Annotated in this window: 49 protein-coding genes and 10 pseudogenes (1 of these 59 running past the window's edge); 17 read left to right on the top strand and 42 right to left on the bottom strand. The window is 62.8% G+C overall.

The window, feature by feature from the left end:
- The 10 genes and pseudogenes from QM841_RS39630 to ribA form a co-directional block, all read left to right on the top strand.
- Nucleotides 1–1,135 carry the 3' portion of a thiolase family protein gene (locus QM841_RS39630; protein WP_283336266.1) on the top strand. The gene continues 11 nt to the left of window position 1, outside the view, so 1,135 of the gene's 1,146 nt are visible here — the last part of the coding sequence; its start codon lies beyond the left edge, outside the window; its stop codon occupies nt 1,133–1,135.
- A gap of 694 nt (nt 1,136–1,829) precedes the next feature.
- Nucleotides 1,830–3,605, top strand: a complete 1,776-nt coding sequence (locus tag QM841_RS39625; RefSeq protein WP_283336265.1) for an ABC transporter permease — start codon at nt 1,830–1,832, stop codon at nt 3,603–3,605.
- Nucleotides 3,533–4,783, top strand: coding sequence for an ABC transporter ATP-binding protein (locus QM841_RS39620; RefSeq protein WP_283336264.1), 1,251 nt, complete (start codon nt 3,533–3,535; stop codon nt 4,781–4,783). Before QM841_RS39625 ends, QM841_RS39620 begins: the two co-directional genes overlap by 73 nt.
- A 59-nt stretch (nt 4,784–4,842) precedes the next feature.
- The gene (locus tag QM841_RS39615) at nt 4,843–5,901 is read left to right on the top strand and encodes an ABC transporter substrate-binding protein (protein WP_283336263.1); all 1,059 of its coding nucleotides are present in this window, start codon (nt 4,843–4,845) and stop codon (nt 5,899–5,901) included.
- A gap of 1,296 nt (nt 5,902–7,197) precedes the next feature.
- On the top strand, nt 7,198–8,418 hold the full coding sequence (locus tag QM841_RS39605) for an LLM class flavin-dependent oxidoreductase (protein ID WP_283336261.1): 1,221 nt from the start codon (nt 7,198–7,200) through the stop codon (nt 8,416–8,418).
- A gap of 44 nt (nt 8,419–8,462) precedes the next feature.
- A complete protein-coding gene (locus QM841_RS39600) occupies nt 8,463–9,506 on the top strand; it encodes an aldo/keto reductase (protein ID WP_283336260.1) in 1,044 nt (347 codons plus the stop codon).
- A 4-nt stretch (nt 9,507–9,510) separates the two neighbouring features.
- Nucleotides 9,511–10,593, top strand: coding sequence for a lactonase family protein (locus QM841_RS39595; protein ID WP_283336259.1), 1,083 nt, complete (start codon nt 9,511–9,513; stop codon nt 10,591–10,593).
- Nucleotides 10,594–11,055: 462 nt separating this feature from the next.
- Nucleotides 11,056–11,560 (top strand): annotated as a pseudogene (locus tag QM841_RS39590) (NADPH-dependent FMN reductase).
- Nucleotides 11,557–11,793, top strand: a complete 237-nt coding sequence (locus tag QM841_RS39585) for a flavin reductase family protein (protein WP_283336258.1) — start codon at nt 11,557–11,559, stop codon at nt 11,791–11,793. The pseudogene QM841_RS39590 and the gene QM841_RS39585 overlap by 4 nt, the downstream one beginning before the upstream one ends.
- Nucleotides 11,793–13,078: pseudogene (gene ribA / locus QM841_RS39580) on the top strand (GTP cyclohydrolase II). Before QM841_RS39585 ends, ribA begins: the two are co-directional and overlap by 1 nt.
- Before the next feature lie 492 nt (nt 13,079–13,570).
- Here ribA and QM841_RS39575 read toward each other — a convergent pair.
- The 10 genes from QM841_RS39575 to gnd form a co-directional block, all read right to left on the bottom strand.
- Nucleotides 13,571–14,623, bottom strand: a complete 1,053-nt coding sequence (locus QM841_RS39575; RefSeq protein ID WP_283336257.1) for an aldo/keto reductase — start codon at nt 14,621–14,623, stop codon at nt 13,571–13,573.
- Nucleotides 14,624–15,002: 379 nt separating this feature from the next.
- Entirely contained in the window at nt 15,003–15,125 is a 123-nt protein-coding gene (locus QM841_RS39570; RefSeq protein ID WP_283336256.1) for a hypothetical protein, read from the bottom strand.
- Nucleotides 15,126–15,307: 182 nt separating this feature from the next.
- Nucleotides 15,308–16,003, bottom strand: a complete 696-nt coding sequence (locus QM841_RS39565; protein ID WP_283336254.1) for an SDR family NAD(P)-dependent oxidoreductase — start codon at nt 16,001–16,003, stop codon at nt 15,308–15,310.
- A 197-nt stretch (nt 16,004–16,200) separates the two neighbouring features.
- On the bottom strand, nt 16,201–16,962 hold the full coding sequence (locus tag QM841_RS39560) for an SDR family NAD(P)-dependent oxidoreductase (RefSeq protein ID WP_283336253.1): 762 nt from the start codon (nt 16,960–16,962) through the stop codon (nt 16,201–16,203).
- A gap of 1,572 nt (nt 16,963–18,534) precedes the next feature.
- Nucleotides 18,535–19,176, bottom strand: a complete 642-nt coding sequence (gene cofC / locus QM841_RS39555) for a 2-phospho-L-lactate guanylyltransferase (protein WP_283336251.1) — start codon at nt 19,174–19,176, stop codon at nt 18,535–18,537.
- A complete protein-coding gene (locus QM841_RS39550; protein ID WP_283336249.1) occupies nt 19,173–21,719 on the bottom strand; it encodes a bifunctional FO biosynthesis protein CofGH in 2,547 nt (848 codons plus the stop codon). The genes cofC and QM841_RS39550 overlap by 4 nt, the downstream gene beginning before the upstream one ends.
- Before the next feature lie 17 nt (nt 21,720–21,736).
- Nucleotides 21,737–22,237 carry a WhiB family transcriptional regulator gene (locus QM841_RS39545; RefSeq protein WP_283336248.1) on the bottom strand — a complete coding sequence of 167 codons (501 nt, stop codon included), beginning with the start codon at nt 22,235–22,237 and terminating at the stop codon, nt 21,737–21,739.
- Entirely contained in the window at nt 22,225–23,880 is a 1,656-nt protein-coding gene (gene pgi / locus QM841_RS39540) for a glucose-6-phosphate isomerase (protein ID WP_283336246.1), read from the bottom strand. Before pgi ends, QM841_RS39545 begins: the two co-directional genes overlap by 13 nt.
- Entirely contained in the window at nt 23,877–24,881 is a 1,005-nt protein-coding gene (gene fgd, locus QM841_RS39535; protein WP_283336245.1) for a glucose-6-phosphate dehydrogenase (coenzyme-F420), read from the bottom strand. The genes pgi and fgd overlap by 4 nt, the downstream gene beginning before the upstream one ends.
- Complete coding sequence (gene gnd, locus QM841_RS39530; protein ID WP_283336243.1) at nt 24,878–25,774, bottom strand: phosphogluconate dehydrogenase (NAD(+)-dependent, decarboxylating); 897 nt, start codon at nt 25,772–25,774, stop codon at nt 24,878–24,880. Before gnd ends, fgd begins: the two co-directional genes overlap by 4 nt.
- Nucleotides 25,775–25,951: 177 nt before the next feature.
- Here gnd and QM841_RS39525 point away from each other — a divergent pair, with 177 nt between their 5' ends.
- The gene (locus QM841_RS39525; RefSeq protein ID WP_283336241.1) at nt 25,952–26,719 is read left to right on the top strand and encodes a DeoR/GlpR family DNA-binding transcription regulator; all 768 of its coding nucleotides are present in this window, start codon (nt 25,952–25,954) and stop codon (nt 26,717–26,719) included.
- Between the two features lie 140 nt (nt 26,720–26,859).
- On the opposite strand, the pseudogene QM841_RS39520 reads toward QM841_RS39525, so the two are convergent.
- The 13 genes and pseudogenes from QM841_RS39520 to QM841_RS39460 all read right to left on the bottom strand — a co-directional run bounded on the left by QM841_RS39520 (nt 26,860) and on the right by QM841_RS39460 (nt 39,600).
- Nucleotides 26,860–27,553, bottom strand: a pseudogene (locus QM841_RS39520) (class I SAM-dependent methyltransferase).
- A 206-nt stretch (nt 27,554–27,759) separates the two neighbouring features.
- The gene (locus QM841_RS39515; RefSeq protein ID WP_283336240.1) at nt 27,760–28,005 is read right to left on the bottom strand and encodes a helix-turn-helix transcriptional regulator; all 246 of its coding nucleotides are present in this window, start codon (nt 28,003–28,005) and stop codon (nt 27,760–27,762) included.
- A gap of 554 nt (nt 28,006–28,559) precedes the next feature.
- A pseudogene (locus QM841_RS39510) lies at nt 28,560–29,160 on the bottom strand (peptidase dimerization domain-containing protein); the annotation flags it as partial.
- Between the two features lie 53 nt (nt 29,161–29,213).
- Nucleotides 29,214–29,762 (bottom strand): annotated as a pseudogene (locus QM841_RS39505) (serine/threonine-protein kinase); the annotation flags it as partial.
- Nucleotides 29,763–29,970: 208 nt separating this feature from the next.
- The gene (locus tag QM841_RS39500) at nt 29,971–30,402 is read right to left on the bottom strand and encodes a GlcG/HbpS family heme-binding protein (RefSeq protein WP_283336239.1); all 432 of its coding nucleotides are present in this window, start codon (nt 30,400–30,402) and stop codon (nt 29,971–29,973) included.
- A 301-nt stretch (nt 30,403–30,703) separates the two neighbouring features.
- Nucleotides 30,704–32,326 carry an AMP-binding protein gene (locus QM841_RS39495; RefSeq protein ID WP_283336238.1) on the bottom strand — a complete coding sequence of 541 codons (1,623 nt, stop codon included), beginning with the start codon at nt 32,324–32,326 and terminating at the stop codon, nt 30,704–30,706.
- Nucleotides 32,327–32,369: 43 nt separating this feature from the next.
- Nucleotides 32,370–33,266 carry an isocitrate lyase/PEP mutase family protein gene (locus QM841_RS39490; protein WP_283336237.1) on the bottom strand — a complete coding sequence of 299 codons (897 nt, stop codon included), beginning with the start codon at nt 33,264–33,266 and terminating at the stop codon, nt 32,370–32,372.
- Nucleotides 33,267–33,272: 6 nt separating this feature from the next.
- Entirely contained in the window at nt 33,273–33,860 is a 588-nt protein-coding gene (gene leuD / locus QM841_RS39485; RefSeq protein ID WP_283336236.1) for a 3-isopropylmalate dehydratase small subunit, read from the bottom strand.
- Nucleotides 33,861–33,867: 7 nt separating this feature from the next.
- Nucleotides 33,868–35,274 (bottom strand): 3-isopropylmalate dehydratase large subunit, encoded by a 1,407-nt coding sequence (leuC, locus tag QM841_RS39480; protein WP_283336235.1) that lies wholly within the window; start codon nt 35,272–35,274, stop codon nt 33,868–33,870.
- 506 nt (nt 35,275–35,780) lie between these two features.
- Complete coding sequence (locus tag QM841_RS39475; protein WP_283336234.1) at nt 35,781–37,031, bottom strand: bifunctional 3,4-dihydroxy-2-butanone-4-phosphate synthase/GTP cyclohydrolase II; 1,251 nt, start codon at nt 37,029–37,031, stop codon at nt 35,781–35,783.
- On the bottom strand, nt 37,028–37,480 hold the full coding sequence (locus QM841_RS39470; RefSeq protein WP_061042682.1) for a flavin reductase family protein: 453 nt from the start codon (nt 37,478–37,480) through the stop codon (nt 37,028–37,030). Before QM841_RS39470 ends, QM841_RS39475 begins: the two co-directional genes overlap by 4 nt.
- Before the next feature lie 147 nt (nt 37,481–37,627).
- Entirely contained in the window at nt 37,628–38,830 is a 1,203-nt protein-coding gene (locus QM841_RS39465) for an LLM class flavin-dependent oxidoreductase (RefSeq protein ID WP_283336233.1), read from the bottom strand.
- On the bottom strand, nt 38,827–39,600 hold the full coding sequence (locus tag QM841_RS39460; RefSeq protein ID WP_283336232.1) for an SDR family NAD(P)-dependent oxidoreductase: 774 nt from the start codon (nt 39,598–39,600) through the stop codon (nt 38,827–38,829). The genes QM841_RS39465 and QM841_RS39460 overlap by 4 nt, the downstream gene beginning before the upstream one ends.
- A gap of 259 nt (nt 39,601–39,859) precedes the next feature.
- Here QM841_RS39460 and QM841_RS39455 point away from each other — a divergent pair, with 259 nt between their 5' ends.
- Nucleotides 39,860–40,522, top strand: a complete 663-nt coding sequence (locus tag QM841_RS39455; protein ID WP_283336231.1) for a GntR family transcriptional regulator — start codon at nt 39,860–39,862, stop codon at nt 40,520–40,522.
- 442 nt (nt 40,523–40,964) lie between these two features.
- Here QM841_RS39455 and QM841_RS39450 read toward each other — a convergent pair.
- The 5 genes and pseudogenes from QM841_RS39450 to QM841_RS39430 all read right to left on the bottom strand — a co-directional run.
- Nucleotides 40,965–41,117 (bottom strand): annotated as a pseudogene (locus tag QM841_RS39450) (enoyl-CoA hydratase); the annotation flags it as partial.
- A 44-nt stretch (nt 41,118–41,161) separates the two neighbouring features.
- Nucleotides 41,162–41,377 (bottom strand): hypothetical protein, encoded by a 216-nt coding sequence (locus QM841_RS39445; protein WP_283336229.1) that lies wholly within the window; start codon nt 41,375–41,377, stop codon nt 41,162–41,164.
- Between the two features lie 11 nt (nt 41,378–41,388).
- The gene (locus tag QM841_RS39440; RefSeq protein ID WP_283336283.1) at nt 41,389–42,264 is read right to left on the bottom strand and encodes a hypothetical protein; all 876 of its coding nucleotides are present in this window, start codon (nt 42,262–42,264) and stop codon (nt 41,389–41,391) included.
- 226 nt (nt 42,265–42,490) lie between these two features.
- Nucleotides 42,491–42,871 carry a pentapeptide repeat-containing protein gene (locus QM841_RS39435; RefSeq protein WP_283336228.1) on the bottom strand — a complete coding sequence of 127 codons (381 nt, stop codon included), beginning with the start codon at nt 42,869–42,871 and terminating at the stop codon, nt 42,491–42,493.
- Between the two features lie 103 nt (nt 42,872–42,974).
- Entirely contained in the window at nt 42,975–43,553 is a 579-nt protein-coding gene (locus QM841_RS39430; protein ID WP_283336227.1) for a hypothetical protein, read from the bottom strand.
- 273 nt (nt 43,554–43,826) lie between these two features.
- On the opposite strand from QM841_RS39430, the gene QM841_RS39425 reads away from it, so the two are divergent.
- Both QM841_RS39425 and QM841_RS43275 read left to right on the top strand, forming a co-directional pair.
- Entirely contained in the window at nt 43,827–44,357 is a 531-nt protein-coding gene (locus tag QM841_RS39425) for a class I SAM-dependent methyltransferase (RefSeq protein WP_349307459.1), read from the top strand.
- Nucleotides 44,294–44,662: a hypothetical protein gene (locus tag QM841_RS43275; RefSeq protein WP_349307458.1), complete on the top strand. Its 369-nt coding sequence runs from the start codon at nt 44,294–44,296 to the stop codon at nt 44,660–44,662. The genes QM841_RS39425 and QM841_RS43275 overlap by 64 nt, the downstream gene beginning before the upstream one ends.
- A 504-nt stretch (nt 44,663–45,166) precedes the next feature.
- Here QM841_RS43275 and QM841_RS39415 read toward each other — a convergent pair.
- The 13 genes and pseudogenes from QM841_RS39415 to QM841_RS39355 form a co-directional block, all read right to left on the bottom strand.
- Nucleotides 45,167–46,540 (bottom strand): MFS transporter, encoded by a 1,374-nt coding sequence (locus QM841_RS39415; RefSeq protein ID WP_283336281.1) that lies wholly within the window; start codon nt 46,538–46,540, stop codon nt 45,167–45,169.
- A gap of 237 nt (nt 46,541–46,777) precedes the next feature.
- A pseudogene (locus tag QM841_RS39410) lies at nt 46,778–46,996 on the bottom strand (aldehyde dehydrogenase family protein); the annotation flags it as partial.
- 241 nt (nt 46,997–47,237) lie between these two features.
- Nucleotides 47,238–47,591 (bottom strand): RidA family protein, encoded by a 354-nt coding sequence (locus QM841_RS39405; protein ID WP_283336226.1) that lies wholly within the window; start codon nt 47,589–47,591, stop codon nt 47,238–47,240.
- Nucleotides 47,592–47,621: 30 nt separating this feature from the next.
- Nucleotides 47,622–48,386 carry an SDR family NAD(P)-dependent oxidoreductase gene (locus QM841_RS39400; protein WP_283336225.1) on the bottom strand — a complete coding sequence of 255 codons (765 nt, stop codon included), beginning with the start codon at nt 48,384–48,386 and terminating at the stop codon, nt 47,622–47,624.
- A gap of 65 nt (nt 48,387–48,451) precedes the next feature.
- The gene (locus tag QM841_RS39395; RefSeq protein WP_283336224.1) at nt 48,452–48,874 is read right to left on the bottom strand and encodes a cupin domain-containing protein; all 423 of its coding nucleotides are present in this window, start codon (nt 48,872–48,874) and stop codon (nt 48,452–48,454) included.
- A gap of 65 nt (nt 48,875–48,939) precedes the next feature.
- The gene (locus QM841_RS39390) at nt 48,940–49,842 is read right to left on the bottom strand and encodes a VOC family protein (RefSeq protein WP_283336223.1); all 903 of its coding nucleotides are present in this window, start codon (nt 49,840–49,842) and stop codon (nt 48,940–48,942) included.
- Between the two features lie 2 nt (nt 49,843–49,844).
- Nucleotides 49,845–50,138 carry a hypothetical protein gene (locus QM841_RS39385; protein ID WP_283336222.1) on the bottom strand — a complete coding sequence of 98 codons (294 nt, stop codon included), beginning with the start codon at nt 50,136–50,138 and terminating at the stop codon, nt 49,845–49,847.
- A gap of 39 nt (nt 50,139–50,177) precedes the next feature.
- Nucleotides 50,178–51,362 carry an NAD(P)/FAD-dependent oxidoreductase gene (locus QM841_RS39380; RefSeq protein WP_283336221.1) on the bottom strand — a complete coding sequence of 395 codons (1,185 nt, stop codon included), beginning with the start codon at nt 51,360–51,362 and terminating at the stop codon, nt 50,178–50,180.
- Between the two features lie 4 nt (nt 51,363–51,366).
- Complete coding sequence (locus QM841_RS39375) at nt 51,367–51,561, bottom strand: ferredoxin (protein WP_283336220.1); 195 nt, start codon at nt 51,559–51,561, stop codon at nt 51,367–51,369.
- Nucleotides 51,562–51,564: 3 nt separating this feature from the next.
- On the bottom strand, nt 51,565–51,792 hold the full coding sequence (locus QM841_RS39370) for a hypothetical protein (protein WP_283336219.1): 228 nt from the start codon (nt 51,790–51,792) through the stop codon (nt 51,565–51,567).
- Nucleotides 51,779–52,291, bottom strand: a complete 513-nt coding sequence (locus QM841_RS39365; protein ID WP_283336218.1) for an aromatic-ring-hydroxylating dioxygenase subunit beta — start codon at nt 52,289–52,291, stop codon at nt 51,779–51,781. Before QM841_RS39365 ends, QM841_RS39370 begins: the two co-directional genes overlap by 14 nt.
- A 1-nt stretch (nt 52,292) precedes the next feature.
- Complete coding sequence (locus tag QM841_RS39360) at nt 52,293–53,576, bottom strand: aromatic ring-hydroxylating dioxygenase subunit alpha (RefSeq protein ID WP_283336216.1); 1,284 nt, start codon at nt 53,574–53,576, stop codon at nt 52,293–52,295.
- Entirely contained in the window at nt 53,573–54,415 is an 843-nt protein-coding gene (locus tag QM841_RS39355) for an alpha/beta fold hydrolase (protein ID WP_283336215.1), read from the bottom strand. Before QM841_RS39355 ends, QM841_RS39360 begins: the two co-directional genes overlap by 4 nt.
- A gap of 208 nt (nt 54,416–54,623) precedes the next feature.
- Between QM841_RS39355 and QM841_RS43685 the strand changes: the two are divergent.
- The 3 genes and pseudogenes from QM841_RS43685 to QM841_RS39345 all read left to right on the top strand — a co-directional run.
- Nucleotides 54,624–54,869 (top strand): annotated as a pseudogene (locus tag QM841_RS43685) (winged helix-turn-helix domain-containing protein); the annotation flags it as partial.
- Nucleotides 54,870–54,881: 12 nt separating this feature from the next.
- Entirely contained in the window at nt 54,882–55,352 is a 471-nt protein-coding gene (locus QM841_RS39350; protein WP_283336214.1) for a GntR family transcriptional regulator, read from the top strand.
- A gap of 686 nt (nt 55,353–56,038) precedes the next feature.
- Nucleotides 56,039–56,754, top strand: a pseudogene (locus QM841_RS39345) (IS110 family transposase); the annotation flags it as partial.
- Nucleotides 56,755–56,785: 31 nt separating this feature from the next.
- Here the strand turns inward: QM841_RS39345 and QM841_RS39340 are convergent.
- A pseudogene (locus QM841_RS39340) lies at nt 56,786–57,640 on the bottom strand (IS3 family transposase); the annotation flags it as partial.
- Nucleotides 57,641–57,671 lie beyond the last annotated feature (31 nt).

Genomic DNA, 57,671 nt, shown 5'->3' with positions numbered 1-57,671 from the left:
AGTCATCGTGGAAGCGGTCCGGACCCCGCTTGGCAGGCGAATGGGAGTCCTGTCGGATGTACACCCGGTCGACCTATCTGCGCACGTGCTGCGCGCGCTGGCCGATCGCAGCGGGATTGACCCAATGGTGGTCGACGACGTGATCTGGGGATGCGTGAGCCAGGTCGGTGAACAGACGTTCGACATTGGCCGCACGGCACCGCTGGCGGCGGGCTGGCCGGAGACGGTCACCGGGGTTACGGTCGACCGGCAATGCGGTTCGTCACAGCAGTCCGTGCACTTCGCCGCCGCCGGGCTGATCGCCGGACAGTACGACGTGGTCGTCGCTGGTGGCGTGGAATCCATGTCACGGGTGCCGATGGGTTCGGCGATGGGTGAGATGGATCCGCTCGGAGACCACTTCCGAGCCCGGTACGGGCCAACTTTCCCGAATCAGGGCCTCGGGGCGGAGATGATCGCGGAAAGGTGGGGATTCTCCCGTACTCAGCTCGACGAGTTCGCCCTGGCCAGCCACGAGAATGCCGCCGCGGCACGAACCGCGGGCCGGTTCGACGCACAAATTGCTCCTATCACTACATCTGACGGCACTGCTGTGGCGCAGGACGAGGGCATCCGCCCTGGCGGCACGGTCGAGAGCCTGGCCTCGTTGAAGACCGTGTTCAAGAAGGACGGCGTGATCCACGCCGGCAACTCCTCGCAGATCTCCGATGGTTCGGCTGCGCTTCTGATGACCACTTCGGAGAAGGCGGCCGATCTGGGCTTGACCCCGATCGCGCGCGTGCACACCGCCGTCCTCGCCGGCGCCGACCCGGTTATTATGCTGACCGCACCCATTCCCGCCACCCAAAAGGCGCTGGCAAGATCCGGATTGAAGCTCGACGAGATCGGGGCTTTTGAGGTCAATGAGGCGTTCGCTCCTGTCCCGCTAGCCTGGTTGGCGGATCTCGGTGCCGACCCCAAGGCGCTAAACCCGAACGGCGGCGCGATCGCCCTGGGCCACCCGCTCGGCGGCTCGGGCGCCCGACTGATGACCACGCTCGTGCATCACATGCGCGACAACGGTATTCGCTACGGACTACAGACCATGTGTGAGGGTGGCGGCCAGGCAAACGCCACCATCCTCGAGTTGCTCTGATCTGTCGCCCGAAGGAGCCCCTCGTTGACGACAGGGCAGATCGGGCTAGTCGCAGTGGACTTCGACTCGCCGCCGTCGAGAAGCTGTTCGTCGGCGGCGACTCAGTAGAGATCGTCGCCCTGCGTCCTCGACGAGCCTAGAGTTCGTCGGGACCAGCCCGATGATGTTGGGTGCCAATCAAGTTGATTCTGGCGACCTCGATGAACCGTGAGGGGAGCTCTACGCCCAGCGACCGTACGCATGGCCCATCGTCACCATCGCACGGCCCGTGGAGGCCGTACCCACCCTGCCTTCCGCAACGGCCTCATGGGATTACCGCCCCGTGAGGACCTAACCCCTGCCTTTACCGTCGCACCCGGATCGTAGACTCGCCCCAGCTCGACATCCTGACGTTGGTGTCCGAATTCCCTGCGGGACAGAGCCCTTCGCTGGACCCTCCCCTCGATAGGCCGCGTTCGCGGCGCATCGAGGGCCGCTCCGCCAGTAGGCCGAGAGGTCATCTACTCAGTTGCCCCCGCAGCGCTACGTTGCGAGGCCTGTGCCGCAGGGCGATACGACACGCCCGCAAATGCGCTGCGCAACTGCAGCGGACGGAACGGAGGAAGTCAACCCTATACAATCCAATCGCCGTTGGATTATGCTCCACGTCACATAGCCGCCGTTATGCGGCGGGCACTACAACCAAGGGGACCAGATGCACATCACTGGCAGTCTCGCCAGCGACGAGCAGCACGCGACCGATACCGATACCGATACCGATCACCAGGCTGTCTCCACGCAACAACGCATCGGACTGGTCGACCGCCGCTCCGTCCAAACCACCGCACGACGGATCTCCGCACTCGCACTGGTCTGCATAGTCGGGCTGTTGTGCCTTCCCCCGGTGTACTACGTGATCGACGCTGCACTCTCGGAAGGTGGTGCCGGCTTCGGCCAGATGCTTGAGGATCGCGCCCTCGGTCGAACGGTGCAAAACACGATCACGCTGGCCCTCGGCTCGGTCGTAATCAGCACAGTACTAGGGATCGTGCTCGCTTGGGGAGCCCAAGGCCTCAACCGCCGCAATCGTTGGCTGGGATACATCCCCCTGATCCCTCTCGTGATGCCCGCCCTCGCTGCAGTCACGGGTTTCGGCTACCTCCTCAATCCCACCATCGGCTTCGGCAACATACTGCTACGGAAAGTCATGTTCTGGTCGGACTCACAAACCGGCCCGTTCGACATCAACACGGTCCCGTTCATTCTGATCGTGACGGCAACCCTGCTGACGAGTTTCGTGTACCTCTTCGTACGCAGCACCCTCTCACAGCTCGATCAGGGCGTCTACGACGCAGCCGCGGCATCCGGTGCCTCACCCACCCGCGCGTTCTTTCTGGTGATACTGCCCCTCCTCCGGCCTGCAATTGTGTACTCGTCGCTGACGGTCATGCTGCTAGCCCTCGGGCAGTTCGCGGTCCCACTGTTCCTCGGACGCCAACAGAACCTGAACGTGCTGTCCACAGCGATGTACATCAGCATGTCGTCGGCGCCGCCGAACATTCCGCTCGCCGCGGCGTACGGACTCCCTATCATCGTCACGGGTATCGCCTTCCTCGCCATCCAGCGAATCGTTCTCCGCGACCAGGACCGCTTCGCCAGCACAGGCACGAAAGGTGCGGCGCGTGCACTGAACAAGAGCGGCTGGTTCTCCCACGCCGCGCTGGTCGCTTACGGGCTATTTGCCGTCGCGGCTCCAATTCTGTGTGTCGCTGTCGTCGCCTTCCAGCCTTACTGGTCGAAAGACATTGTGATCAGCGAGTTCACACTCGAGAACTTCCGCGCTGTCTTTGCCAACCCCAGGTTGACCGATGCGATCGGCAACACCGCCGTCTACTCGCTGACAGCAACTGCGGTCGCTGTCCCAGTCGGCTACCTGTGCGCGAAGATCCTCTACGCCCGCCGACAGCAGAAGGTCATAGCCAATATCATCGACGTTCTCGTGAGCATGTCACTGGGCATCCCAGCGGTGATCTTCGGCGTCGGCTTCTTGCTGGCATACACCCATGGCCCCCTCAACCTCTATGGCCGCGGTGCAGGACTGGTGATCGTATACCTCGTGGTCACCCTGCCCTTCATAACGCGCATGGTGTTGGTGAGCCTCGTCAACCTGGGCAGCAACCTCGTCGACGCTGGTGCAGCCTGCGGCGGACCACTTTGGCGCCGAATCCTCACGCTGGAACTTCCGATGCTGCGCCCGACTCTCGGCAATGTAACGGCGCTCTGCCTGATCCTGACAGCGCAGGAGTTCGGGGCATCGATCCTCGTTCGCTCTACCCGGACCCAGGTGATGTCCACCGTTCTGTACGACCAGTTCGCGAACGGAAGCAACTCCCAGGTCGCAGTCATGGCCTTCCTTATGTGCGCGATCACCGGCATCAGCGTGCTGCTCGCCCTGGCAATCGGCCGGCCCTCAACCCCCAAGGAGAACTGATCATATGTACGTTCGACATCCTCTCGATGCGAGGGACAGGCATGTCTGACCTCAAGGTTAAGGACCTCAGAAAGGCCTTCGGCAGCCACGGGAGCATCGTTGCCGTAGACGACGTCTCGCTCGAGGTTCCCCACGCCGAGATGCTCGTCCTTGTCGGGCCGAGTGGCTGCGGGAAGTCCACGACGCTGCGTTGCCTGGCTGGTCTGGAGAACCCGGATGCGGGCGTGATCGAATTCGGTGATCAGACAATTTTCGATGCTGAGCGCAGGGTCGCCGTCCCGATCCATCGACGAGACATCGGACTGGTGTTCCAGAACTATGCACTGTGGCCGCACATGACAGGTTGGGACAACATCGCATTCCCACTCAAATCGCGCCGAATACCCCGCGAGGAACGCAAGAAGAAGATTGCGGCGATCGCCGAGGTCGTTGATCTCGACGGACGCCTGCTCGACAAGCGCCCTGCCCAGCTAAGTGGCGGGCAGCAGCAACGCGTGGCACTCGCCCGAGCACTGGTCGCGGAGCCCAAGATCGTCATGTTCGACGAGCCTCTGAGCAATCTTGACGCCGCGCTTCGGGAACAGCTGCGTTCGGAGATCCGGCGGCTCCACGAGCAGATCCGCTTCACGGGCGTCTATGTCACTCACGACCTCACCGAAGCGATGCTGCTCGGTGATCGGGTGGCCGCGATGACCGATGGCGCGATCGTTCAGCTCGGCCGTCCCGACGAGCTCTTCGCCAGCCCTGCGACGAGCAGGATCGCTCGCATGATGGGCTATCGGCGGTTGTGCTCGATCACAGGCCGAGATGACCGGTGGAGCGGGACCGACTGCGAGTTTGCCGGTCCCGTCCCGCATGAGTTCGACAAGGGCAAGTCCTACGAACTGTTTACCCGGCCGGAGCACATCTCGATCAGCCCAGTCGACATCGACAACGGCTCACCGTCCGATCACGAGTACCGCGTCGGCGGAGGCATAGTGGCGGGTGTCGGCTACCTCGGAGGTGAGCAGGAGCTGACCGTCGAATTTCGCGGGCGGAACCTCCGGCTGGTCATGCCACTCGGCCAAATCTTCGTACCGGGAGACCGAGTCGACCTGATCACGCGGGTTTCGGAGACCCGCATCTTTCCTCTTGCCGAACAAGCAAACGCTCACACTGACCGGGAGACGGACTTATGACGACGAGATATTGCAATGGGCTGGTAGGCCGATTGGCCCGGGCTGTCGCTCTATTGTGTGTGGCACCGCTGGCCCTCACCGCATGTGGCGACTACGACGGAAGTGGCAGTGGCAACGCACCTGCGATGGCACGGGGCCCGGAGGCATCGTGGGCAGACGTCGTCAAGGCCGCCGACACCGAAGGGCAGCTCGAGGTGTGGTCTGTCCTTAATCCGGCGCACAATGCGGCGGTCGAGGCGGCATTCGAGAAGGCGTACCCGTCAATTGATCTGACCATCGCCCAATACGGCCCTCCGGAGATCAGCACCCGTGTCGACGCCGAACAGCAGGCCGGGGTCGGCACAGTCGATGTGTTGCTGAGTACCGACCGAATGTGGCACGAGAAGCACTTGAAGGATGGATATTTCCAAAAGATCGTCGGTCCCGATGCGCTGGCGGCCGACGAACTCCTCCGTAACGGCGCCGCACCGACGACGGACGGCGTGCCGAAGGCCACCCAGACGCTGTACGACGATGACACGCGGCTGATCACCTCGTTTGCAGCGTGGGGCTATGCGTGGAACACCGACGCCGTGAACCCAGCACCGAGCTTCGAGTCGCTGTTCGCGGATGACACCTACAAGGGCCGCATTGGCATGAACGACCCCAACGTCAACTCCGTGAACGCGGTGCTCTTCGGCCGACTCAACGAACGGTATCCCGGTCTCTTCGAGCGTCTCGGCGAGCTGCGCCCGACGCTATACGCTAGCTCTGGCCCGGCATCCGAGGCACTCGGAGCAGGCGCCGTCGACGCAGTCCTGGCGATCTCCGGATCAGCGGTGGCTCCGGTCAAAAAGGCGGGATTTGCATTCGACAGCCAGTTCCCGGCACTGGCAAGCCCATTGTATGGCGAAGTGCTGGCTTCCTCCGAAAGCCCAAACGCGTCACAGCTATTCGTCAACTGGCTTATGACCCCGGAAGGACAGGAGGCGTGGAGCGCCGGCTACGCATCGGTCCTGCCGAACATCTCGACCGCGAACAACTCCGCTTCCGGCATCGAGGTGTTCGAAGCGGAGTCAGTCGACCCCAAAAAGGTAGCAGCCTGGCAGGACGAACTGAACGTCGCGCTCGGTCGCTGATCCGGCAATAAGTGCGGGGTTCGATCACATAGCAGAAGCGATCCATGCCTCCAGGGCCCCGGCCTTGTGAAGGCGCAGACCTAAGGGGTCAAACCCAAGGAACGCTGATTCGATCGCTGATGGTTCCGCACCGAAGCCTGTTCATCACAGTGTTCTCGGTGCGGAACCAAAGATTTATCGTCTCGCGCAGCTCTAATAGGTCAGTCCAGTGCGCCGTGGAATAAGCAACTAGACGGTGACGCGAGAACAACTGGCCCTCCAGCGCGTATACCCCGTTGCGGCGAGGCAACCAAAATTCCGACGGCCTCCTCAGAACGAACAGATGTGTGAGATCCCATGAATTCTCTCGGATATCGCCGATATCGCCAAAGGCGCCGCGCCGCGTGGATCGAAGCCAACCGCAAACGCAAACATCCTGACCCCGAAGCGGAGCTCCTCCTCGAATTCGCTAGCATGTGGACACCGTTCGGGGGTGCTACCGACGAGGAGATCCTCGTACGCTTCGGAATGACAATGCGGCAGTTCATCGAACGTTTGTGGCAGGTCCTTCCTGAATCGAGCTGCGACCAAGGCGAGATACGCAGGTTGGCAGACGCATATCCACACCACCGGTCCATGCACGGTTCCTAGCCCTCCGAATGCCACTCGGCGTTCGGTTGCGCGAACGGCCCAGTCGACCGGCGGGCACGAAGGATCCCAGATCTCTACGCAAGAATTCACAGTAAGCAATAGCTAGGAAGGCAATGTGGCACACCAGCAGAGATCCCCGACATCCTCGAGGAAGACGTCACATGCCCCCAGCGCAGATCTATGGGCGGTCCGCGATTGCCGCGCTTGATCCCGATCCCAGGCACGGGCGCCTCACACGAGCGACCCGAGCTTCCTAGTGGATCGCTGTTGAAACAGACCGGCATGATATTCATTGCATGCAGCAATAGCGTTGTTTCCACTTCCCTGCCCGGGGAACTCCTGTGCATACCGAACTCCTTGCTCAATCCGCGCGCCCGAACGCTGCGCAGGTATTCCTCAACTGGGCACTTAGCGTGGAGGGACAGAAGGTCTGGTCCGAGGTCGCTCGCTCAGTTCGCCCGGACGGCGCGGGACCACATGCATTGTTCTTGAGCGCCATCGAATTGTTCGAGTCGGAAAACTTAGATTGAAACGAGTTGATGCGGAAGCGCGCCGCGCTGAACAAGGCGGACGCTAACCCCCGAGAGGACGCCTCCTCCTGATGCAGCCAAATCAGGGCGGAGGAGCCGCGAAAAGACATATCCCTGACTGCCGAGGAGCAGCATCATGGCTACACCGCCCATATTCACGGTACTCCCGTCACCGCCGCTCGCTGGTGGCACCGAAATTCGCGATTCATTCACAGATACGCTCGCGCTCGCCCGGCGGGCAGAGGAGTCCGGGCTCGATGGCTTCTTCCTCGCGGACTCACTCGACTACGAGCCAGCGTTCTCGTCACACACAAGGTTCGAACCGCTATCGCTCGCAGGGGCCCTACTTTCGTGCGTCGAGCGCATCAACGTGATCACCACGATCTCCACCACCTTCAATCATCCGTACCACATCGCGAGGTCACTGACCTCCCTCGCTCACATCGGGCAGGGTCGAATTGGTGTCAACTTTGTGACCTCGTTTGGGGGAGAACAGAACTTTGGGCTGACCGAGCTACCCACACCTGATGAGCGCTACGCCCGCGCCGAGGAGTTCATTGAGGTTGTCAGGCAGCTGGGGCGGAGTTGGGGACCGGAAACGCAGGATCCCACCCCAATCAACTACTCCAGTGACTATTTGAAAGTCAAGGGACCACTCAGCATCAAACCCCACAAAGACGAGCTGTTGGTCGGCCAATCTGGCCAATCGCCCGCAGGCATAGAACTTGCCGCGAAGGCCGCGCAGTTCGTCTTCACAGCAGCGCAACTCGACCACCTTCAGCAACGCTATTTCGATGCGCTGACTGCTAGCGCCTCGACAGTACGTGCCGATGGCACCCGGCCAACAGTCCTGTCCGGACTTGCACCGATCATCGGCGACACCACGGAGCAGGCGTGGGAACACGAACGGGCGATGTGGGGGACGCTGTCGTATGAAGAGCAACTACGGAGAATCGAGGAAGTGCTCGGTATCGACCTCTCCGACGTGGAACCTGGAGACCGTTTCCCACGCGAGCGACTGTTACCTATCGAGGACATTGTCAGGCGTCCAGGCCGGGCCGCATCCATCTACGAGTTCCTCGAGAACAACGACCTCTCCCTTGCCGAGCTTGTTCGCACACAAACCCGACACAACGGCCACCGCACGGTTGTCGGTACCGCCGACCAGGTGGCCGATGAGATCAGCCGGATCGCGGGACTGGCCTCACTAGACGGTTTCATCATTCTCCTTCCCAAGCGTTCGGAGCTAGTTGATTCTGTGTTCGATGAACTCTTCCCCCGACTCAGTGACCGTGGCGTCCTAATCGCGGCTACGGATGCCGAAAGCACTCGAGCAAGGTTCGCGCGTCGGGGCTAGAGGTGTTGCCACTTCGAAACCATCAGAGGAGAGAATTCAGAACAATGTCCAGTAACTACAGGGTGCTCGGCCGTACTGGGGTGCGGGTCAGCCCGCTGACTCTGGGAACCATGAATTTCGGGTCTTACGGTCGAGTGTCAGCTGCAGACGGTGCCGAACTCATCTACCGCGCGGTCGATGCGGGCATCAATATGATCGACACAGCGGACGTCTACTCCTACACAGAGGCAGAAGAGATCGTCGGAAATGCATTGGCCAACAGCGGGAAGCGAGATGATATCGTCCTCGCGACCAAGTTCAACCGCGCTCTCGACAAAGACCCAAACCACCGCGGAAACTCACGCCGTTGGATCAAGCTCGCTGTCGAGGCCAGCTTGCGGCGCCTAAAGACCGACTACATCGACATCTACTATGCCCACCGGCCCGACGAAGACACAGAATTGGAGGAGACGATCGATGCCCTGGTGGACTTGGTGCGCGAGGGAAAGATTCGTTACTACGGAACCAGCACCTTCCCCTCCGGCCAGATCGTAGAAGCCCAATGGCTCGGCCGGTCGCGAGGTGTGCGACCAACAGTCGAGCAACCGCCCTATTCAATACTCGTCAGGCATAGCGAACGAGACACGCTGCCGACAGCAATGCAGTACAAGCTAGGCACGTTGGTGTGGAGCCCGTTGGCAGGTGGATGGCTTTCCGGCCACTATCGCCAAGCAGAGAAGGATCCCGGGTGGCAGCGGTGGAAGAACCCGTTACGTCACGACCCAGAACTCGAGGTCAACAAGACCAAGGCTGACGTCGTACGCCAGCTTCAGGCAGTTGCCGACGATGCCGGACTAACACTCCTACAGCTTGCAATTGGATTCGTACTCGAACACCCCGGTGTGACATCGGCAATTATTGGGCCGCGCACCGTGGAGCAACTGCTGCCGTACCTAGACACGCCCGAGATCGTGCTAGACAACGACACACTTGATGCTATCGACGAAATCGTCCCACCAGGAGTAACTCTGAGCCCAGGCGACGTCGGCGACATTCCGCCGGCCATCGCGCAGCGGAAACTCCGTAGACGTCACTATCGGAAGGGCTGAGTGCGTGTCACTCTGGAATGTCTATGTCGGCGGTGTAACCGAGGACGTATGGAAGTATCACCCGCGTCCGAACCCCGACACTACAATTCCCGCCAGGGGAATCGAGCGCTTCCTGTTCGACGACTCCGACGGATCCCTTTCCCATCAGGAGACGACTGAAGGCGACCTCTTCAGTCCGCAGCACCTGGTCCGACACCCAACAATGCCGGTACTCTATGCTGCCGAGTTCGCACGTCCTGGAAGACTACTTGCGTTCGCGATCCATCGTGATGGCCACCTCGAACGTAAGTCGGCAGTTGAGACGAACGGCGCCCTGGCCATCTCCGCCGCCGTTCACCCGAATGGCACCCATGCCTATGTCGGTCATCTCGGTGACGGAGTCATCACAGCAAGCCAGCTCGGTTCCGGTGGAGAGATCGTTGCCTCCGAACCGATCATCGAACCCAACACCAACGCCAACGGACCGGCCTCCAAGATCCATCACGTGCGAATTGCACCCGGCGCGGGCGCACTTATCGCTACAGACTTCGGACGCGACGAGATTTTCGCCTACCCGCTCAGTCAGTCAGGCAACCTGTCCCGGGACCCGATTACGCGCGTTTCGTTCCCGGAGGGCAGTTCTCCGCGTCAAGTTGAACTACATCCATCGGGTAAGTACGCGTACGCAGTTGGCGTGGGTGACTGTCACCTCTACGTCCTTGAGGCCGAGAACTTCGTGCCTCACCGGATCATTTCTCGCCGCCCCGTCGCACAGCCCGGTTTCCGCGGTAAGAGCTCAGCCGCAGAGACCAGCCTGCACCCCGACGGAACCCGACTGTTCGTCGGCGTTCGTGGCGCTGACAGCATCTCGACATTCGGCCTCGATGGATCAGGCGGCGCAACCTGGCAGCACAACGTACCCAGCTTCGGTTGCTCGCCGCGCGCCATCGAATTAGACCCGTCGGGCAACTTCTTGTTTGTTGGAAACTGGCACTCCAACCGCGTCGTAGTTTTCAAGGGCGCCGATATGGACAAGCTGCTCACATCTCACGACCATATTGACGTTCCCTCTCCGAGTTCGTTTGTTTTCGTCCCAATGTCGGTATGAAATGCGGCCATATTGCGTTTCGCCAGTCAGATCGCGGTGGCTCGCTTGTCATCGGAACTAGGATGTTGGACAGCGTCCTTGGCATGATCAAACAGGAAGTGAAAGCCTGGAAGCCGTCAGACTTTGGCCAGGCGGTCAAGAAGTAGGCACAGGTGGCCACGCTTGTAGCCGTCGACGTCGTACACGGTGTGTGCGCCCGGAGACCTATACCACCGCAAGCGACCTGCATCCGAAGTCGCAGACTGTGCTGCATTCTCACGTCACTCATCATCATCACGGTTGGCAGCGGCGCCGTCGTTATCGTGGTGGTGCAGGCCAATACCTCCGGGTCGGCGGGGTCATCAGCGTCCAGCAACTATTGCGACAGCATTCCTCCGAAGCTGGCAACCCGGTCCGGCGCTACGCGAAAACGCACCACCTCCCCAATCCGTGCGATACAGCTGACGAAAGGCTTGCCCACTCGTGAAGACCAGCGTTGTTGTGGGAAATCCAAAACCCGCTTCGCGCACACTCGATGCCGCGGGGGTGCTTGTGGGGACTTTGACGGGATCCGATCCGGATCGTGTCGTTGACCTTGCGTCTCTCGGCACAGGCCTAATGGGGCGGGGTGACGAAGGGGTGAATGCAGCAGTGACGTCTGTGGCGTTCTCAGATCTGGTGGTGCTTGCGAGTCCGACGTTCAAGTCGACGAACACCGGCATCCTGAAGCTAGTCCTCGATCAGTTCGCCAGCGGTGAGGGATTGAAGGACGTGGTGGCGGTGCTTGATGTTGGGTGCGGGGCAGACGCACGCGATGGCTCCGGAACTGCTGCTCAAGCCGGTGCTGGTGGAGCTGGGCGCGACGACACCGGCTCCTGGGCTATTCCTGATCGATTCGACCTACACGACGGACACCCGTATCGCTGACGACGCCGAATGGTGGAGCGGAATCGTCATGGCGGCGATCCCCGGAACGGAGGCGTCATGACACTCGCTCACACAGACCTGGATACACCGATATTGCGAAAGGCATTCGGGCAATTCCCCAGTGGTTTGGTGGCGATCTGCGCCGAGACCGAAGGGGGGCCGGTCGCGATGACGGCGAGCAGCTTTGTCGGGGTGTCGCTCGAGCTCATGCGGGTAAACGAGCTGGAGTGGCGGGACGAGATGCCGATCGTGTTTCACCGCGGCCGAATCACTCGACTCCAGGCTCTGGGGTGATGCATCACGTGAAGGCGGCGCTGGTCGCGTTGCGTGCGGGTCAACCGGTTTTGGTCACTGCGGATGCAGATCGGGAGAGCGAAGGGGATGTCGTTCTCGCGGCGCAGCACGCGTCAGCGGAATGGGTGGCATGGACTGTGCGGAACACGTCGGGCTTGTTGTATGCGCCGATGACGGGTGCGCGGGCGAATGTGTTGGCGTTACCTGCGATGGTGGCATGCAACCAAAATCCGATGCAAACGGCGTCCACGGTGAGGGTAGGGGCCGCGGTAGGGGTCTCCACGGGGGCCAGTGCGGCCGATCGGGCACGGACGCTGCGGGTACTGGCGGATCCTGCGTCGACGGCGGGAGATCTGATCCGTCCGGGGCGCGTGCTGCCGCTGCGGGCACACCCTGGTGGGGTTCTCAAGCGTCGAGGGCCCACGGAGGCAGCGGTGGACCTGTGTGTATTGGCGGGCCTTGCGCCTGTGGGTGTGCTCGCGGAACTGGTGACCGACGACGGGTCGATGATGCGGATGCCGGACATCGAGGATCTCGGCGCACGGCACGGCCTGCCGATACTGACTATCGCGGAGTTGACTGCGTGCCGGCGTGCACATCGGGTTACGGCGGTGACGGTGCCGCAGGATCGGGTCGAGCGTGCCGACGAAACGGTGATTCCGACGCGGTTCGGAGTGTTTCGCGCCATCGGCTACCGGGACCGGGCCACCGGCGCGGAGCATCTGGCGCTGGTCGCGGGTGAGGTCGGTGACGGGTCGTTGGTACGCGTCCACTCGGAATGCCTGACGGGTGAGTCGTTCTCGTCGCAGCGCTGCGAGTGCGGTCCACAACTCGATGCGGCGCTCGCACGCCTGTCTCTCGAGGGCGGCGTGCTGGTCTACCTGCGTGGGCACGAGGGGCGGGGCATCGGGCTGCTAAAGAAGATCTCGGCGTACCAATTGCAGGATGCCGGTCTGGACACGGTGCAGGCGAACCTTCAGCTCGGCGAGCCCCCCCGACGGTCGGGAGTACGGGGGCGCGGGCGGCGATCCTCCGTGATCTCGGTGTGGGTTCGGTGCGGCTGCTGACCAACAATCCGGCGAAGATCGCGGGACTGGAAAAGGACGGGATCGTGGTGTCGAATCGGGTGCCGTTGTACGTGGGGGCAGGTCCGGCAAATGTGCGGTATCTAGAGACGAAGCGGAACCGGATGGGCCACCTACTGCCTGCAGTGGAACAGTCCCAGGGCAGCACTGGCTCTACGGGGTGTACGCGCGTCTCGGAGGGTACGGACCGATCGGGGTGATGGTCGGCGTGTGCAGGCAGATTTAGTTTCCGGTCTTCGGCGCGGGAGAGTCCGGTGGTGGGCGATATCGCGGGAAGTCGACTCGATCGAGGCGGGGCGGGTGCAGGAGGCGAACGAGTCCGCAGAGCGGAGCCGGTGAGTCGAATCGACCCGGACGGGGATTTGCCCGCATTCAGTGCCCCGATCCCGCAGAGCTCGGTCAGCGTGCCAGATTCGGCAACTGCAGATTCGATATTGTTGGCGGCCTCGATGATCCTTCGGCAAGCGTCCTGCCGGCGACCCTGCGAGCACGGACCCGAGCAGCATTTGGCAGCCCGGTCGCGCATCCGCCGTCCGCGGTACGACGCTGATGCCAGCGTCGGGAACACGGTGGATGACGCGGATGCTGTCCTCGTGGGCGGCATCCCCACGGGCTTCGAAAATTCATCATGCCGAGGATCACTGGCGTGACCTTGACCGGTGCCCCGAAGACGCGGAGGTCGTGCAGTCCCATTAGTGTGCTCCCTTGCGGGTCACGGCGACGCGACGCCGGGTGGACGGTTCCGTCAACGACGGCGGCAGGTATCCCTCGTCGGCGGGGCTGATGGTGACGCCAGGGGCGACGATCTCATCGATGCGGTCGAGGATGTCGCCAGTGAGGCGCACGTCGACCGCACCAAGCTGGCCATCGAGGTGCTCCAGGGTCCGCGGACCGATGATCACCGTGCTCACCGCGGGATGCTCGAGTACGAAGGCGATGGACAAATGGATCAGCGACAGGCCCGCGTCGTCGGCGAGCTTGAGCAGTTCCTCGGCGGCCGCGCGCTTGCGCTGGTTGGCGAGCAACGCAGGGTCGTGCCGGTGCGCCTGGCGAGTGAGCCGGCTCGACTCCACGCTGTCCGTCTCGCCCGCCCTGTACCGGCCGGAGAGCCATCCACCGGCAAGGGGGCTCCAGGTGAGGACACCGAGACCGTACTTCTCGGCAACGGGCAGCGTCGCGCGTTCGGCCGTGCGGGCGAGGATTGAGTACGGCGGCTGCTCGGTGACCGGCCGCTGCAGGTTCCGGCGCTCGGCTATCCACTGTGCCTCGACCAGTTGATGCGGTTCGAACGTGGTGGTACCGAAGTAGCGGATCTTGCCCTGCCGTACCAGGTCGGTGAGCGAACTAAGCGTTTCGTCGATGTCGGTGTCCGGGTCGGGGCGGTGGACCTGGTAAAGATCGAGGTGGTCGGTCTGGAGGCGGCGGAGGCTGTCTTCGACGGCCTTGAAGATCCATCGGCGGGAGTTGCCGCGGTGGTTGGGATCGGACCCGATCGGACCGTGGAACTTGCTGGCGAGGATCACATCGTCTCGGCGACCCGTCAGGGCTTTACCGACGATTTCCTCGTTCTCGCCCTGCGAGTAGACGTCCGCGGTGTCGACGACGTTGATGCCGGCGTCCAGGGCGCGGTGGATGATGCGGGCCGCGGCGTTGTGGTCGGTGTTCGCCCAGGCGCCGAAGTTCATTGCGCCGAGGGTCAGGGGGCTCACCTTCACTCCGGTACGGCCGAGGTTGCGGTATGTCATGGGGTGCTCTGCTGTCTGTCGTGGGCTCAGGAGGTCGCGAACGAGTTGGTGGGCTCGGGATAGCCTCGGAGAGTGAGTGACTCGAAGCCGGTCCGGTGCAGGTTGCGGTTCTGGAGGAGGGGGACCATGTGGTCGACGAAGTTCTCGAGATAGTGGGGGCAGGACGGCGGTGTCGACGGTGAACCCGTCGACGGCGTCAGACCGCTACCACGTCTCGATATGGTCGGTTACCTGCTCCGGGGGTACCGACCTCTCGCGATAGCCGGTGAGGGAGCGGTCCCTCTACGGCGAAGAGCCTCGCCGCGGTGCGCGGCGGATTGCACCATGTCGAGGCTGGCGAACCGCGCCGACTCGTGGTCGCCGATCACCGCGCCGTCTCTCAGCTGTCCCCCAGCTTCTTCGTGAGTACGACGTACCCACCGGACCGGCGATAACGCTCGTCACGTTCCGAAAGGTGTTCGATCCCGAAGTTGCGGAGGACGTTCGGTTCAAACGTGGTCACGCCGTTCCAGCCGGTGCGGCCGCGACGTAGTCGAGGGACAGGATGCGCCGAGCCAGGTTGGACGGCAGGGTCAGCGACGACGACGCGGAGGCGGTTGGTCCTCCCAAGAGCCGCGGAGTGCCAACTCATTGGCACGAACCCGACTGACGGCCTTGGCATTCACCCATTCCTCCGAGACATTTTCACTGGGTGACCCCCGGAACTGGAATCTGAGCTCCAGTTATGGCGGAAGCGGCATCGCTGAACAAGAATTCGATGACATCCGCAATATCGGTCGGCGCTACCCAGTCCTTGCGAGGCGAATCAGGCTGGCTGTCCCGATTCCCTGGCGTGTCGATCACCGAGGGGAGAACGGCATTCACGCGAACACCCGCATCGGCATACTCCACAGCAATTGCACTCACCAGTGCCCACACGGCCGCCTTTGATGTGATGTATCCGGCTGCGCCGGAGAACGGATCGAACGCAGCCTTCGTGGAGACAGCAACAATCGACCCGCCGCCCGCGTCGATCAGATATGGAAGTGCAGCCTGCGTTGTTAGATAGGTTGGGCGAAGGTTAAGCCGCATCAGTTTGTCAAAGGCGTCGATTGGCGTCTCGTGCATTCTTCCACCCATCGCGAACCCGCCGACCAGGTTCGCTACCGCAGTCAATGGGGCGTCGGGTCGCCCCCCTGCCAGATGAGCGACCTCGGTAACGCTGCCCGGATCGAATAGATCGGCTTGAATTAGTTCGAGGTGGGAGTGGTGTCCAAGGCGTTCGAGCTCGTGTTCAACCATCCATGGAACCACGACCCTCCAACCTTCGGCGAGCAGCTTCTTCGTCACCGCTGATCCGAGACCTCCGGTCCCACCAGTTACCAGCGCAGTTCGCTTCATTCGTCATGTCCTATCATCGATGATACCCGTTGTCTTAGTTTGGTTCTGACATGGTTCGGCCACCTGCTGTGAATCTCCGAAACGCGCGCTGCCTGGCACTGTAAGCACAGACAGAGGCCCCATTGACTACTCGGGCGGCCTTGGTGAAGTTACGGTCAAGCCCTCACCGATCTGGAGGTCGGCGACTCTTTCGACACTCAGGTGATAGTGACACCGCCGTCGACTACGATCGTTTGTCCGGTGACGTAACCCGCGGCCGCGGACACCAACCATATGAGTGTCGCCGCCAGTTCACTCGACTCGCCGGTACGACCAAGGACCATCCTCGAAGCCAATGTCTCAAGGTAGCGATCGTGGTACTGGTCGGTCATTTCGGTGGCGAAGAAGCCTGGAGCAATAGCGTTGACGCGAATCCCTTTACGCGTACCCCATTGTTGCGCTCGATCCCTTGTCAGCCCAATGACGCCGGCTTTGCTGGCGCTGTACGCGGCCTGCGGGAGGCCGGCGGTGGTGAGCCCCAAGATGCTAGAGATGTTCACGATGGAGCTGCCGGGACGCATCACTCGTCCGCAGGCCTGGCTGGTCCAGTATGCGCCGTTGAGATTAGTGTCTATCGCGGAACGGAATTGGTGTCGAGTCTCGCGGGTAGCGGGGTACGCAGTTGCGATGCCGGCGTTGTTGACAAGAATGTCGCCCCTGCCGAACTCTGTCATTGCTGCGTCGACTAGATCGGAACACTGGCCAGGGTCTGCGATGTCAGTCGCCACGGTGAACGCACGGCGTCCGGCAGCACGAACGATCCTGGCCGTGTCGTCGAGCTTGTCAGCACGTCGGGCAGCGAGAACCACGTCCGCGCCGGCCTCAGCAAGTGCCCTGGCGAACGCGACGCCCAGCCCGGACGAAGCGCCGGTCACGATGGCTGTTCGGCCTTCCAGGCGGAAGGACTCGAGCACACTCATGGGGTCTCCTGAGAGTCCAGGACCAGCGAGGGTCCATGTCGAAAAGCTGTTCGGTCCATATCTGTGAGCACGTCAATCTGCAGACTGACCGTTGGCAGCTAGTACCTGCAGTGATTAGTGACTTGCCACCGAAGGCGTGGGTGATGTCGCCGATTTGGCGGTCCACGCTCTCATAGCCGATTTGGCGGTCCACGCTCGCATAAGGTTGTCGCGCAGCAATCTCTTTAAGTTTCGTACTTGCGGTGGTTCCACTTCCCGTGGCTGGAGGGCAGTTCCGATCAGCGAGAGGTACCTGACGCGACGCAGGCCGAATGCTACGAGAAGTTCTTCTGCACTTGAACCCCCGTATGGGGCCCACCTAATAGCGAACTCGACAAGGGCCCTGTCGGATGGTTCCAATGAGTTGGCAGCTTCGAGAAATCTGCAGATTTCGAGGCACCGCCGTAGCCAGACGACATCGAGTTGGCGACTGGCCGCATCCTGCGCTTGCGTCGATATGGGATCCGTCATGTCGTTTACTGGAAAAGCTCTCTCGGAACCTCGTCGTTGCATTGCCTCCCCTTGCTGAAGCTACCGGCGCCAGGCAACTATAATCGAACACTGCTTGGAAAGCTACCGCGCCGTTGGAGAGGCGATCCTCGACTTCCGGGTTGGGATGCCACGTTCGTGTCCACTCGAACTCGAATGGCCCTGCCCGCCTCCGGTCGTGGACTCCGACCCTGTCCATCCCACGCGGCGCAGCTCTCAGAACGGCAGCAAGATCATCTCCCGCACACTCCACGTGTTCCAAAACGACACGCAGGCATGGAGCCGGCACCGAAAGTTGGCCAGAACCAACTTTCAGAGGTCGTTGACCCGTCGCCGATTCGCCTGTCGGCTGAGCCCCGTTTGCGCTCTCTTACGGTCAGCTTCGATCACAAATGCAGGACGTCCTGGCCCGACCACGCCCCGACAGACCCTGCGGGGAGACCGCCGGAGCATATGCCTCCACGATTTCAGTTCCGCCCGCGACAAACGCCGACAATCACCACCACGGCGCCCGGTAGCGCCCGTTACTTGACCCCGACGGCCGCTCAGCGCGGTCATCCAAAGGACAGCACGGCAGCGCCCGCGCCACCCGCCCTCAGCCATCTACGATCTACGCTCGACTCTCGGTGCGCTCGAAGGTAGGCAAATGGAACCCAATCGGGTCTTCGACCGTGTAGACCCTCGAAGCAAGTATCCAGGCTCTGATTGTTTCGCAGTCAGCCGGCTGCTCTCTCGGCACATGATCGGCGACATTCTCGGCAATCGCTCACCTGCTGACCATGCCCTTTGAGAATCCTCACTTCAGCAGTATCTCAATGTCTCACACCGTCGGTCAGATGCCATCGGCATGCCGGTCGACCCGCTGGGCATGGGCACCACCGATGCCTGGGCCGGGCCGCCGCGGTGTGGTGGTGGGACAGCGGATGAGCTTGCTTCAGGGATGTTCCCGAGTCGCTGCAGTCCTGCCATATTCGCTCGTTGTGGCGGGCCGTTGGATCAAGTTGGTCCAATGGCCACGGCACTTTCGCAGGTGGACTTCGTTCGCTAGATACGGATCCTTCTGCGATTGAGTACTTTGGCGGTCTCTGTACCTAGCTTCAGCAACTGCCGATGGCATAAATCGTTGAGGACATCTACGTCCGAACGCAACTCAGGTATTGGAACACCGAGTGCTATGAGGCCGGCGTCGGCGTGCGCTCGGGCTGAGTTCGGACCGAACCGGTGGACCACCGTGTCCGCCGACGTTGCTGCCACGCACGTTGTGCCCTTGCCAGCGGAGTCAGCCAGGAAGGTTCGTTTGTGTTCGCGCGCAGCGAGGAACAGGGCGTCGAAAGCATCTGTCGTCGCATAGGGTAAATCGGGGAGGACAATCGCCACAGGCCCCGAATGCCGTGTGTTTCGCAACTGCGCGATACCGAGCTCAACTGCCGCCGCGAGACCAGTCTCACTGTCCGCCACGATATCGCATCGTGCCTGAACACACCTGCGAATAGTTGCGTCGTCCGACACCACAACGATCCGATCCACAACGTCGCTGCCTTCGAGCGCGGCGACCGCATCGAGGAAGAACGCGAGCGCGAGTTCCCGGCGCAGTGCATCCGAATCTGTGAGGAGACGGCTCTTACCCGTTTTCAGGGATCGGATGGGCACGACGACTCCGTAGTGGTCGGTCGCGGTTGTGATCATAGGAGGGAGCTGATCATGTTCCGTCGGGTGTGGGTGGTGGTGCGTTCGCGGGCCGGGCGGCCGATTCCCTCGGCGATGGCCCGCAGTTCGGCGACGGTCTTCTCGGATCCGTGCTCCGAACCCGCCATCCGGGAGATGGTCTCCTCCATCAGGGTGCCGCCGAGGTCGTTGGCGCCGCCCTGCAACATCACCTGGGTACCGGTGACCCCCAGCTTGACCCAGCTGGTCTGGATGTTCGGGATCCGCCCGTGCAGCATGATCCGGGCCAGGGCGTGGACGGCCCGGTTGTCCCGGTTGGTCGGGCCCGGACGCGACGCGCCCGCCAGATACAGCGGCGCACTCTGATGCACGAACGGCAGCGGCACGAACTCGGTGAATCCGCCTGTCCGGTCCTGGATTCCGCGCAGCACCCGCAGATGCCCGACCCAGTGCTTCGGGTTGTCGACGTGCCCGTACATCATCGTCGAACTCGACCGCAGACCCAGCTCGTGTGCGGTGGTCACCACCTCGATCCAGGTGGCGGTGGGCAGCTTGCCCTTGGTGAGCACCCAGCGCACCTCGTCGTCGAGGATCTCCGCGGCGGTGCCGGGAATGGTGTCGAGACCGGCCTCGCGCAGTTCCGTCAACCAGTCCCGGATGCTCTGCCCGCCGCGGGAGGCGCCGTTGACGATCTCCATCGGGGAGAACGCGTGCACGTGCATCGACGGCACCCGCGCCTTCACCGCGCGCACCAGATCGGCGTACCCGGTGACCGGGAGTTCCGGGTCGATGCCACCCTGCATGCAGACCTCCGTCGCGCCCGCGACGTGCGCCTCCCAGGCCCGGTCCGCGACCTCGCCGGTGGACAGCGTGAACGCGTCCGCGTCACCCTTGCGCTGCGCGAACGCGCAAAAGCGGCACCCGGTGTAGCAGATGTTGGTGAAGTTGATGTTCCGGTTCACCACATAGGTCACCTCGTCGCCGACGGCGTCCTTGCGGAGCGCATCCGCCAGCGCCACCATCGCCTCGAGCCCCGGACCCTCCGCCGTCGCCAACGCCAGGTACTCGTCGTCGGTGCAGCCCGCCGGATCGCGCTCGGCGCTGCGCAGCGCCGCGAGGACGTCCGTGTCCACCCGCACCGGGCCGCTCAACTCCAGCACCTGCTCGCGGACGGTCTCCCAGTCCCCGAACGCACTGCCGAGGTCGCTGCGCGTCTCGGTGTTGCGGCCCTCGGTGTCGATCTCGGTGTTCAGATCCACCCGGCCCGCCGACTCCCAGGACTCGTCCGGCTCCTGCCACGGCAACCCGACCGGCGTCGTGTCGAGCTTCGCCAGCCCGGTGTGCGGGTCCGCGAGGGCCTGCACGTGCCCGGTGATCCGCGGATCGATCCACGGCGAGCCGGCCAGCACGAACTGCGGCTGCGCCGCCGTGCGCTCGGTGAGCTCGAACCCGGCCTCCGCCGTGATCTCGGCCAGGGTGTCCAGGTTCGGCCACGGCCGCTCCGGGTTCACGTGGTCCGGGGTCAGCGGCGACACGCCGCCCCAGTCGTCGACACCCGCACCCAGCAACGCCAGGCACTCGGTGTTCGACACCAGGTTGGGCGGCGACTGGATGCGCATCCCCGGGCCCAGCAGCAACCGGGACACGGCGATGGTCGCGAGAAACTCCTCGAGACCCGCGTCCGGGGCATCGCGCATCGCGGTGTCGGGCTTGGCGAGGAAGTTCTGGACGATCACTTCCTGAACGTGCCCGAACGCCTTGTGCGACTTACGGATCGCCATGATCGATTCCGCCCGTTCCCGCACGGTCTCGCCGATACCCACCAGAATGCCCGTCGTGAACGGCACACTCAACCGACCGGCGTCGGTGAGCGTGCGCAACCGCACCGCCGGATCCTTGTCGGGGCTGCCGTAGTGGCACTCGCCCTTGTCGGTGAACAACCGGGTGGACGTCGTCTCGAGCATCATGCCCATCGACGGGGCCACCGGCTTGAGGCGGGAGATCTCCTCCCACCTCATCACACCCGGGTTCAGGTGCGGCAGCAGCCCGGTCTCCTCGAGGACACGGATCGACATCGCACGCAGGTAGTCCAGCGTCGAATCGTAGCCCCGCTCGTCCAGCCACTGCTTGGCCTCCGGCCACCGATCCTCGGGACGGTCGCCCAGTGTGAAGAGGGCTTCCTTGCAGCCCAATTCGGCACCCTGCCGGGCGATCTCCAGCACCTCGTCCGGTTCCAGATACGCGCCGCGCCCCTCGGCCCGCAACTTGCCGGGCACGGTGACGAACGTGCAGTAGTGGCACTTGTCCCGGCACAACCGGGTCAACGGAATGAACACCTTGCGCGAATACGTGACAGCCCTGGGTCTGCCCGCCGCCAGCAACCCGGCGTCCCGGACCTTCGCCGCCGACGAACACAGGTCGGCCAGGTCGTCGCCACGGGCCTGCAGCAGGGTCGTCGCCTCGTCCACGTTCAGAGTGGCGCCGTCACGGGCACGTCGCAACACCCGCCGCATCGCCGACGAAGCCTCGATGTATGTGGCCTTTGAGCATTCTTCAGTCAACACATGTCCTGTCTACGGCTTTACATTCCGAACGAGGAACCAGGAGGATGACCCGCTTCGCTGGCATTTGGATCGAGAGCGTGCGTATCGCCAGCGAGCACAAGAACCCCGACGTCCCGCATACCGCGCAGAGGGCAACTCGCGTCGCTATTGGATTGGATTGTGCGCTCGCCAGCAGATGATCGCAACGTCCGGCCGCAGTCGTCACTCCCCGGACTAGAGGAATCTGGTGCTCTCCCCACGTCCCGCATCCTTTGGAGCGTCCTGCGCTCTTCCTCGGTGTAGCCGCCCCAGATACCGTGGCGTTCGTAGGCTTCGAGTGCGTAGTTGAGGCACCTCGCGCGCACGGGGCATCGTAGGCAGATACGTTTGGCTGCACGTATCCGACTCGCGCGTGGTTCGCCTCGTTCGTTGTCGGGATGGAAGAACACCGTGGGATCGGCGTCCCGGCACGCGGCGGACAGTTGCCAATCCCAGGACTCTGCGCTCGGCGACGGAAGCCGTACCGCTAATGCAGACAAACGTGTTGTCCTCTCGCCCGTTGGTAGGCGCGTATCAACCCTGCGGTGGAGCTATCCCCGACATAAGCTGCGCCGTCTGTGTCCCAGAGGGCAGTGCCCAATTCCAGAGCAGATGTCTTGCCGAGTTCGACTCCCCACTGGTCGAACGAGTCGATGCCCCATACGATTCCTTGTACGAATACTTGGTGTTCGTACAAGGCGATCAACTGCCCGAGCGTCGACGGCGTGAGCTTCGTGCCCAAGATTGTTGTCGAAGGCCTGTTTCCCGGCATCACCTTGTGTGGGACGAGCTCGGCGGGTGTCCCGTCTTCGGCGATCTCCGCTTCGGTCCTGCCGAACGCGAGAACTTTCGATTGTGCGAAGAGGTTCGCGGTCAACACATCGTGCATGGATCCGATGCCGTCGAGGGTGGGTAGATCCTCCACCGGCTCCGTAAATCCCACGAAGTCGACGGGAATCAGGTGTGTACCCTGGTGCAGGAGCTGATGGAACGCATGCTGTCCGTTCGTGCCTGGTTCTCCCCAGAAAACTTCACCTGTGAAGGTTCCGACCGGAGTACCGTCCGCTCGCACCGATTTACCATTCGATTCCATGGTCAGTTGTTGCAGGTACGCCGGAAACCTGGCCAGGTCGTTCGCGTACGGCAGCACAGCCCGCGAGTCGGCACCGAAGAAGCTCGAGTACCACACACCGAGCATGCCGAGGATGACGGGCGCATTCGATTCCAATGGCGCGGTGCGGAAATGCTCGTCGATCGCCCGCATTCCGCCGAGGAACTCGGTGAACCGTTCCCGTCCGATCGCGATCATCACCGACAGTCCGACGGCGGACCCGACCGAGTACCGTCCGCCCACCCATTCCCAGAAGCCGAACATGTTGTCGGCGGCGATGCCGAATGCGGTGACCCGTGCAGCGTCGGTGGACACCGCGACGAAATGGCTCGATACCGCATCCTCCCCCAGCGCGCCGGTGATCCAGCGTCGGGCAGCGGAGGCGTTCGTCATCGTCTCCAGCGTGGAGAAAGTCTTGGAGACAACGACGAACAGCGTGGTACGCGGGTCCAGGTCGGTCAGATTCGACAGCAGATCCGCGGGGTCGATATTGGAGACGAACCGTACCTCAGGCCCGTCGACGTAGTGACGCAAGGCGCGATAGGCCATGGCCGGACCGAGGTCGGATCCACCGATTCCGATGTTCACCACGGTACGAATGCGCTCGCCAGTGGCCCCGCGCCACACACCGGACCGGACACGATCGGTGAACTCACCCATCTGCCCCAGCACCGCGTGCACGTCCTCGATCACGTTCTGTCCGTCGACGATCAGCTCGCGCTCGGGGTTCGCGCGCAGAGCAGTGTGCAGAACAGCCCGGTCCTCGGAGGTGTTGATATGGTCGCCGGTGAACATCGCCTCACGGTGGCGTTCCACTCCGGCGACCCGGGCGAGGTCGAGGAGCAGGCCCACCGTCTCGCGCGTGACACGATGCTTGCTGTAATCGATGTAGAGATCGCCGGCCGTGACATTCAGATTTTCGCCCCGATGGGGGTCGGCGTCGAAAAGTTGTCGAAGGTGCGTGGCCGCGACTTCCCAGTGGTGATCGGACAGTTTCTGCCACAGCGGTGTCGTGGTGATGTTGTGTGTCATGCGAGTCCTCGCAGCCGCGGGGCAAGGTCTTTCTCGAACAACTCGAGGAACCGTTTCTGATCGTGGCCCGGAGCGTGGAAGACCAGGTGGTTCAACCCGGCATCGAGATACGGGCGGATCTGCGCCACCGCCTCATCCGGATCCGACGCCACGATCCACCGCTTCGCGACCTGCTCGATCGGCAACGCATCCGCCGCCTTCTCCATCTCGATCGGATCATCGATGCTGTGCTTCTGCTCCGGCGTCAACGACAACGGCGCCCAGAACCGCGTGTTCTCCAGCGCCAACTCCGGATCCGTGTCGTACGAAATCTTGATCTCGATCATCTTGTCGATCTCCGCCACATCACGGTCGGCCTTCTCCGCCCCCTCCGCGACCGCAGGCATCAACTTCTCCGTGTACAACTCCATGCCCTTCCCGGACGTGCAGATGAACCCGTCACCGCTACGACCGGCGTACCGGGCCACCACCGGACCACCCGCGGCGATGTACACTGGAATCCCACCCTCGGGCACGTCGTAGATCGACGCCCCCTTCGTGGTGAAGTACTCACCCTCGAAGTCGACCCGATCGCCCAACCAGAGTTCACGCATCAACCGGACCGCCTCCCGCAGCCGCGCGAACCGCTCCTTGAACTCCGGCCACTCCCCCGCGAAACCCGTCGCGATCTCGTTCAGCGCCTCACCGGTACCCACCCCGAGCATGATCCGCCCCGGGTACAGACACCCCATCGTCGCGAACGCCTGCGCCACCACCGCCGGGTTGTACCGGAACGTCGGCGTCATCACCGACGTCCCCAACTGCAACCGCTCCGTCCGCTCCCCGACCGCCGTCATCCACGCCAACGAGAACGGCGCATGACCACCCTCGTGCCGCCACGGCTGGAAATGATCCGACACCGTCGCCGAATCCATACCGTGTGCCTCCGCCAGAACACCCAGCTCCACCAACTCCCGCGGACCGAACTGCTCCGCAGACGCCTTGTAACCCAACTTGATCATGACTGCACCGCCTCCAAGGTCCGGACCTGATGTCCGCCGAATTGCTGTCGTAGAGCCGAAACCGCCTTCATGGCAGGCGAGTCCGGCTGTCGGGATGAGAAACGCGCGAACAGGGCGGCCGAGATCACCGGCACCGGCACGGCGTGCGCGATGGCCTCCTCGACGGTCCACCGGCCCTCACCCGAATCTTCGGTGTATCCGGATATCGAGCTCAATCCCGGGTCCTGCCGAAGCGCAGCGACGAGAAGGTCGAGTAACCAGGAGCGCACCACGGTGCCCTTCTGCCACGCCCCCATCACAGCGTCGGGGGCAGTGATTCGGGGTTCGGCGGCCAGCAGTTCGTAGCCCTCGGCGTACGCCTGCATCAAGCCGTACTCGATACCGTTGTGCACCATCTTGGCGTAGTGGCCGGCACCGACCGGCCCCGCATGAACGAAACCCTCGTCCCGGCTTCCCGCCGGTCTGAGTGCATCAAAGATCGGCATCGCCCGCGCAACATCCGCCTCGTCACCGCCCACCATCAGGCCGTAGCCCTCTTCCAGGCCCCACACACCCCCCGACACCCCGCAGTCCACATACCCGATTCCACGCTCACGGAGGACATTTGCGTGCAACTCATCATCGGAAAAACGTGAGTTGCCGCCATCGATCACGAGATCACCTTCCCCCAACAGCCCGCCCAGCTCAACGAGCACCGAGCGGGTCGGCTCGCCCGCCGGAACCATCACCCACACCACCCGCGGGCTAGCGAGACGAGCCACCAACTCATCAAGTGACTCAACATCCCGGATCGACGGATCGGCATCGAATCCGATGACCTCATGACCCGCGGCGCGAACACGCTCCCGCATGTTCGCGCCCATCCGCCCCAGACCTACCAAACCCAACTGCATCGGGAAGCTCCTCGATATTGCTCATACGACCGGCGCGGGACACACTCACCCACTGCTGCACGAATTCGCGCATTGAGTGCACGCAATCATGCCGTTCAGCCGGATGAACTGTCAATATTCGCGCACAGAACGCTAGAATCGTGGTGCCCACGCATGCCGATCGCCCAGGAGAGTTTCGTGTCAGCATCCGAAAGACGAGGTCAGATACTCCAGCGCCTCCAGGTCGACGGCTACGTCGAGGCCAAAGTTCTCTCGCTCGAACTCGGAGTCGACACGTCCACGATCCGGCGCGACCTCGACACCCTGGTTCGTGCCGGCCAAGCCGAACGAACCCACGGAGGGGCCCGTCCCACCACCGGCGCGTCATCCGAGATCCCCTACGCGGTGAAGGAAACCGAACGCCGAAGAGAAAAAGTTGCGATCGCGTGTCTTGCCGCACAGAAGGTGACCGATGGCCAAACCATCATTCTCGACAGCGGGTCGACCACATACCAAGTCGCTCTCGAGCTTCGCCACAAAGCGGATTTGACGATCATCACCAACGACCTCCGGATCGGGAAATATATGGCCACCATCCCCGGCATCCGACTGCTTGTCACAGGTGGCGAGCTGCTCGGATCCGTCTTCACCCTCGTCGGTGAACGCGCCGTGGACTTTCTATCCGACTACTCCGCCGACTGGGCCTTCCTCGGAGCAGACGCCATCGACCCCATCGCAGGTATCACCAACACCAACACCCTCGAAGTCCCACTCAAACGAGCCATCATCTCCGCTGCCGCACACACCGCCGTCGTCACCGACAGTTCCAAATTCGGGCAGCGAGCCCTCGCCAAAGTCGCAGCGATCAACGAGATCGACATCATCCTCACCGACACCGGACTCCCGAGCGATCAGGCCGAATGGTTCGGCGACAAAGTCGCCCGAGCGAGTGTCACTGGCGACTGAACCACGCGGCTAGCTGTAATTCCTGGGGACGTTGTGACCGCCGACGCGGTCGTTAGGGGGACTGCCCTGAGTTGCTGCGCAGCGGTGACGAACACCTCGAGCGCGGCACAGTTGCACGCTGTGTCAGCTGTTCGCCCCGACTACTGCGCTGCGGTGCGCCGCGGCTGGTGTGCAGCGAACACCGCCACCGTTCCGACCACGGTGATGTCGACGGTCTCGAATGCTGCCGACAGGGCGGTGCGCAGCCCGCCCTCGTCGTCGGTGGTGTTGTCGAATGCCTTGATCGGCCCGTTGTAGAGGGCGCACAGGGCGCGCCCGAACAGGTTGTGCTGTACTCCGGTCCCGAGGATGGTGGAGCCGAAGAACACCCCGTCGTCGGCGACGACCTGGGCGATGTGCCCGAACGCGTGCCCCTTTTCGGGCCAGGTTCCGGGCACGCAGTGGAACACGAAGTTCGCTGCCACGGAATTGAATACGCCCACGGCGGGGTCGATGGGGGCGAGGATGCTGCCGGTGTGCACGGCGGGGTGATGCCGCGTTCGGCGAGGCGGCCGGTGGTCATTGCCATCGTGTTGGTGTTGAGGTCCATCAGGGTGATCTCGGGCGCTGCGGTGGGGTAGGTGGCGTGGCGGAGATACCAGCCGGTGCCGGGGCCGATGTCGAGGTGCCGGCCGCCGAGGTGGGTGTTGTAGTGGGTCAGGAGCCGTTCGCGGGGGCAGCGCCAGGCGTAGGTGTTGCTCCACTTCAGCACGAACGTGTCGTAGGCGGCCAGGACGGCGCGGCTGTATTTTCGGCTCCGTCCTTCTCCGCCTGTGTGACCTCACCAGCTGCCATTTGTGTGTTCCCCTGTGTCGTTGATGTGCGAAGCCGATCCCCCGCAAGCCGTGGACGATCGTAGCGGTCATGGCGTCCTCGGTGTACCACATTCCTGCACGGGCTCCCCCCTCCCGACACATGCACACACTCTCCCCAGCATCCGTTGGTGGACAGACAGGTTCGTCAGTTCACGACCGCCTAGATGTCAGGGTTATGAAGAGTGATCATTCGGCGCGGCGGCGGCGCCATTTGGGGATGTCGGTGCGCGCGCCCTGGCTGGGCCTGTTGTTCGCCCACTCGATGATCTCCGAACGCTTCCACAGCGGAGTGCGGCCGATCTTTTCCACCGGCGCCGGAGCTTGCCCACGGGTGACGTATCCGCGGAATGTCGAGGCGGACAGTTCGGTGCTGGTTTCCTCCTTGATCAACTCGAGGACCTGATCGGTGGTCAGTCGATGTGGGTTGGCCATCGTCGTGAGAGTCCTTCCTGTTCTTCGTCTTCTCCGGCGACACGGGAGATCGTTCGGTTGCGAGCCACGTCGCTAACAATACAGCGATACCTTGCAAGGTACGACTGCGCGCCCCTCGCTGACATACTCGCTGCACCCTCCGCCGACGCGATACAGGCCACCCTGATCGGCGGACGCTGGGCTACCCGGACTAGAGCGACTAGAGGCTCGAGGTGGCTCACCCTCACCGGCGGCCCGGGCGGAGCACACTACGACGACGGAGGAATGGCGAGATCGGATACCGAAGGCTCGTCGAGGACTACCCCCGCCGAGGGGCAGGCAGGCTTCTATGATGTCAGGCCCGGGTCCGCCCAACCCCAAGGCAACCCTGATCGCCGTGGTCCACGAGCCCGAGTTCGTAAACGTCCTGGCGGCCGAACCACAGGACTTGCCGATGTCCCACGCCCTCGTCGCCGGTCATTGCCTGGCCCTCCCTTGGAGAGCGCCGGAGGTGTGTCGGCAGGCCACCTCCGCGGATTCCGTTGATTGCGGGACGGCGACGAGGCCTGCGGTGGTTAGAGCCAGGCGAGGGCGGCGACGACGAGGGCCTCGGTGCCGGTGTCGAGGGTGGGTTGGACCACCGGGGCGAAGGTCGCCGAATGATTGACCGGGACATCCTCCGATATCCGCCCGGCCCGCTCCGCGGTGCGGTAGGTCGGGGTCGATGCCACCGAAACCCCAGTACGTGTACGGCACGCCGAGCGCGGTGGGGATGTCGCTGAAGTCCTCGCTCGCGGTCTGCATCGGCATCACCCCACTGCGGTCACCGAAATGCTCGGCGAACGCGGCCGCGACCCGGGTGGTGGTGTCCGGGTCGTTGACGGTGGGCGGGAATCGGTCGAAAAACTCGAACTCCGGGTCCTTCGGCGACCGAGAGGCCTGGAATTCGGGGACGACGATCCGGCGGATGGCGCCCAGGATCGCGGTGCGGGTCGCGTCGCCGTAGGTCCGGAGGTTGAGCTGCAGGACCGCGTGGTCGGGAATGACGTTGCTCTTGGTTCCGGCGGTGATGCTGCCGACGGTGAGGACCGCCGCCTCCCCCGGCGCCGTCTCACGGGAGATCACGGTTTGCAACCGGATCACGATCATCGCGGCCAACACCACCGGGTCGACCGTGGCCGGGGATCCGCCGAGCTCCGCGGCCGACGTCTACGGCCTGGGCGCCACCTTGTGACGGCGCCGGTGGCGGTCTCGAAGCCGCCGCTGATGTGCGCGATGCCGAAGTCAGCCAACTCCGGCTCGCCGTACTCGGTGAGCAGGATGTTCGCCGGTTTGACGTCCCGGTGCAGGATGCCGAGCCGGTGCGCCGTCTCCACCGCACCGGCCATCTTCACCCCCAGCCGCAACGCCTGATCCAACGGCCGTGGACCGTCGCGGCGGATCCGCGCGTCGAGGGAATCTTGCGAGTGGTAGGGCACGATGTAGGGCCGGCCGCTGTCGGTGGCGCCGACCTGCAGAATGTTGACGATGTTCGGGTGCCCGGTCAGCTGGCCCATCGCCCGCTGCTCCCGGAAGAATTGGGCCCGGTTCTCCTCGTCGAGTTCGACGGTGAGCACCTTCACCGCCACCGTGCGATCCAGATCCGACTGGGTGCAGCGGTACACCACCCCGAACCCGCCACGGCCGATCTCCTGAACATCGTCGAAGCCCGTGCCAGCCAACTCCGCGGCCGAGGTCGGCGAATACCGCTGAGTGTCGAGCGGATCACCTTCACCCATCGGACGGTCTACTCACCCCATCGGCTCGTGGTTCCCGTGCGCTGGTCCCGACGGCGCGGCCAGCGCAGATGCAATCGTGGACTCACCTCTCAATGGCGTGCTCTCAAGCATATCGCCGGCGACGACCACGCCGAGATGCGCTGGGCCGTGGCCCGGTGGACCGATGCCGGCTGTGGCATCGGCCCACCGGACCGCGATCCCGTCGCTCTCATGCGGTGAGCACGGACTCCACGGCTGCGAGCGCGATCTGCTCATCTTCGCTGTAATGGGCCCCGCTGACGCCGACCGCGCCGATCACGCCGAGTTCGGGATGGCTGACCTGCTCGCCGCCGCCGAAGACGGCGTAATCCGGAACATTCGTCATGCCATGGAGCAGCGCCGGGTCGGTCTTGATGAAATCGAAGAATGCTCCGGTGTTGAATCCGGAGGTGGCCGCGGTGCGTGCCTTGCGAACTGCGATGTCGGTGGACAGCACCGATGCACCCTCCATCCGTTGGTAGGCCTTGAGTACGCCGTTCGGGTCGGTGACCGCAATGGTCACGGCCAGTCCCAGCTCTTGTGCCTTCTGCAGACCGGCTTCGATCGCCGCGTTAGCCGCGCGGAGGGTGATGGTGTTGGTGGCGAAACTGGGTGACGTCATGATCGTGTCTCTTTCTCTTCTGAGTGGTACTTCGAGGCCAGGTCTTCCGCGGCCGTGTGTAGTCCCGGTTGCCGAACTCCGTGGCCGTGCCGCCGTCTGCCGGACCAGGGCGAAATCGATACCTCGGCGGGCTTTGTGAACTTCGAGTTTTCAATCTTCTCGGGCCGGATTGCCCAGTTCAGGTCGCTCTTTGTTCGCGTGCGGACGGGCTTGCGCTCGCTCGGTGTGCACGTGCGAGGTTGAACGGGTGGACGTCGTCGTCGCTGGTGTCTGGGAGTTGACCTCCTCCGCACGTCGTCGATCACAGGGCGGGGCCGGTTTTTCGGAGATCTTTGCGAAGAATCTTGCCGGAGGCTGATTTCGGGATCAGGTCGATGAACTCGACCGCCCGCACCTTCTTGTGCGGGGCGACCTGGTCGGCGACGAAGTCGATGACCTCGCATTCGGTCAGGTCGGTGTCGGGTTGTTTGACGACGAAGGCCTTGGGAATCTCCTCGCCGGTCTCCTGCTCGATCACGCCGATCACTGCGACGTCGGCGATCTTGGGATTGGTCAGCAGCAACGCCTCGAGCTCGGCCGGTGGCACCTGGTAGCCCTTGTACTTGATGAGCTCTTTGAGCCGATCGACGATGTAGACCACACCGCCGGCATCGACCTGTGCGAGGTCACCGGTGTGCAAAAAGCCGTCGGCGTCGATGGTGTCGGCGGTGGCCTGCGCGTTGTTGAGGTACCCGAGCATCACGTTCGGTCCCTTGATCCACAGCTCACCCGGCTGCGACAGTCCCTCGGCCGGTATCGCGACCTCCTCGCCGGTGGCCGGGTCGACGATCTTGTTCTCGGAGTTGGGGATCGCCCACCCGGTCGACGACAATGGCGGATCCTCACGACCGAGAATGGCGGGGGTGTCGAACGGGATGAGGTGGCTGACCGGCGACAACTCGCTCATGCCGTAGCCCTGCACCATGTGCAGATCCAACCGTGTCGCGACCGCCTTGCCCAGCTCGTCGTCGAGCGGCGCGGCTCCCGACATCATCGTGTGCAACGAGGAGAGGTCGTAGTCGTCGACGATCGGGTGCTTGGCCAGCGCCACCGCCACCGGTGGCGCGATGTAGGCCGCCGTGACCTGGAACTTCTGGATGTTCTCCAGGAACTCGACCAGATCGAACTTGGGCATGATCACCAGCCGCGCCCGGCTGTGAAGCGCAGCGTTCAACAACATCGTCATGCCGTAGATGTGGAAGAACGGCAACACTGCGATCACCACATCGTCCGGTGTCATGCCCTGCAGCGGCTTGATCTGGGCCACGTTGGCGACCAGGTTCCGGTGGCTCAGGGCCACGCCCTTCGGGTCGCCGGTGGTGCCCGAACTGTAGGGCAGTACCGCGATGTGTAGGGCGGGATCGATGGTCACCTCCGGCGCGGCCAACTTGGGCTCCAGCAGATCGACGAAATTAGGATGATTCGACTTTCCCTGTCCCACACCGTCGAGGATGATGAGGTTCTCGTCCGGGATGCCAACCTGGTGTGCCGCGGCGGCGGCCTGGTCGGCCATCGAGGAGATGGTCACCAGCATCTTCGCCTTCGAGTCGGTCAGTTGCTTGGCGATCTCCGTGGCCGTGAACAGGGCGTTGATTGTCGTCGCGGTGCCGCCGGCTCTCAGGATGCCGTGGAGCACCGTGGCGAACTCCCGGTTGTTCGGCGACAAGATTCCGACCACGTCGCCGACCTCGATCCCCCGCGCGGCCAGAGCCCCGGCGGCGGCGTCGATCTGACCGATCAGTTGACGGTAGCTCGTCTCCGCCGCCGACTTCGGGTCGACCAGTGCGACCCGATCGAGATCCTCATCGGCGATTGAGCCGAAAAGGAAGTCGTAGACACTGAGGTCCGGGATCTCGACGTCGGGAAAAGGGCTCGAAAATGTCATGGCGGAAGTTCCGTTTCGATTGAGGTGATGACTCTGCGAGGTCTCAGTGCGCCAACGGTGAGACGCGGGACTGCTCTAGTTCGGACACCTCGGCGCCGGCCCTGCTCAGCCAGTCGTCCAAACCGACAGCACTGAAAAGTTCCTTGGGGCTGGCCGCTGCCGGCGGCTTACCGTGCAGGCGTAACTCTGTGAGCGCGTGGTTGATTGCCCCCATCGCTGCTGCGATTGTCAGCGCCGGATAGATCGCGATCTTATAGCCCAGCTCGGCGTACTCGCCGGCGCTCAGCACTGGGGTGCGGCCGCTGGCAATGACGTTGATCATCAACGGCGCGGGCACCTCTGCTGCGATGGTGCGCACGTCCTCGAGCGACGCGGGCGCCTCGACGAAGATGATGTCGGCGCCGGCTTCGATGTAGAGATGTGCTCGGGTGATGGCTTCGTCCAAGCCTTGAGGTGCGATGGCATCGGTCCGCGCGATGATCAGCATCTCGTCGGTGCCTCGGGCTTTGGACGCCGCGTGCACGCGACTGACGGCGTCGGCGCGACTGACGACGTCTTTGCCGTGCAGGTGGCCGCACCGCTTGGGGAAGGTTTGATCTTCGATTTGCACGGCCGCGACGCCGCGCTGCGCCAGCCGTTCGACGGTGTGGCGGATGTTGATTTCGTTGCCGTATCCGGTGTCGATGTCGACGATGAGGGGCACATCGGTGGCGCCCTGAAGGCGGCCGACGTGGTCGATCATCTCCGAGCCGGTCATGATCCCCAGGTCAGGGCGGCCGATGACCGACACCGAGGCTGCGCCACCGCTGACGTAGCCGACTTCGAAGCCGCTGCGCTGGGCTAGGGCTGCGCTGAGTCCGTCATAGATGCCGGGGGCGGTGAGAATGCGGTGGTCGTCGGCGAGCAGGTTGCGTAGCTGTATTGCCTTGGTATTTGCCATGGGTTTCTACTTCCTCGTCATGGGGATGCGCGCATGCTTCTTCTCGAAGTCGGCGATGACCTGGTCGTATGCGAGCGTGAGGTCGATATCGTCCAATCCCTCGATGAATCGGCGGCGCAGATCGGCATCGACGAGGAGCGGTGCGCGTCGTCCCGACCACTCCACGCTGTATTCGAGCAGATCGACCTGAATCTGCAGCTGGGGATCGTTGAGCACATCGTCGACCAATTGGGCGTGCGAGTCCGGTGCGAGGCGAATCGGGAGAAGACCGGCGCGACCACAGTTCGTGTAGAAGATGTCTCCGAAGCTGGGTGCGATGACGACCACGAAGCCCCAATCTTGCAGAGCCCACACGGCATGTTCGCGTGAGGATCCGGTCCCGAAGTTCGCACCTCCGACCAGCACGGTGGCTTCCGAGCGGTTGGGATCGTTGAGGGCGAACTCAGGGTCCCGTCGCCATCTCGAGAACAGGTGCGGGGCGAATCCGCTCCGTTTGGTGGTCAGGCAATGGCGTGCGGGGATGATTTGATCGGTGTCGATATTGCTCTGGGGCAGAGCAATTGCGGTTCCGCGGTGACTCGTTACTTTTTGCATGTCTCCGTCACAGGTCGTTCGCTGAGGCGAGGTGGCCGAGCACCGCGGTGGCGGCGGCGGTGGTCGGAGAGACAAGATGGGTGCGCACGCCGCTGCCTTGTCGGCCTTCGAAGTTCCGATTCGAGGTCGAGGCGCATCGCGTACCGGGCTCGAGGAAGTCGTCGTTCATTGCCACGCACAGCGAACAGCCAGGAGAGCGCCACTGCGCGCCGGCCGCCTCGAAGATGACGTCCAGGCCTTCGGACTCTGCGCGACGCTTCACCTCCGCCGATCCGGGGACAACTACCGTCGTCACGTGCTCGGGGATCCGTCGACCCTGGAGGATCTCCGCTGCCGCTCTCAGATCATCGAGGCGCCCATTGGTGCACGAGCCGATGAAGACCGCATCGACGGCGACGTCGCGCAATGGTGTGCCGGGAGTGAGGTCCATGTAGTCCAGTGCGCGGGTGATCTGTTCACGCCGGCGTGCATCTGACTCCCCGACGGGGTCGGGAACCGACGAGCTGACCGGCAGCGCCTGCCCTGGGTTTATCCCCCACGTCACAAACGGTTCCAGATCGGCGACGTCGAGAGTGATCTCTCGGTCGAAAGTGGCGTCGCCGTCCGTGAGCAACTGGTCCCAGTTGTGCTTGCTTTCAGTCCAATCGTCGCCCACCGGTGCATAGGGACGACCGCGCAGATAGTCATAGGTCGTGCGGTCTGGCGCAATCAGCCCGGCGCGCGCACCGGACTCAATAGACATGTTGCACAGAGTCATTCGACTCTCCATGCTCAAATCGCGAACCGGTTCGCCGCGATACTCGATCACGAATCCTTGGGCGCCGCCTGTCCCGATCTCGGCGATCAGGTGCAATACGAGGTCCTTCGCGGTGGTACCGCGCGGGAGCTTTCCGGTGAACGTGACGGCCATGGTCTTCGGTCTGGTCATCCACAGTGTCTGAGAGGCCAGGACGTGCTCAACCTGCGAGGTGCCGATGCCGAACGCCAACGCCCCGAACGCGCCGTGCGTGCTGGTGTGGCTGTCGCCGCACACGATCGTCATGCCCGGTTGCGTGATGCCGAGTTGAGGGCCGACTACGTGCACGATGCCCTGGTCAGCCGATCCCAGCGAGTGGAGGGCGATACCGAATTCGGCACAGTTCTTCCGCAGGGCCGACACCATCTCCCGAGCGACGGGATTGTCGTCGCCGGACCCGAGCAGGTTCAATCGAGTGGAGACGACGTGGTCTTCTGTGGCCAATGACAGGTCTGGGCGACGGACCGTTCTGCCGGCGATGCGGAGCCCTTCGAAAGCCTGCGGGCTCGACGCCTCGTGGAGAAGGTGGAAGTCGATGTAGAACAGGTCGGACTCGCCGTCTGGCGACTGTGTCAGCACGTGACTGTCCCAGATCTTGTCGATGATGTTCCTAGCCATACGTTTACGGTCCTTGTCTATTTCGTCGATCCGGCAGCACGGGGAGTCGCGTTCTGTCCGTGGTGTGGCTTGTATCCGAGGCGGCGAGACAGGGTTTGTCCGGACTCGACCAACACTGCGCCGGCCGGTCGACAACACCCGCCTGATCTGGCTGGCCGACGACGCCCGAGATCACGCGCAGGCTCCGCGGCCACGGGTTCACCGAGACCATGCTCGCTGACGACGTCCCGCCTTACGCGGCGAGGACTAGCTTGTTTGGAGAAGTCATGGCTGTCGGTGGGCCACCCGCTCAAGGGCTGGGTCAGGGAGGCGCTGTGCGGTCATTGGGCACGAAGGATTCGTCCTGTGCGCTCACGATCATGGCTGCCCAACGCGCATTGACGCGTACAACCGCAATACTCCGAAAGATCCGACGAGCGCATCCAATCACTGAGCAGCCGAGGCGTTTTTGCATTTGCTGTATCTCTTTCAGGTCGTCCGGGCATGCGCTGGCTGTGCGCACGACGCTAGCTCGGCATAGTGGATGCGACTGCTTGGTCTACGTCGAAAAGATGGCCCATCCGATCACGCTTCGAGCGGAGGTAGCGCTGATTGTGTTGGGTTTCGATCGGCGGATGAACGACGCGCTCGACCACGTGGACGGCAGAGTTGTTGAGGCTGCGGTACTTTTCGAGATTGTTAGAGATCAGGCGAATCCGTCGAACTCCTAAGTCGGTGAGAATCTGTGCCGCGACGTCGTAGGTGCGGGCGTCGGCAGGCAGACCTTGTGCTGTGTTTGCGTCAACGGTGTCTAGACCTTTGTCCTGGAGACCGTAGGCTCGGATCTTGTTCACAAGTCCGATGCCACGGCCCTCATGGCCACGTAGGTACACCAAGACTCCGCATCCTTCGTTGGCAATGTCCGCCTGGGATTGTGCGAGTTGGGTTCCACAGTCACAGCGAAGGGACCCCATGACGTCGCCGGTCAGGCATTCGCTGTGCACCCGTACGAGAACACCTTGCTCGGATTGTCCGGCACTCGCGACGTCCCCCATCACCAACGCAAGGTGCTCGGTGCCGTCGAATGTGGACCGGTAGGCATGAGCTCGGAAGTCGCCTAATTGCGTCGGAATTGCCGAGCTGGCCAACTGAGCTACGGTCCGTTCAGTCGACCGACGATATCGGACCAGATCGGCGACTGACAGCAGTGGCAGGCCGTGAGCGTCGGCAAATTCACGTAGGTCGTCTCCGCGGCGCATCGAGCCGTCGTCGGCGACAATCTCCGCGATGACTCCCACACCACTGAGGCCGGCCATTGTCGTCAGATCGACGGCGGCTTCGGTATGCCCAGGCCGGGTCAGGACGCCGCCCCGCTGCGACCGAAGTGGAAAGACGTGCCCCGGCCGGTGAAAATCGACCGGGGCACTGTTGGAGTCGGCCAGGGCTCGAACCGTCAATGATCGGTCATCGGCGCTGACGCCTGTGCCGACGCACGCATGATCGACAGTGACAGTGAAGGCGGTTCCGTGCGTGTCGGTGTTCTCGGACACCATGAGTGGCAGTTGTAAAGCATCTGCATGCTGGCTGTTCATCGCCGCGCAGACTATCCCGGTGGTATGTCGCACGATGAAGGCCATCTGCGCGGGCGTGACCAACTCCGCGGCCATAACCAGATCGCCTTCATTCTCGCGGTCGGCATCATCGACGACGATAATCATGCCGCCCGCCGATAGGGCTGCGATGGCGTGCTGAACTAACGCCGATGGCGAGGCGTTCATCGGACCGACTCGAGCGGTGCGTGAGTGCCGAACTTGCGCTTGTGATACGTGAGGGGCTGGATGTCGGCCGCCGTCGCCTCTTTCACTCGACCGAACGCGATCACGTGATCACCGCCGTCGACCAGCTGCGAGACCACACACGCCAGCCACCCACTTGTACCGACTAGTTTCGGTACACCGCTCCGAAGATCCCAGTCCACGCTGTCGAATTTGTCGAGACCTTTGCGTGCGAATGTTGTTGCCAGATCTGAGTGTGCGCTACCGAGGATGTTCATTCCGAACTGTTCGGTCTCTCGAATGATCCGTAGTAACTCGGACCCACGCTCGAGACAGACAAGGACCATGGGCGGCGTCATCGACAGTGACGCAAAAGCGCTGACTGTGGTGCCATGAGGTCGTGCACCATCCATGGCGGTTACGACAGCGACGGGTGTGCACACTCCTGCCATAACATCCTTGAGCTGGGTGGCTGTCGTGTCGGTCGAGGTATTCACGGGAGACTCCGGGGTTCTATGCGCTTGAAGTGATGATCTGATCGCAGGACAGAAGGTCGCGAAGTCGCTGCGAGGGCCTGGAGGGAGAGATGTTCACGGTCGTCACAGTGCAACTCTTTCGGTGAGGTCGGCATCGGCAGTGGTCACGATTTCTGACCTGAGTCCCGCTTGAACGAGGAGGGGCAGAATCTGCTCCCGGTACTGAGCGATACCTTCCTCGTAGTTGACCCAACTCAGGGTGCAACCGTTCAGACCCGCACGGGACATTTTCAGGATTCCGTCGGCAATCTGCTCGGGGGTCCCAACCAGAGGCTGGGCGGCATATCCAGCGACCATGCTTGTCAGCGCGGATTTCGTGCTCATATCCATCGCCTCGACATTTGTGGCGGCGACACCCATCATTTTCGCGGCGCCCTCCCAATCACCTTTCTGGTTGACGTAGTAGTCGAAGTGGGCTTTGGCTTCCTTCTCAGTGTCGGCGCAGACGACGTAACCCATTCCCATTACTGCGATCTCGCGGTTGTATTCGTCGCGAGCGGTTCTCCGTGCCATTTCGGACTTTGCGGCATGGGCAGCAATGTCTTCGGCCATGATGAAGTTGATGTTTGCGTGCTCGGCGGCGAAGGCTAGACCTGCGCCACTGGCACCCGCACTCATGATCAGGGGGCCGGGGGACTGCACGGGGCGTGGGGAGGAGTGCACGCCCTTTCCGCGAAAGTACTTGCCCTCGTAGTCGAAGGTATCCTCATTCCACAAACGCTTGATGACCGAAACCCACTCCGCGGCAACAGCATATCGCTCGTCATGCGGAATCTGGGGAACTCCGAACATCGCGAATTCGGGTTCGTTCCAGCCCGCCACGATGTTCAGGCCGAATCGTCCTCCGCTGATGTGGTCAACCGTCGCGATTTCCTTTGCGATACGGAGCGGATGAGCTGTTGGCACGTGGATTGTTGCGAGCACTTGGAGCCGTTCGGTGACAGCTGCCACCGCGGCCGCCCAGGTGAAGGTTTCGAACGAGCGGTCGTTGAAGTTGACGGCTCCGCCTGGCCCCTTCCACCGTGCCACAGGGACCATGGCGTCGAGGCCGGCCGCGTCAGCCGCTTGCGCAATGCGTTTTGTTTCGGACCAATCGACCGCGATGGTTCCCTCGGCGGAGGTGACCGCGCAGCCTCCGCTGACATTGGCGCCGAAGACTGCGAGTTTGAATGCGTTCTCGCTGTTCAGCAGGGGTGCGTCGGTAGACGCTTTTGTTTGATTTTCCGTGCTCACTGCAGACTTCCCATTCGTTTGGATGTTTGTCACGATGCGCTCCAACCGCCGTCGACTGGCACTGCTGCGCCTGTCATGAAGGACGCGTCGGAGGAGGCCAGGAACACGACCACCGCTGCCACTTCGTCTGGAGTGCCCAGTCGCTTGATCAGCTGCCGCGCGACCAGCAACGCCTCTGCCTCTTCCTCTCGGCCGGACCCCAAAGCTGCGTTCACGTAGGTCCACGGCATGGAGGTGTCGATGGTGCCCGGGCAGACGACATTGACGCGCACGCCGTGGGGTGCGAGGTCCGCCGCCAGTGCCCAGGTCAACCCGACAACAGCGGCCTTGGATGAGACATAGCTAGCGCCGGACGGCATACCCAGCAATCCGAGTACCGAAGACTGATTGACGATCGAGCCCTTGGTTTCGATCAGGTGCGGCAGTGCCTCCTGGACGAGAAAGAAGGGCGCGCGTGCGTTGATTCCGTAGATGTGATCCCACGAGTCCTCCGTGATGGATTCGGGGGTACCGCCAACCATGATTCCGGCGTTGTTGATAAGGGTGTCGAGTCGGCCGAACTCGCCGACTGCCCTAGCAACGATTTGTTTCCGAAACCCTGCATCGGTCACGTCGCCGGCCTCGGTGACCGCCTTTCCGCCGAGTTCGGCGACCTCAGTGGCGACCGCGGCCAAGCCCGCCGGATCCACGTCCGTCAGGGTCATCGCGACATTCTCGGCGGCCAACCGGCGCGCAATTGCTCGGCCGATCCCCCCCGCTGCTCCGGTGACCAGCGCAGACGCGCCCTCTTCAAACCTGCTCATGACACTCCTGTGATTAGTCGCAGTCCGACCCCCGGGAAAACTTCGCCGGAGGGGCACTGGCTCTGTGGTGCAGAGCCAGAGACCATCGTCCTGTGATCTGGGACTCATCTATCGTCCTACGAAATCTAGGGATGATTTGGTAGGTTGTCAATAGGGCCGATTGCGTGATGGCGTTTGCGACGATGGTTGGATGTCAGCAACAAGAGTTTCGCTGCGCCGACCGGCGCAGCGGTGAATGGCTGACAACTGGGAGGTCTGAATGGCGATCGAGACGGTCCAGCCCGGAACCGCCGTGCAGCGGGCTGTTCATGCCATCCGCGAGGGCATCCGGTCCGGCCGGTTCGTTCCGGGCCAGCGGTTGATCGAACCTGACCTCACCCGAGAATTAGGAGTCGGGCGCAACGCCCTTCGGGAAGCGTTGGCGCAGCTCGGCAGCGACGGTCTCGTCAAGCTTGAGCCGCATCGTGGCGCCTCCATCCGCCGCCTCACACGAGAAGATGTTGCGCACTTCTACCAGGTCCGAGAAGCGCTGGAGGGGATGAGCGCGCGGTTGGCGGCAAGCAACATCGGCCTACCAGGACACCGAGAACGTCTTGAGGCTGCGGTGACCAAGGCTCGCGAAGTCGCAGCGCAATACGACCAGCCCCGATACCTGGACGAGAACTTTCGGTTTCACCGAGTGATTGTCGAACTCACCGAAAACCCACGGTTGATCGAGCTGACCGATCGGTTGGAAACTCAAACATTTCGTCTCCAGTTCCGTTCAGCCCAGGCCCAATTCGACTATTCAATGACCGAGCACGAGGAAATCGCAGCTGCGATTCTGTCGGGCGACAGCGACCGGGCAGAGTCGTTGATGCGCTCTCACCTTCAGCACACCTGTAGCGAGATCCTGAAGTTGCCGAGCCACGACTTCGCCTAGGTTTTCATTCGAAAACTCGGTCCGACGTGGGTGATCAGCGCTCGACGCCTTCGTGGAAGTACTCGGAGCTTGCCCCCGATCCCTCGTGATGACTGAGATTCGAAGTTCGCATGGTGACGTCCTACCCGACCGCCGGCGATCATGTCCCGTGGCGCGGACCCCACGACAACCATGGACGGCCGGAGCTGTCGACCGCGAGCACCGACCGGGCGATCCGGACGGCGTCGAGAGAGTCGGTCTCCCGATGCTACGGCGGTGCACGGTGACATCTCGGGAAGTTTGACGACCGCCAAATCCAGAACCGAGGACGCGCTCGGCGAGACCGGCTTCGAAGGGATCAGACGCCTTCGAAGCCCACCAAAGGTCGGGTGCCACCTGACGACTGATCCATGTCACTGCCCGCTCGGGTTCGGACCGGCATAGGGGATGACGGCGCCCGAGACTAGCTGCTGACCGTTCCGAACACGGCCGGCCGCTTCTCGAGGAAAGCGGCGACACCCTCGACGAAGTCGGCGGATGCGAGCAGCTTCAGCTGCCCCTTCCGTTCCCGCATGAATGTGAGGGTCGCATCGTTGACGGCGTCTTTCGTCCAGCGGTACGCATCGGCTCACTGAAGATGCACAGGATGAGCCGGAGGCGTCACCCCTTCTCGGGGTTGGTGTCTCCGGTTTCTTCTTTCGCGCGGAGCTCGGCGCCCAGTCGTAGTTTCAGCTCGCGGCGGGCACGCTGCTTCGGCGTCTCGACGGGTTCGCCCTCGGGTTGGTCATCGGCCGGACGGAAGTGCGCGCGCCCCAGCTTGATGTCCGGATGGACCACCAGCTCGGGGCGGCCCTTGTCGTCGGTGAACAGTCCCATCCGCATTCCCCTCATTCCCCGGTGATGTCCCGCAATTGCACGATCATCCGCCGGCCGATGCTGCCGTCAGGGCGACGGTATCGCCCCTCCCCGGCCGAGACCACCTCGAGCCGCATCCCGCGCGGCAGTAGGTGCGCGGTGTCGTCGACCGTGTCCGAGCGGCCCAGATACATGCCCCGGCCGGTTTCGATCTCGAACACCACATCCCGATCGCCCAGCGTTCCATCGAGTTCGTGAGCGGCGTGGGTGGCCATCGTGTGCCGGTCGAAATCCAGGCGGGATCCCGGATGCAGGGTCGCGGGTAGGTTGACCGCCTGCTGCGGCACCTGGTGTGGGAGGGTCACCGCGCAGTACAGGATGTGGCCGCGGTCGTTGAACCGTTCGGCGGTCTGAATCGCCCGGTCCACCCGCTGGACCTGGGAGCGCATCTTCTCGTCGAGTTGCTGCGCGTCACCGCGAGCCGCGGACAGCGCCTCGCCGACGGTCTTCCACCGGTCCGGGTCGCTGACCAGGTCCTGCACGCCGGTGTAGCCGACCTTCGGCAACTGCGACTGCGCCTTGTGCTTGTTCACCGACCGCACCTTGCGCTGGCGCGAACTCGGAGGCTGGCGAATCGAATCCGGGATCGGCAGCTCCCGGCGTTTACGCTCGGACACCTCGGGGACGGTCGCGCGGGGGAAGGCGCGCTCGAGGTCCTTGCGGGCCCGGGTGAACTCCGCGTCCTCGACTATCCGGTCCAGCTGCCGAGCGCCGTCGCGCTCCTGGGCGCGGTCGTCGTAGGTGGCGGCCGACCGATAGCCGGCGGGCTTGGCCGCCGGAGTGGTGCTGGTGCCGGCCTCCGGATCCAGACGGGTCGGAGGCGCGTCCGGGCTCACGTTGTACGCCACCAGATCCCCTCCCGCTGCGTCGAACACGCCCCAGATATGACGAAGCGTGGCAGGCATTAGTGTCCCAATTGACGGCCTGCCACGCTCGGACCCGACCGCAAGGCGGGTCTACCGCGGGAGAAGCATTCCGGTGACCAAACCAGTAACTCGCTCCCACGCGTGCTGTCGGCGTTTCCGCCGAACGCACACCAGCATAGCGAAACACGCTGAGGTGATGATTCGTTCCTTACGGGGACGACGGCGCCGGAGCTGGAGCAACGTGGGCGGTCAAGGAGGCCCTATGATGGCCCCCCTTCCTAAGGTGATCCATAATCGCGGTCAGAGGATCGAAGCCGCTCGGCCACTGAGTTTCGTCGTCATATTTCGCATCGGCGAGAATCGTGCCAGTGAGGTTTGCGCCCCTCAGATCAGCGGCACAGAGATCTGCGCCCTGCAGATCGGCCCCGTCGAGCCGGGCGCCGGACAGATCCGCGTTGTACAGGTCCGCCCGGGCGAGATAGGCCCTACGCAGGTCCACGTTGAATAGAAACGAGCCGAACAGATCGGCACCACGAAGATCGAGTTCTAGACCGCGGTCGGACCAAGCGCCCTTCAGTGGCGGTTTCACTGCGGGGTCGGGGGGAGTCGAATCTTCCGTTCCCAGGTGAAGACGGAACTGCGAGAGATCGCCTCATTCACGATCTTCTCGGACTTGCGCGTCTCGATGTCGGTCACCTGGTGGGTGTTCTGACGCAGGTACGCACTAGCGTGTCCACGATGGTCTCGCACTCCGCCCGGGTGTTCAGCACTGAACTGACCGTCTTTTCCACTTCTTCGCGTCGTTCGTGGTGGTGGAGCCAGTCGTCCGCGAGTCCGACGAAGGCATACACGCCAGCGACACGGATTGCGAAATGGGTTTTGTCCGCGAGTTGTTTTGCCGCGCTGTCGAACCGGCTCCACAGTTCTTTCTCGGCATCTTCGAGGCGATTCCTCCTGGCTATCACGTTCTGCGCAATTACCGTGCGAGCCGCGCCAGCCGAGGCGATTGAAGCCGCGACTACCGCGCCCAGAGGGGTCATCACACCACTGAACCGCTGCGCCACCCACTCCATGAAGATTCCGGCAACGACCAGCGCTATCAGTGCCAGCGCCGCCACGAACGCACTACCGACAGAGATCCCGAACCACACTTTCAGTCCGGTCGTCGGGGGTCGCTTCGGTACGCCCGATCGTGTACGCCAAAGAGACCATCCAGATAGCAGCACCGCGCCGCCTGCGGCGAGAGCCAGCGCCCATTCGACTTTTGTCACCTCCGTAGTATTCCGGCCCCGCACGGTGATTCGACGGGCCCCCGTCGAATTCAGTCCCTGCCGACGTCGAAGTTTCGGGCCAACAGAAGCGAGGGACGTGCTGTTTCCGCAGTTCACGCCATTCTTTCCCCGCGCCCAGGCGCCAAAGACAGGGGTGACCTTCCCGACCACGCCGCGGCACATCGCGGCAGACGAATCGACCGAGTCCTGTTCCCGTTTACCATCGGTGGTGGCGGGGGAACGCCATCACGCGAACAACGAGGGGGAACACGCATGTCTGCAAGTGCGGTCACACAGGCGGAGAAGGCCGGCGCCGCCCCATACAGTCGGGCGCTGCTGGCGGTGTACGACACCGTCGTGCTGCGGTGGAGCAACACCCTCGTCTGGCGCTGCCCCAGCGAACGCCTGCTCGCGCACTACAACTCCCACCTCGGTGGCCGGCACCTCGACATCGGCCCCGGAACCGGCTGGTACCTCCGCCGCGCCACCTACCCGACCCCGAACCCGATGGTGGTGCTGCTCGACCTCAACCCGAACACCCTGCAGATGACCACCGCACGTCTCGCCGTCCGTGGCATCACCGCGGCCGCGCACACCGGCAGCATCCTCGCCCCACTACCCGCGGACATCGGGGTGTTCGACTCCGTGTCCGCGAGCTTCGTCCTGCACTGCGTGCCCGGTACCTGGGTGGAGAAGGGCCCCGCGTTCGGGCACATCGCCCAGATCATTGCCGACACTGGGTGTTCTTCGGCTCGACCATCCTCGACACCGGTGCGCACCACACCCCTCGCAGCCGCGCCCTGAACAGCCTCTACAACGGGCCGATCACGCTGTTCCACAACCGCGGCGACGACCTCGACGGTCTGCATACGGCCCTGGCCGCCGCGTTCGGGGAGGTCGAGATCAGCATTGTCGGCGCCGTCGCGGTCTTCGCCGCCCGCCTCCCTCGGCGCCTGGGCAGCTGGTACGGCGCGCGGGAACGCCGGGCCGAACACGTCAGGCCACCGCGAGAGCACCACCCCGCTGTGCCCGATCCGCGCTGGTCAAATTCCGCAATTGCATTCGGATACATCGGACCGCTGGTCATCTACTTCGCCCACGTGATCTGACTCGCGACTCACGAAACGTGATGAGCAGCGTTTGTTACCGTCTAACGCTGGATACGTGCCCGCTAAGCTGCATATCTCATCCTGAGCACAGTTGGATTGAGGTAAAACCTGCCATAACCGCTCGATAAAGCGGAGTCGTGACATTCCGAAGTGAACGAGGATCTCTTCCTCGTTCGCACCGCCGTATGGTGCCCACTTAATGGCGAACTCGATGAGGCGCTCCGCTTCGGTGTCGCGATGCTTGCGTGTGCGATTGACCTCGACCCATGCGGCGCGTCGCCGCTCTCGCCACCTGCGATACTCGTAAGAATTCATGGGGGGTTGAACGATCTACTCGGGTTTATGATGGCTTGTGAAACTCGGAGGCATCCGCCTCGGCTAGGCCTGAAAGCGGAATGACAACCGTTCAGGTATTTGACCGTCAATCTACTTCCGCACTGCGCATTGGTGTGTCGGTCCTGAAATCTTCGCCATATATTTGGCGAAGATTTCAGGACCACGACACTAGCCAATGTTGCGCATGGTCCGCTCCAGCATGAATACACTGAGGCCCGCGCCGACCAAAATCAGGCCCATCATTGCGAACACCGAGTGAGTCGGAAGATCGGCGCCCAATGCCCAGCCGACGAGCAGCGGGCCCATAACTCCACCGATCCGGCCCACACCAAGCGCCCAGCCGACACCGGCCGGCCGCATGACCGGCGGGTACACGACCGTGGCGAGCGCAGTTACACTCATTTGACCGCCCACGACGCACGTTCCCGCGAGAAATGTGGAACCTAATAGAACTGCCGTGGATGCACCGTCGAGCACGAACCCCATGAGCCCGGTAAGTAACGCCCCACCGAGATACACCACACTGAGGGTTCGGAAAGGGTTGGTGCGATCCATGATCGGTCCGATTACGCCAGCCGCGACGATGCCGCCGATAGTAGTCAGGACGGTCGCGGCGATAACGATCGTCCGGGAGTGTCCACTGGATGTCACGATTGTCGGAAGCCAACTTTGCAGTCCATAGAACACTCCAAGGTTCCCAATGAACGCGATCCACAGGAGTCCCGTGGCAATAGCCCATCGACCGCGAATCAGATCTAAAGTGCCGGATTCCATTGAGGCACTATTAGTCTCACGCAGAATGATATCTCCGCTGAACGATGGTGCCAGGCGCCGCAGCGTAGCGAGTGCACGATCGTGTGCGCCGGTTTTGATCAGGAAGTTCGGTGATTCGGGGAAGTACCGAAGTAGAAATGCCAGCAGAACGAGCGGTAAGACGCCGCCGACAACGAACATCGATCTCCATCCCCACGTCGGGATCACGAACCCCGAAATAATCCCTGCTGCAACAAATCCCAATGCCAGCCAACAGTAGATGAACATAACGAATGAGGAGCGTCGACGTCTCGGCGCGAACTCGCTGACCAACGCGACAATGCTGGGAATTGCGCCGCCAAGACCGGTGCCGGTGAGAAATCGCAAGACGATGAGCTGCTCCGGTGACGTGGCTGCCGCACACAACAAGGTGAGAACAGCGAAAACAGCTGTGCACACGAGGACCAATCGGCGGTGACCGAACCGGTTGGCCAGTGGGGATAACACCAGGTATCCGGCCATGAGCCCGGCGATTGCAGCAGAGAGGATGGGTCCGAGCGCGGAGACCGGCAGTCCCCATTCTCTCGCGATCGACGGCGCCGCGAAACTGATGGCCTGGGTGTCGAAACCATCAAGGCACATGACACTTCCGCCGAGGGCGAGCAGTAGAAGGTGGAATCGGCCGACCGGTTGTGAGTCGACAAAGGATGCCACATCTATTGGTTCCGCCTGCACCCCAAACGGATTCGCCGGTTGACGTTCGGGGTCGGCGGTCGTATCGAGATTCATGAGCAAGCCTCCTGATAGTGGTAAACCGATGGGTAACCTGGTAGGACTTGATGGCCTCTGGGCCAAGTTCGCGGCCGATTCCGCTGAATTTCGTGCCGCCAAACGGAGCGTCCGGATCCAAAGGTAACCGTTGATGCCAGCGGTTCCGCTCTTGATGCCGTGCGCTATCGACATACGCCGAGCGAGATCGGCGGTGCCAGGATCCTGGTGCTGATGAAGCAGGTCTGAGCATTGCTGAGCATTGCTGAGCAGTGTCGCTCCGAAAAGTCGTTCACCCATCGTTACGAGATCAAGATCTGTGTCGTCCAGAATTATCGCGGCAGATTTTCTACCTGGTTTCAGCGTGATGGGGCGAAGCCGCGGTCGGCAGGCGGCGGCGATTTTGCACCCTACAGCGGTGTATCCGGTGCAAGCGACCTTGGCAATATCGGAATGCGTTGCGAGTAATTCCGCCACCTCTGGACCGCAGGGACGATGCTCAGACGACGCAGTGGACGCGAGAGGACGATGTTCTCGGCCGGTGATTCCTTTCTTCTTTTGTTCGGGTGCCGAGTGCCGAATCGATCGCGATGAATTCGTGTGGTGTGAAACAGTTCACTGCACTTGGACCGATCGAGTACTGACCGTCTCTCGAATCCGACAACGAGGCCGGTTGTTTGGGTTCCTTCAGTCGCTGGCCGTGCTCAGCACGGATTGGTCAGCTGCGGTGAGCAATTGCGTCGATCTCAACGGATGCGCCGCGAGGGAGAGCCGTCACCTCGACGACCGTGCGCGCGGGACGTGGTTCGGTGAAGTGCTTGACGAATTGGTCGTTCGCCAGGGCTCGGTCGGAGATATCGGTGACGTAGTAGGTGAGTTTCACGACATCTGACAACCCCAGGCCGACCGTTGCCAGTCGGCGCCCAACGGTGGCCAGCGCCGCGTCCAATGCCTCTTTCCTGCCGTCGATGAGGTTCTGCGCCTCGTCAATGGGCAGGCAGCCCGAGACGAACACAGCATCGCCGATGGTGGCGGTATCGGAGTAGGGGTGATCGAAATCTGCAGATGACATTTTGTCTCCTGTGTGAGTGATATCGGGTGATTAGGCGCCGGCCCGGCCCCAAAGGAGCTGGCCCGAGTCCACTGAGAACACGGATCCGGTGATCGCCGAACCGTCGGCGTCCGAAGCCAGCAGGGCATAGACGCCAGCGACGTTGTCAGGCACAGGGGCGATGCCCGTCGGCAAGCGATGGGTGACGTCGCTGGAGTCTGGGAGAGCCCCACCTCCGCCCAGCGCTGGAGGAGTAACGAGTTCGGTCTGTACGTAACCCAGTGCCACTGTGTTGACGCGGACCTGGCCGGCGAGGTCGTATGCGAGTTGTTTGGCAAGCCCGAGCACCGCATGTTTCGAAGACACATAGAGCGGTCCCCCGAAACCCGGCGCCAGGCTGGAGATCGAACCGGTGAAGATGACCGAGCCGTGCGCCCGGACGAGCTCGCCTAAGGCAGCGTGCACAATCATCAGAGCGCCCTTGAGATTGACTCCGAAGACCTGTTCATACGCTTGATCGAGCTGTTGAGCACTCAGGTCGCCAATCTCGATGCCCCGATCGTGCACGCCGGCATTTGGCACGAGGACGTCGAGCTTGCCGAAGCAATCCACACTCACCTCCACAGCCCGCCGGCAGTCGTCCGGATCAGTGACATCACCCGGGACAGCAATCGCACTGTCTCCCAGGAGCTCAACACTTCGCTGGAGCCTGCCGGCATCGCGCCCCATCGCGACGACTCGGGCACCTTCGCGAACGAACCTGCGAACCACGCCTGCACCGATTCCGGTGCCTGCGCCGGTTACCAAGGCGACCATGCCGTCGAGCCGACCCGGCACTGCGGCGTTGCTCGGCGTGGAAGGGCCGGCAGGCATAGCAGACATCAGCCTGTCTCGGTCAGACGACGCCGGCGTCCGGAATCGACCGTCTCTCCCACCCGGAAGACTGCTTCGGGCTGGGCAACGTAGTTCATCTCGTTGATGGGCCACCCCATGGACGCGATGATGTGCAGAGGCTCTTCGCCGATGCTCGCAAATCCGTGCACCGCCATGCTCGGCACAATCACCGTATGTCTGGGCCCGAATTCGCGGGTTTCCCCGTCGACAGTGAACCGTCCGAGACCGGCGACAATGGTGATGTTCTCTTCGAAGTAGTGCCAATGCGGCGGAGCCTCGTTGCCAGGATCGAGGATCTGTTCCGCGATCCTGACCTGTCGCGCGCCGCTGGCGGCGGTCGCCCAGGCACGTGAGCGGACGCCAGGACGCCACTCTTCCCATTCGGTCTTCTCGTGATCAACGACAATCATTGTCAGGTACGCTCCTTGACGTGTAGTGAGAATTTGGAATGAAGGCTCTGAACTCCGGGCACCGCTCAGGAACCGTGCGTGAACGATTCCGGCCGGGTGGCACCCCAGGCACTGAAAGCGTCGAAGTCGCCCGCCTTGCGCACAATGGGATCGGGGTTTTCACCGAGGATCCGGGGCATCTCAGCGGACAGCTCGTAGCGATTGCCGCCCGGAGTCCACAGGTACGAGTAGAGGTTTCCACCAACGCCGTGCCGGCCGGGACCGGTCTCGAGGAGGTGCCCCGCGCTGGCCAACGTGTCGGCGGCGCGTTTCTGGTGCTCCATGTTGTCCACCGTCCAAGCCAGGTGATGGAGCGAGGCGCCTGGCTGACAGCGGATCAGCCCGACGTCATGGTGCACTTCCCCGGCACGGGTCCAAGCCGCCTGCCATTCGTCGTCGGCGTTGAGGAAGATGTCGGAGATCTTGAAGCCGAGCCCCTTCGACAGGACGTACGCGACCTCACGTGCCTCAGAATCCTTGCTGAAAGCGATGGTGATGTGGTCGATATCGGCCGGTCCCACGCCGAGACGCTGCGAGCTCTTGTCGAAGCCCTGATGGCGATAGAGCGGCCTGTCCGGCCGAGGCAACAGCACCACTTCGTGCCCGGTAGGTAGCTGGAACGTCACAATCGTAGGCTGCTCCGGGGCGGCGTCGCTACGCCGCTCGGTCTTCACGTCGATCGCAGCAAGCCGTGACTCGAACTGTTCCAACTCGCACTCGGAATCGACACCGAGAGCGAACGACCTCACCCCGGTCCCGCCCTCGGTCAGTACCAGCTGCGCATGTGGATCTTCGATGTCACAGCTGAGATAGACCTTCCGGCCCTCTCTACCCACTTCACGCAGTCCCAGGACGTTGACATTGAACTCGAGCGCCTGGTCGATGTCGGTCACCGCCAGCTCCGCCCAGACCAGTTTCTGAAGCGCCATGCTCACTCTTCTCTCTTGATAACAGTGCTCTTGGTAACAGTGGAAAACCCAGCCTTGAACGCCAGATCGGGCTCAGGACCGAAGGGGGTCTCGAGCGCCCCCAGATAACAACTGACCGGCATCCGGCTCAGTTTCTCGACGAACTCCGGTGGCAATGTCCGGTTCCATCCTGTGCGGACCGAGGTGATCCGCAGCTGATCCCCGGCCTGTCCGGGCGCCACCTCCAGCCAGACCCTCGCGAACTCATTGCCGATCAGCACTCCTGACGGCGGGGGTTCGTTACCGTTGTGCTCCATCGGTTTCCCAAACTCTCTGTGTATTCTTTCTTGGTATACTTAGATATTCCGAACTGCGTCGCCCCAACTGAGCTCCGCCGCAATTGCTTTGCGATGACGCGCAACGAAAGCTGGCTGGTTCAGTGCGAGCGCTGCGACAAGGGATTCCCCACGTCCGTAGAGAATCGCCCGTCGGCGCCCATCGTCCACGACGTGAACGCGATCATGGCCTGCCACACAGCCGACGACTTGCAGCTTCACGTCATACTGATCGGTCCAGAAGTACGGGATCTCATTCGCGCTCCGGACCACGGATGGACCGCCGACCAGCTCTGACGATAAGTTCGCAGCGACCGTCTGCGCGTGGTCAACCGCGGTCGACCAGTGCTCCGCCCGGATCGGGCCCAGCAGCGGATGCTCCCATCGGGCCACATCGCCTGCCGCATAGATTCGTGGCCCCGCTCGCAGCCCCGCGTCGCAGACGACGCCGTCGGCGACGCGCACCGAACTCCCGGCGAGCCAGCCGGTCACCGGCTCGGCGCCGACACCGATCACCACCACATCGGTGCGTAGCCGCTCGCCGCCATCGAGCTCGATCTCTTGCACGCGCTTGTTTTCACCAAAGAACTTTGCGACACCCGTCCCACAAATGAAACGCACGCCGTGCGACCGATGCAGATTGGTCAGCCAGCCTCCCGCCACTGGCCCGATAGCGCCGGACAGGGGCATTTCACCCCGCTCGACGACTGTCACTTCAATGCCCTTGGCAACTGCCGAAGCCGCAACCTCCAGGCCTATGAAGCCGCCTCCGACCACAACCACATGCTTCGCTGATTGCAGATCCCGGCGTAGGGCCATGGCATCTTCGAGTGTGCGTAGCGTATGCACCCCTCCCACATCAGGCTGCCCCGGCAGCCGTCGTGGCGCCGACCCGGTCGCGATCACTAAGCCGTCGAAGCGCAACTCGTCGCCGCCGCCGAGTGCGACGGAATCCGCAACGAGTTTGCTGACGACCACGCCCTTGCGATGGTCCACTCCTAGTTCCGCGAGCCGGGTACCGTTTGGCAACCGGATATCTTCGGGCTCTACCAGTCCTTGCAGCAACTGCTTACTGAGCGGAGGGCGATCGTAGGGCTGTGTTGCCTCCTGATCGAGGAGCACGATGTCCCCTCGATATTTCTGCGCGCGGAGTTCCTGGCAGACACTGACGCCGGCGAGTCCGCCACCGGCAACGACGATGCGCATCAGCTCAGTCCTCCAGCGCGATCGCCTGGACCGGACATCTGGCCTGTGCCCGGCGAACCTCGTCAACGAGTTCAGGCCCGATGACCGGAATCAGGAGGACCGCCTGCCCTGTACCTTCGTCGATATCGAAGACCCGGTCGGCTTCGAGGACGCAGTTCGCGTACCCGTCGCATTTTTCCAGGTCAATATGCGCTTTCATGGTCTACTCCTCTTCTCCGTCGCGTGCTGACAACAGCTCGTCGGGGAGCCACGTCAGCGCCTCGAGCATCAGCGCGTCGACGTACTGAACCTCGCCGGTCAGCACCGACGTGATCTTCAGCCGCTGGCCATTGGCGGCGGAGTCCTGCTCCAGGCGTACGAGTACGCGGCCAGCTGCATCGCGGAGCTCCACCGCGCCTCCCGGCCACGCCGCATCTTCAAAGGAAGACATTGAGGTTCTCAGCAGCCAGCCGAACCTGGTCGAGCACGACCGTGCGTTCGGCAATCTTCAACTGTCCGTCTACCTCGACGAAGCGGTCGGTGCGTTCGCCGTAGTAGCGGTTTTCTTGCGATTCGTTCCGCGCCCGGAAGACAAGGACGTTACTGACGGCCACGATCTCGGAGTTGTCGACAGTCAGGTCAAGCAGTTGCACGAAGTAGCGCAGCCGAGAGGGCGGTACCTCGCTCCATGCATTGCTACTGGCCAGCTTCTTCACCCGCAGCTCCATCGTGTCCCGGTTCTCGTCGTAGTAGCCGAGCTCACCGGGGGCAGCCACCATCTCCGCTCGCGCATCGGTGCTTCTGACCACCGGCATCCGGTAGCGGAACTCCGGCGCGAAGAACGACAGCCAGTCCTGGTAGTCAGCGCGCTGCAGTATCCGAATCTCGTGTCGGTAGATGCTTTCGATCGCCGGCCACAGCTGGTGGTCAGGAGGGGTTGCGTTGCTCATGTCACTGCTCCATCAGCTGGCGCCAGCGGCGGTAGAAGGACCGTTGATTGGCCTCGGTGATGAACGCCTCGCCCATCACTCCCGGCAGCTCGGCCCCGGTCCGTTCCTTCACCTGAACCTCGTGCCCCAGCCCCATCGTGTAGTTGAACGACTGACGCTGGGCGACAACCCCCCGGGTCGCCTCGCTGATCGAGGTCCAGATCTCTCCGTCGTCCTGCTCGAACATCCCACTGGGCCCGAAGGACAAGATGTACTGCCGCATGGCCGCTTGCTTGAGGTCCTCCGGCAACGAGCTGTCCACCAGGCACCAGGAGTTGACGTCGATACGGTGAGGGCCCGCAGGCTGCCATTGCCGAAGGGTGAGGAACCGCATACTGTCCATGAACGAGAGGTTCGGAAAGATCGAACCGACACCCACGGGCACGAACTCCACAAGTTCCGGCTTTACCTTGCCGATCCGTTCTTGCACCTTGCCGAGGTACTCGGTATACGCAGTGACAGCCTCGGTGCCTTGCTGCGCACCCCCCTTCTCGCGGGTAAATCCGTGCCCACCCTCGACATGAATGGTGTGCCCGTACTCGGTCACCCGGTTACGCAGGCCCACCTCGACACTCGATGCGTGGGTGGACGACAGGTGGTACTGGTCGCCAGAGAAGTTCTCCGCCGGAATCTTCCAGTTTGTCTCGATGGTCCACTTATGTACCCCGCCGATAGCCTCAAAGCCTGTTTCGGACCGCCCCAGCATGAGATCCAGGTAGGGCATGAAGTCGCCCAAGTATTCTTGTAGCGACGGCGCATGCGGATCCCAGGTCGCGAAGATCAGCCCGTGCACTGTGTCGAGCTTGGCCACTTCAATCAGCTTTATCGAAGTGCGGTCCAGCTCACCGTGGTATGCCGTCCGCAGCCTGGGTACACCGATGAGGTTGCCGTCGAGATCGTAGGTCCAGCCGTGGTAGGGACAACGAAGAGCCTGCGAGTTTCCTTGGTCCGCGCGGCACAGCTTGGGGCCGCGATGACGACAGCTGTTGAGGAAAGCGCGGACTTTGCCCGCCGAATTGCGCGTAACGACTACCTCGTCCTCGCCCATCCTTGTGGAGACGTAGTCGCCTGGATTGCGCAGCTGGGTCTCATGGCCAAGGAACAACCAGCACTTGGCGAAGATTTTCTCCAGCTCCGCCCGGTACACGTCCTCGTCATGGAACGCGGCAATCCCGACCTCGCTGCCATCGCTGCGGACAAACGATCCAGGCGTGACATCGCGTCGTCCCTCTTGTGTACTTGTCATATCAACTCCACTCCATGACTGTCGAAAAGATGCCAGTGTCGGTTCAGTGCAGCGTTCACGACACCAGATTGGTCCTGGTTCAGAAGGTGGCCGCCGCCCGGCACCAGCAAGAACTCCGCCCCAGAGATGCCATCGGCTAACACCCTGCTCTCCGCCGGCCCGGTGATTTCGTCCTGGTCGCCGCACAACACGATCGTCGAAGCCTGGACGGCATCGAGCGCAGGACGGTGATCGGTATCGGCCAGTGTGCGTGTCGCTGCAGTGAAGCCGGGCAACCGGACTGATGCGACCGCATTTTCGACGATGCGTCGCCGCAACTCCAGCGATGCGTGCCGCGACACCTGCCGGTCAACGCGGGCTTGTGCCCACAGGCGAACGCCATCACGTTCAAGCGCCGCAATGCGCGAGCCAAACCCCTCACGGACCGCCGCATTGTTCTTCCGGCCATAGGTCGATGACACCAATGCGAGCGTGCGTACGCGCTTTGGATGACGCATTGCCAGCCGAGTAGCGACAACACCCCCCCACGAGACGCCAACCACATGGGCATCCTCGTGACCGCGCGCGTCGAGCAGAGCCGCAGCCGCAGCCGCGTAGTCATCGAGGCACGGCTCGGCCGCCGGGTCACTGGAATCTCCGTACCCGAAAGCGTCCCAGGCAATCAGTTCGAACTCATGATTGAAAGTTTCGAACTGGGCCCAAAACGACGCACTCGCAGACCCGACACCGTGGAGCAGCAGGACCGCGCGGCCGCGCCCCTTGGTTCGCGCGCCGACCCGAGCCCCACCCGGAAGGGTGTACAGCGCAGGACTTGGCAGCACGGTCGTATCTACCACCATCGCGACCTCCTGAGACGTTGACGGAAACCCGTGCCGCGTTCTGTCAACTGATCGATAGTTTGTCTGTACGTCACGCTAGCATACTAGGCTGCTGTTCAGCAATGGACGAAATCTGAGGGCGGGTCGGCAGGGGTGAATCTCCACAGGGACGGCACTCGGGCTTCAGGCCGCCCGAAATCCTTGTATACTGACGTAGTGTCTTAGCTATATGTTTGCTTCAAAAAATGGGGGTTCGATGGCTCGCACAGGCAACGAAGACCTGGTAGAAAACGAGGACTACCTCGGGCACAAGGTCTACCAGGCACTACGGCATGCGGTGCGGGACGGCGGTATCAGCCCAGGGCGCTTCTACTCAGAGACCGAATTCGCTGAGATGCTCGGAGTGTCCAGGACTCCGGTGCGAGAGGCACTCAAGGCACTCGAACGCGAAGGGGTAATGATCGCAGCCCACCGACGTGGATACCGGTTGCGCGAGTTCACCGAGGCCGAGGTCGACGAGATCGGCGCCCTGCGCGAACAACTCGAAGTACTGGTGGCACGAACCCTCGCAAGCAATCACAACTCACACGACCTCGCCGCACTGACTGATGTGATTCGACGCCAAGACGCGGATAGCGACGGCAAGTCGATGTTCGCGCTCGACGAGGAGTTCCACTTGCTGGCTGCGGAACATGCTGGGCTGCCTCGCACCCGGAAGATCCTCGAAGGTCTGCGCAGTGTCATGGCGGCAGTCACTGCTGGCGTCTCGATTCCGCACGCGGCGACGGCGCAAAGAGTCGCCGAGCACCACCAGATCCTCTTCGCGATCACGCAAGGTAACCCCGACGAGGCCGCCCGATTGATGTATGAGCACGTCAAGGCTTCGCACGACACGTTCCGAGAAGCGATCCGGGCCCATGTCAGCGCCGGTCCGATAATCAAGCCACTCGACCGGTGACATCGTCAATCCAGGTCTTCAACCAGCGGAGCCTTGAATTTCGATGCCAGAATTTTCGTGTAACGATTCGAACTGTGCTCACTGCCACCTGCCTCGGGGATAGGACGTGGTCACCGAGGTGATCGACGCGATCGCGTGAAGTTCCAGACAGGGTCGCAGCGGATGCACCATCTAAGAAGAACGGCAACTGGCGGGGCACCTCCACGACTACGGATGTGGGTCCTCGACGTTCTAGTGGCTCTCGCAACGCCCACGCTGCCTCTGTCCGGGTTGCGAAAGTAGCTGCAGGCCAATAAATCAACTAGACCTAAAGGGTCGACCAGATTCTCGGCGAGCGCATTGTCGAAGCTGTCCCGACGCTGCCGGGTGCGATGCCGGCGTCCACCAGCCTTTGCGTAATCTGCAGCGCCATGTATTGACATCCCTGGCCGCCGTTAAGCCGAGACCTCCGACATTTAGCCTCTGTGGGGAGTCCGCAGGCGGGCCGGACGTCCGACCGGGACACCTGGTGATCCCTGACTTTTGAGTGGTCATGTGCGGGCTCGGTGTCTGGTCGAGCGGTGTCCTTGTTCGGGAACTTGGAGCCGGCCGGTGGGCGTGGACTCCTGCTTAGAGAATGTCTGGGCCGTGGCCGCGATGGTCAGTCACCTGGTGAACAGGGATGTGGACCGACAGGAGCAATGACGATGGCATGGACGTTGGGGATCGACGTGGCCGTCCGGGCGGAGCATCAGGCGACGCTGGCCCGTGATGGTGCCACGGTATGGCGTGGCCGGAAGTTCTGGACACGGCTGGCCGATCTGGAACGGTTGTGGGCGGACTTGGACCTGCCCGATCCGGCTGAGCTGACCGTGGTGGTCGAGCCGACCCGGAACGCGTGGATCGTGTTGGCGGAGTGGTTCCGTCGCCACGGTGCACGCGTGGTGATGGTCCCGACCACCCAGTCGGCCGACCTGCGTAAGTACTACTCCAAGCACACCAAGAACGACCGGATCGACTCCGAATTGCTCGCCCGGCTGCCCTTGCTGCACCCCGAAGGCCTGCGGGAGTACTCCGGGTTGGGGCCGGCGACTCGCTGCGACGACTGGTCAAGCAGCGCTCCACGATGGTCAAGCGCTGGGTCGCGGTTTAGACCCTCGCCCTGTGGGGCATCGGCGACGGGTCTGACGGGATGGACTTCGCCGGGCTCGCTGAGGACATCGCCCACGAAGCCGAACAGGCACTGTTCCTGACCCGTCAGATCAAGCAGATCGACGAGCGGGTCGCGAACCTCTACGCCGACGCCGACCCGGCCAGGATCGTTGCCTCTGCTTCCCGCGTGGGGGCGGTGATTAGCGCGGTCATCGCTGGACGGATCGGCGACCCGCACCGGTTCACGTCCCTGACCGCGATCCGCGCGTACTGAACTGCCCTGGATCGAGTGGAGACTTCGTTCAGGCCACCTCGAGGACCGAGGCGGCGGTGGGACGCTGTTCACGGTAGCGCGTCTCGTACTCGATCGGCGACAGGTAGTCGATCGAGGAATGCAGCCGGTCCGCATTGAACCAGCGAATCCACTCGGCAGTCTCCCGCTCCACCTCGTCCCGCCCGGACCACAATCGGTCCCGGTCGATCAACTCGGTCTTGTAGAGCCCTATGGTCGATTCCATCATCGCGTTATCGAGGGCGTCCCCGACGCTGCCGATCGAGCCCGCGATGCCCGATTCGGTCAGCGCATCGACGAAGATCCGTGAGGTGTATTGCGACCCCGCATCCGAGTGGTGCACCAAACCCGTTGCGGTGAAAAGTAAATCGGCTCTCTTGCGGGTGAACAACGCCTGTTCGAGCGTCGCGCCGACCAGCGGGGTGGTCTTGGTGGTCATCACCCGCCAGCCCAGGATTCTGCGGGAGAAGACGTCGACGCAGAACGCGGTGTAGACGAACCCGGCCAACGTCCACACATAGGTGAAGTCGGCGACCCACCACTGGTCCGGACGCTGCGCCGCGTCCCATTTCCGCTCGATCAGATCGGGGTGCCGCGGCGCCCGATCATCACGCTCGGTGGTGCTCGTAAGGCGGCGGCCACGGACGACCCCGACGATGCCGGTGATCCGCATCAGGCGGGCCACCTGATCGCGTCCCATGTCGTGACCAGCGCGTTTCATCGTCCGCCAGAGTTTGCGGACGCCGTAGACACGCTTGTTGGCGACGAACGCCCTGTGGACGGCGTTCGCGGCGTAGGCGTCGGCCAGCTCGGTGTCCGAGACGCGTCCGCGCTGCTTGACCTTGTAGTAGACATCCCACGCGAGTCAGCGTCAACTGGCGACCGGTCTGAAGGCG

Origin of the sequence: Rhodococcus sp. IEGM 1307 (genome assembly GCF_030056915.1) — a bacterium.
In the GTDB taxonomy this organism is placed as follows: domain Bacteria; phylum Actinomycetota; class Actinomycetes; order Mycobacteriales; family Mycobacteriaceae; genus Rhodococcus_F; species Rhodococcus_F opacus_D.
The sequence above is the reverse complement of the archived record's forward strand: the minus strand, read 5'-3'. Positions and strand labels throughout refer to the sequence as shown.

Bases quoted from the DNA above. Each gene is read 5' to 3' on its own strand.
- QM841_RS39625 (WP_283336265.1), top strand. From the start codon at position 1,830: ATGCACATCACTGGCAGTCTCGCCAGCGACGAGCAGCACGCGACCGAT.
- QM841_RS39605 (WP_283336261.1), top strand. From the start codon at position 7,198: ATGGCTACACCGCCCATATTCACGGTACTCCCGTCACCGCCGCTCGCT.
- QM841_RS39600 (WP_283336260.1), top strand. From the start codon at position 8,463: ATGTCCAGTAACTACAGGGTGCTCGGCCGTACTGGGGTGCGGGTCAGC.
- QM841_RS39585 (WP_283336258.1), top strand. From the start codon at position 11,557: ATGACACTCGCTCACACAGACCTGGATACACCGATATTGCGAAAGGCA.
- QM841_RS39575 (WP_283336257.1), bottom strand. From the start codon at position 14,623: ATGACATACCGCAACCTCGGCCGTACCGGAGTGAAGGTGAGCCCCCTG.
- QM841_RS39565 (WP_283336254.1), bottom strand. From the start codon at position 16,003: ATGAAGCGAACTGCGCTGGTAACTGGTGGGACCGGAGGTCTCGGATCA.
- QM841_RS39560 (WP_283336253.1), bottom strand. From the start codon at position 16,962: ATGAGTGTGCTCGAGTCCTTCCGCCTGGAAGGCCGAACAGCCATCGTG.
- cofC (WP_283336251.1), bottom strand. From the start codon at position 19,176: ATGATCACAACCGCGACCGACCACTACGGAGTCGTCGTGCCCATCCGA.
- pgi (WP_283336246.1), bottom strand. From the start codon at position 23,880: ATGACACACAACATCACCACGACACCGCTGTGGCAGAAACTGTCCGAT.
- fgd (WP_283336245.1), bottom strand. From the start codon at position 24,881: ATGATCAAGTTGGGTTACAAGGCGTCTGCGGAGCAGTTCGGTCCGCGG.
- gnd (WP_283336243.1), bottom strand. From the start codon at position 25,774: ATGCAGTTGGGTTTGGTAGGTCTGGGGCGGATGGGCGCGAACATGCGG.
- QM841_RS39515 (WP_283336240.1), bottom strand. From the start codon at position 28,005: ATGGCCAACCCACATCGACTGACCACCGATCAGGTCCTCGAGTTGATC.
- QM841_RS39500 (WP_283336239.1), bottom strand. From the start codon at position 30,402: ATGACGTCACCCAGTTTCGCCACCAACACCATCACCCTCCGCGCGGCT.
- QM841_RS39495 (WP_283336238.1), bottom strand. From the start codon at position 32,326: ATGACATTTTCGAGCCCTTTTCCCGACGTCGAGATCCCGGACCTCAGT.
- QM841_RS39490 (WP_283336237.1), bottom strand. From the start codon at position 33,266: ATGGCAAATACCAAGGCAATACAGCTACGCAACCTGCTCGCCGACGAC.
- leuD (WP_283336236.1), bottom strand. From the start codon at position 33,860: ATGCAAAAAGTAACGAGTCACCGCGGAACCGCAATTGCTCTGCCCCAG.
- leuC (WP_283336235.1), bottom strand. From the start codon at position 35,274: ATGGCTAGGAACATCATCGACAAGATCTGGGACAGTCACGTGCTGACA.
- QM841_RS39475 (WP_283336234.1), bottom strand. From the start codon at position 37,031: ATGAACGCCTCGCCATCGGCGTTAGTTCAGCACGCCATCGCAGCCCTA.
- QM841_RS39470 (WP_061042682.1), bottom strand. From the start codon at position 37,480: ATGGCAGGAGTGTGCACACCCGTCGCTGTCGTAACCGCCATGGATGGT.
- QM841_RS39460 (WP_283336232.1), bottom strand. From the start codon at position 39,600: ATGAGCAGGTTTGAAGAGGGCGCGTCTGCGCTGGTCACCGGAGCAGCG.
- QM841_RS39455 (WP_283336231.1), top strand. From the start codon at position 39,860: ATGGCGATCGAGACGGTCCAGCCCGGAACCGCCGTGCAGCGGGCTGTT.
- QM841_RS39445 (WP_283336229.1), bottom strand. From the start codon at position 41,377: ATGGGACTGTTCACCGACGACAAGGGCCGCCCCGAGCTGGTGGTCCAT.
- QM841_RS39425 (WP_349307459.1), top strand. From the start codon at position 43,827: ATGTCTGCAAGTGCGGTCACACAGGCGGAGAAGGCCGGCGCCGCCCCA.
- QM841_RS39415 (WP_283336281.1), bottom strand. From the start codon at position 46,540: ATGAATCTCGATACGACCGCCGACCCCGAACGTCAACCGGCGAATCCG.
- QM841_RS39405 (WP_283336226.1), bottom strand. From the start codon at position 47,591: ATGTCATCTGCAGATTTCGATCACCCCTACTCCGATACCGCCACCATC.
- QM841_RS39400 (WP_283336225.1), bottom strand. From the start codon at position 48,386: ATGGTCGCCTTGGTAACCGGCGCAGGCACCGGAATCGGTGCAGGCGTG.
- QM841_RS39395 (WP_283336224.1), bottom strand. From the start codon at position 48,874: ATGATTGTCGTTGATCACGAGAAGACCGAATGGGAAGAGTGGCGTCCT.
- QM841_RS39390 (WP_283336223.1), bottom strand. From the start codon at position 49,842: ATGGCGCTTCAGAAACTGGTCTGGGCGGAGCTGGCGGTGACCGACATC.
- QM841_RS39385 (WP_283336222.1), bottom strand. From the start codon at position 50,138: ATGGAGCACAACGGTAACGAACCCCCGCCGTCAGGAGTGCTGATCGGC.
- QM841_RS39380 (WP_283336221.1), bottom strand. From the start codon at position 51,362: ATGCGCATCGTCGTTGCCGGTGGCGGACTCGCCGGCGTCAGTGTCTGC.
- QM841_RS39375 (WP_283336220.1), bottom strand. From the start codon at position 51,561: ATGAAAGCGCATATTGACCTGGAAAAATGCGACGGGTACGCGAACTGC.
- QM841_RS39370 (WP_283336219.1), bottom strand. From the start codon at position 51,792: ATGTCTTCCTTTGAAGATGCGGCGTGGCCGGGAGGCGCGGTGGAGCTC.
- QM841_RS39365 (WP_283336218.1), bottom strand. From the start codon at position 52,291: ATGAGCAACGCAACCCCTCCTGACCACCAGCTGTGGCCGGCGATCGAA.
- QM841_RS39360 (WP_283336216.1), bottom strand. From the start codon at position 53,576: ATGACAAGTACACAAGAGGGACGACGCGATGTCACGCCTGGATCGTTT.
- QM841_RS39355 (WP_283336215.1), bottom strand. From the start codon at position 54,415: ATGGTGGTAGATACGACCGTGCTGCCAAGTCCTGCGCTGTACACCCTT.